53 protein-coding genes, 1 pseudogene and 1 riboswitch (1 of these 55 running past the window's edge) are annotated in these 57,671 nt (G+C 49.2%); of the genes and pseudogenes, 6 read left to right on the forward strand and 48 right to left on the reverse strand.

Annotated elements, in window-relative coordinates; translation table 11 throughout:
* Positions 1-111 precede the first annotated feature (111 nt).
* Both ACFQNG_RS10060 and ACFQNG_RS10065 read left to right on the forward strand, forming a co-directional pair.
* Positions 112-654 (forward strand): GNAT family N-acetyltransferase, encoded by a 543-nt coding sequence (locus ACFQNG_RS10060; RefSeq protein WP_379864801.1) that lies wholly within the window; start codon positions 112-114, stop codon positions 652-654.
* Between the two features lie 356 nt (positions 655-1,010).
* On the forward strand, positions 1,011-2,195 hold the full coding sequence (locus ACFQNG_RS10065) for an MFS transporter (protein ID WP_379864802.1): 1,185 nt from the start codon (positions 1,011-1,013) through the stop codon (positions 2,193-2,195).
* Positions 2,196-2,233: 38 nt separating this feature from the next.
* Here ACFQNG_RS10065 and ACFQNG_RS10070 read toward each other — a convergent pair whose 3' ends face one another.
* The 12 genes and pseudogenes from ACFQNG_RS10070 to ACFQNG_RS10125 form a co-directional block, all read right to left on the reverse strand.
* The gene (locus ACFQNG_RS10070; protein ID WP_379864803.1) at positions 2,234-2,716 is read right to left on the reverse strand and encodes a DUF456 domain-containing protein; all 483 of its coding nucleotides are present in this window, start codon (positions 2,714-2,716) and stop codon (positions 2,234-2,236) included.
* Positions 2,716-3,999 carry a methionine gamma-lyase family protein gene (locus ACFQNG_RS10075; protein WP_379864804.1) on the reverse strand — a complete coding sequence of 428 codons (1,284 nt, stop codon included), beginning with the start codon at positions 3,997-3,999 and terminating at the stop codon, positions 2,716-2,718. Before ACFQNG_RS10075 ends, ACFQNG_RS10070 begins: the two co-directional genes overlap by 1 nt.
* Positions 4,000-4,027: 28 nt before the next feature.
* Positions 4,028-5,284: a GTPase HflX gene (hflX, locus tag ACFQNG_RS10080; RefSeq protein WP_379864850.1), complete on the reverse strand. Its 1,257-nt coding sequence runs from the start codon at positions 5,282-5,284 to the stop codon at positions 4,028-4,030.
* 17 nt (positions 5,285-5,301) lie between these two features.
* A complete protein-coding gene (locus tag ACFQNG_RS10085) occupies positions 5,302-6,297 on the reverse strand; it encodes an AAA family ATPase (protein ID WP_379864805.1) in 996 nt (331 codons plus the stop codon).
* A gap of 119 nt (positions 6,298-6,416) precedes the next feature.
* Positions 6,417-6,659: an RNA chaperone Hfq gene (hfq, locus tag ACFQNG_RS10090; RefSeq protein WP_022737628.1), complete on the reverse strand. Its 243-nt coding sequence runs from the start codon at positions 6,657-6,659 to the stop codon at positions 6,417-6,419.
* A 45-nt stretch (positions 6,660-6,704) separates the two neighbouring features.
* On the reverse strand, positions 6,705-7,634 hold the full coding sequence (miaA, locus tag ACFQNG_RS10095; protein WP_379864806.1) for a tRNA (adenosine(37)-N6)-dimethylallyltransferase MiaA: 930 nt from the start codon (positions 7,632-7,634) through the stop codon (positions 6,705-6,707).
* Entirely contained in the window at positions 7,631-8,413 is a 783-nt protein-coding gene (locus ACFQNG_RS10100; protein WP_379864807.1) for a class I SAM-dependent methyltransferase, read from the reverse strand. Before ACFQNG_RS10100 ends, miaA begins: the two co-directional genes overlap by 4 nt.
* A 4-nt stretch (positions 8,414-8,417) precedes the next feature.
* Positions 8,418-10,451, reverse strand: coding sequence for a DNA mismatch repair endonuclease MutL (mutL, locus tag ACFQNG_RS10105; protein ID WP_379864808.1), 2,034 nt, complete (start codon positions 10,449-10,451; stop codon positions 8,418-8,420).
* A 28-nt stretch (positions 10,452-10,479) separates the two neighbouring features.
* Positions 10,480-13,098, reverse strand: a complete 2,619-nt coding sequence (gene mutS / locus ACFQNG_RS10110) for a DNA mismatch repair protein MutS (protein WP_379864851.1) — start codon at positions 13,096-13,098, stop codon at positions 10,480-10,482.
* Positions 13,099-13,119: 21 nt separating this feature from the next.
* A complete protein-coding gene (locus ACFQNG_RS10115; RefSeq protein WP_379864809.1) occupies positions 13,120-14,928 on the reverse strand; it encodes a reverse transcriptase/maturase family protein in 1,809 nt (602 codons plus the stop codon).
* Positions 14,929-15,524: 596 nt separating this feature from the next.
* A pseudogene (locus ACFQNG_RS10120) lies at positions 15,525-15,626 on the reverse strand (MutS N-terminal domain-containing protein); the annotation flags it as partial.
* A 70-nt stretch (positions 15,627-15,696) separates the two neighbouring features.
* Entirely contained in the window at positions 15,697-17,127 is a 1,431-nt protein-coding gene (locus ACFQNG_RS10125) for a putative amidoligase domain-containing protein (protein ID WP_379864810.1), read from the reverse strand.
* A 205-nt stretch (positions 17,128-17,332) separates the two neighbouring features.
* Here ACFQNG_RS10125 and ACFQNG_RS10130 point away from each other — a divergent pair, with 205 nt between their 5' ends.
* The 3 genes from ACFQNG_RS10130 to ACFQNG_RS10140 are packed head-to-tail and all read left to right on the forward strand — an operon-like array spanning position 17,333 to position 18,488.
* Complete coding sequence (locus ACFQNG_RS10130) at positions 17,333-17,683, forward strand: hypothetical protein (RefSeq protein WP_379864811.1); 351 nt, start codon at positions 17,333-17,335, stop codon at positions 17,681-17,683.
* Between the two features lie 23 nt (positions 17,684-17,706).
* Positions 17,707-18,156, forward strand: coding sequence for a M23 family metallopeptidase (locus tag ACFQNG_RS10135; protein WP_379864812.1), 450 nt, complete (start codon positions 17,707-17,709; stop codon positions 18,154-18,156).
* Complete coding sequence (locus ACFQNG_RS10140; protein WP_379864813.1) at positions 18,132-18,488, forward strand: SH3 domain-containing protein; 357 nt, start codon at positions 18,132-18,134, stop codon at positions 18,486-18,488. The genes ACFQNG_RS10135 and ACFQNG_RS10140 overlap by 25 nt, the downstream gene beginning before the upstream one ends.
* Before the next feature lie 48 nt (positions 18,489-18,536).
* Here the strand turns inward: ACFQNG_RS10140 and cotE are convergent, their stop codons facing one another.
* From cotE to recA, 17 genes are all read right to left on the reverse strand, one after another.
* The gene (gene cotE, locus ACFQNG_RS10145) at positions 18,537-19,115 is read right to left on the reverse strand and encodes an outer spore coat protein CotE (protein ID WP_379864814.1); all 579 of its coding nucleotides are present in this window, start codon (positions 19,113-19,115) and stop codon (positions 18,537-18,539) included.
* Between the two features lie 103 nt (positions 19,116-19,218).
* Positions 19,219-19,626, reverse strand: a complete 408-nt coding sequence (locus ACFQNG_RS10150) for a YlbF/YmcA family competence regulator (protein ID WP_379864815.1) — start codon at positions 19,624-19,626, stop codon at positions 19,219-19,221.
* Position 19,627: 1 nt separating this feature from the next.
* A complete protein-coding gene (gene miaB / locus ACFQNG_RS10155; RefSeq protein ID WP_379864816.1) occupies positions 19,628-21,106 on the reverse strand; it encodes a tRNA (N6-isopentenyl adenosine(37)-C2)-methylthiotransferase MiaB in 1,479 nt (492 codons plus the stop codon).
* A gap of 902 nt (positions 21,107-22,008) precedes the next feature.
* On the reverse strand, positions 22,009-22,590 hold the full coding sequence (locus ACFQNG_RS10160) for a xanthine phosphoribosyltransferase (RefSeq protein WP_379864817.1): 582 nt from the start codon (positions 22,588-22,590) through the stop codon (positions 22,009-22,011).
* 105 nt (positions 22,591-22,695) lie between these two features.
* Positions 22,696-22,797: riboswitch (purine riboswitch) on the reverse strand.
* Positions 22,798-22,858: 61 nt separating this feature from the next.
* Positions 22,859-23,593: an MBL fold metallo-hydrolase gene (locus ACFQNG_RS10165; RefSeq protein ID WP_379864818.1), complete on the reverse strand. Its 735-nt coding sequence runs from the start codon at positions 23,591-23,593 to the stop codon at positions 22,859-22,861.
* A 68-nt stretch (positions 23,594-23,661) separates the two neighbouring features.
* Positions 23,662-24,528 carry a 2-oxoacid:ferredoxin oxidoreductase subunit beta gene (locus tag ACFQNG_RS10170; RefSeq protein WP_379864819.1) on the reverse strand — a complete coding sequence of 289 codons (867 nt, stop codon included), beginning with the start codon at positions 24,526-24,528 and terminating at the stop codon, positions 23,662-23,664.
* On the reverse strand, positions 24,515-26,275 hold the full coding sequence (locus ACFQNG_RS10175; protein ID WP_379864820.1) for a 2-oxoacid:acceptor oxidoreductase subunit alpha: 1,761 nt from the start codon (positions 26,273-26,275) through the stop codon (positions 24,515-24,517). Before ACFQNG_RS10175 ends, ACFQNG_RS10170 begins: the two co-directional genes overlap by 14 nt.
* A gap of 243 nt (positions 26,276-26,518) precedes the next feature.
* Positions 26,519-27,466 carry a dipeptidase gene (locus tag ACFQNG_RS10180; protein WP_379864821.1) on the reverse strand — a complete coding sequence of 316 codons (948 nt, stop codon included), beginning with the start codon at positions 27,464-27,466 and terminating at the stop codon, positions 26,519-26,521.
* 76 nt (positions 27,467-27,542) lie between these two features.
* Positions 27,543-27,803 carry a stage V sporulation protein S gene (locus ACFQNG_RS10185; RefSeq protein WP_022737614.1) on the reverse strand — a complete coding sequence of 87 codons (261 nt, stop codon included), beginning with the start codon at positions 27,801-27,803 and terminating at the stop codon, positions 27,543-27,545.
* Between the two features lie 121 nt (positions 27,804-27,924).
* Positions 27,925-28,722, reverse strand: a complete 798-nt coding sequence (locus ACFQNG_RS10190; protein ID WP_379864822.1) for a TIGR00282 family metallophosphoesterase — start codon at positions 28,720-28,722, stop codon at positions 27,925-27,927.
* A gap of 57 nt (positions 28,723-28,779) precedes the next feature.
* The gene (rny, locus tag ACFQNG_RS10195; protein ID WP_379864852.1) at positions 28,780-30,324 is read right to left on the reverse strand and encodes a ribonuclease Y; all 1,545 of its coding nucleotides are present in this window, start codon (positions 30,322-30,324) and stop codon (positions 28,780-28,782) included.
* Positions 30,325-30,537: 213 nt separating this feature from the next.
* Positions 30,538-31,212, reverse strand: coding sequence for an ATP-binding protein (locus ACFQNG_RS10200; RefSeq protein WP_379864823.1), 675 nt, complete (start codon positions 31,210-31,212; stop codon positions 30,538-30,540).
* A gap of 1 nt (position 31,213) precedes the next feature.
* The gene (locus ACFQNG_RS10205; protein WP_379864824.1) at positions 31,214-31,459 is read right to left on the reverse strand and encodes a hypothetical protein; all 246 of its coding nucleotides are present in this window, start codon (positions 31,457-31,459) and stop codon (positions 31,214-31,216) included.
* A gap of 4 nt (positions 31,460-31,463) precedes the next feature.
* A complete protein-coding gene (locus ACFQNG_RS10210; protein WP_379864825.1) occupies positions 31,464-32,912 on the reverse strand; it encodes an AAA family ATPase in 1,449 nt (482 codons plus the stop codon).
* Positions 32,909-33,889, reverse strand: coding sequence for a metallophosphoesterase family protein (locus ACFQNG_RS10215; protein WP_379864826.1), 981 nt, complete (start codon positions 33,887-33,889; stop codon positions 32,909-32,911). Before ACFQNG_RS10215 ends, ACFQNG_RS10210 begins: the two co-directional genes overlap by 4 nt.
* On the reverse strand, positions 33,889-34,542 hold the full coding sequence (locus tag ACFQNG_RS10220) for a RecX family transcriptional regulator (RefSeq protein WP_379864827.1): 654 nt from the start codon (positions 34,540-34,542) through the stop codon (positions 33,889-33,891). The genes ACFQNG_RS10215 and ACFQNG_RS10220 overlap by 1 nt, the downstream gene beginning before the upstream one ends.
* A gap of 17 nt (positions 34,543-34,559) precedes the next feature.
* Entirely contained in the window at positions 34,560-35,648 is a 1,089-nt protein-coding gene (gene recA, locus ACFQNG_RS10225; protein WP_379864828.1) for a recombinase RecA, read from the reverse strand.
* Positions 35,649-35,842: 194 nt separating this feature from the next.
* Here recA and ACFQNG_RS10230 point away from each other — a divergent pair, with 194 nt between their 5' ends.
* Positions 35,843-36,130 (forward strand): metal-sulfur cluster assembly factor, encoded by a 288-nt coding sequence (locus ACFQNG_RS10230; RefSeq protein WP_379864853.1) that lies wholly within the window; start codon positions 35,843-35,845, stop codon positions 36,128-36,130.
* A gap of 140 nt (positions 36,131-36,270) precedes the next feature.
* On the opposite strand, the gene ACFQNG_RS10235 is transcribed toward ACFQNG_RS10230, so the two are convergent.
* From ACFQNG_RS10235 to ACFQNG_RS10325, 19 genes are all read right to left on the reverse strand, one after another.
* A complete protein-coding gene (locus ACFQNG_RS10235) occupies positions 36,271-37,854 on the reverse strand; it encodes a DEAD/DEAH box helicase (RefSeq protein WP_379864829.1) in 1,584 nt (527 codons plus the stop codon).
* Entirely contained in the window at positions 37,851-39,104 is a 1,254-nt protein-coding gene (locus ACFQNG_RS10240) for a competence/damage-inducible protein A (protein WP_379864830.1), read from the reverse strand. The genes ACFQNG_RS10235 and ACFQNG_RS10240 overlap by 4 nt, the downstream gene beginning before the upstream one ends.
* Before the next feature lie 39 nt (positions 39,105-39,143).
* Complete coding sequence (pgsA, locus tag ACFQNG_RS10245; RefSeq protein ID WP_379864831.1) at positions 39,144-39,728, reverse strand: CDP-diacylglycerol--glycerol-3-phosphate 3-phosphatidyltransferase; 585 nt, start codon at positions 39,726-39,728, stop codon at positions 39,144-39,146.
* Between the two features lie 38 nt (positions 39,729-39,766).
* On the reverse strand, positions 39,767-39,970 hold the full coding sequence (locus ACFQNG_RS10250) for a hypothetical protein (protein WP_379864832.1): 204 nt from the start codon (positions 39,968-39,970) through the stop codon (positions 39,767-39,769).
* Between the two features lie 2 nt (positions 39,971-39,972).
* A complete protein-coding gene (locus ACFQNG_RS10255) occupies positions 39,973-40,872 on the reverse strand; it encodes a helix-turn-helix domain-containing protein (protein ID WP_379864833.1) in 900 nt (299 codons plus the stop codon).
* 116 nt (positions 40,873-40,988) lie between these two features.
* Entirely contained in the window at positions 40,989-42,425 is a 1,437-nt protein-coding gene (locus ACFQNG_RS10260; RefSeq protein WP_379864834.1) for a helix-turn-helix domain-containing protein, read from the reverse strand.
* 610 nt (positions 42,426-43,035) lie between these two features.
* On the reverse strand, positions 43,036-43,887 hold the full coding sequence (locus ACFQNG_RS10265) for a helix-turn-helix domain-containing protein (protein ID WP_379864835.1): 852 nt from the start codon (positions 43,885-43,887) through the stop codon (positions 43,036-43,038).
* Between the two features lie 26 nt (positions 43,888-43,913).
* Positions 43,914-45,155, reverse strand: a complete 1,242-nt coding sequence (locus ACFQNG_RS10270; protein WP_379864836.1) for a helix-turn-helix domain-containing protein — start codon at positions 45,153-45,155, stop codon at positions 43,914-43,916.
* Between the two features lie 21 nt (positions 45,156-45,176).
* The gene (locus tag ACFQNG_RS10275) at positions 45,177-45,941 is read right to left on the reverse strand and encodes a DUF3388 domain-containing protein (protein WP_379864837.1); all 765 of its coding nucleotides are present in this window, start codon (positions 45,939-45,941) and stop codon (positions 45,177-45,179) included.
* 173 nt (positions 45,942-46,114) lie between these two features.
* Positions 46,115-46,366, reverse strand: a complete 252-nt coding sequence (locus ACFQNG_RS10280) for a DUF3243 domain-containing protein (RefSeq protein ID WP_379864838.1) — start codon at positions 46,364-46,366, stop codon at positions 46,115-46,117.
* 77 nt (positions 46,367-46,443) lie between these two features.
* Positions 46,444-47,196 (reverse strand): elongation factor P 5-aminopentanone reductase, encoded by a 753-nt coding sequence (gene ymfI / locus ACFQNG_RS10285; RefSeq protein ID WP_379864839.1) that lies wholly within the window; start codon positions 47,194-47,196, stop codon positions 46,444-46,446.
* A gap of 50 nt (positions 47,197-47,246) precedes the next feature.
* Positions 47,247-48,542 (reverse strand): EF-P 5-aminopentanol modification-associated protein YfmH, encoded by a 1,296-nt coding sequence (gene yfmH, locus ACFQNG_RS10290; protein ID WP_379864840.1) that lies wholly within the window; start codon positions 48,540-48,542, stop codon positions 47,247-47,249.
* A complete protein-coding gene (gene yfmF / locus ACFQNG_RS10295) occupies positions 48,529-49,827 on the reverse strand; it encodes an EF-P 5-aminopentanol modification-associated protein YfmF (protein WP_379864841.1) in 1,299 nt (432 codons plus the stop codon). Before yfmF ends, yfmH begins: the two co-directional genes overlap by 14 nt.
* 212 nt (positions 49,828-50,039) lie before the next feature.
* Positions 50,040-51,089: a BMP family lipoprotein gene (locus tag ACFQNG_RS10300; protein WP_379864842.1), complete on the reverse strand. Its 1,050-nt coding sequence runs from the start codon at positions 51,087-51,089 to the stop codon at positions 50,040-50,042.
* A 91-nt stretch (positions 51,090-51,180) separates the two neighbouring features.
* Positions 51,181-52,116, reverse strand: a complete 936-nt coding sequence (locus ACFQNG_RS10305; RefSeq protein ID WP_379864843.1) for an ABC transporter permease — start codon at positions 52,114-52,116, stop codon at positions 51,181-51,183.
* On the reverse strand, positions 52,109-53,182 hold the full coding sequence (locus ACFQNG_RS10310; protein ID WP_379864844.1) for an ABC transporter permease: 1,074 nt from the start codon (positions 53,180-53,182) through the stop codon (positions 52,109-52,111). Before ACFQNG_RS10310 ends, ACFQNG_RS10305 begins: the two co-directional genes overlap by 8 nt.
* On the reverse strand, positions 53,179-54,690 hold the full coding sequence (locus tag ACFQNG_RS10315; protein WP_379864854.1) for an ABC transporter ATP-binding protein: 1,512 nt from the start codon (positions 54,688-54,690) through the stop codon (positions 53,179-53,181). Before ACFQNG_RS10315 ends, ACFQNG_RS10310 begins: the two co-directional genes overlap by 4 nt.
* Positions 54,691-55,021: 331 nt before the next feature.
* Positions 55,022-56,047: a BMP family lipoprotein gene (locus ACFQNG_RS10320; protein WP_379864845.1), complete on the reverse strand. Its 1,026-nt coding sequence runs from the start codon at positions 56,045-56,047 to the stop codon at positions 55,022-55,024.
* 186 nt (positions 56,048-56,233) lie between these two features.
* Positions 56,234-57,671, reverse strand: the 3' portion of a protein-coding gene (locus tag ACFQNG_RS10325; protein WP_379864846.1) for an FtsK/SpoIIIE family DNA translocase. Its footprint extends 911 nt past the window's final position; only the last 1,438 of its 2,349 coding nucleotides appear in the window; its start codon lies beyond the right edge, outside the window; the stop codon is at positions 56,234-56,236.

The following is a 57,671-nucleotide window of genomic DNA, read 5'->3' on the forward strand; positions in this document are numbered from 1 at the left end:
CCCCATCACTAGTAGTGTAATCCACTTACACTCTTAGTGTCCAAAGTCATTAGGGGGCTAAAGAGAAACTTATCCATCATAGAAATCCCATATTAAATGGAGGTTACATCCTTGAAGTTAGTGGGAGAACACATTTATCTTCGCTTATACGACGATTCCGATGCCAAAGACTTGGCCGATTTGCACAAAAGAAACCGGGAATTTTTTCTACGTGTCTCGCCCCTTCACGATGAATCGTTCTATACACAGGAGCATCAAGCTTTGCGCATTGAACAGGCATTGAAAAAAGCGAAAGAAGGACAAACCTATGCGTTTGGCATCTTTTTAAAGGAAACGGATGAGCTGATTGGAGATATCACCTTGGCGCAAATTCTCAGGGGAAATTTCGAGAGTTGCTATACAGGCTTCGCACTGGATCAAAAGCACAATGGGCGTGGCTACACGACAGAAGCGCTCAAACTCATCGTCAAGTTTGCATTCGAGGAATTGAAATTGCATCGAATTGAAGCTCACGCCATGCCGGAAAATCTCGGTTCCATTCGCGTATTGGAAAAAGCGGGCTTTAAAAAAGAGGGAATTGCCAGAAAGAACGTAAAGATCAACGGAAAATGGGAAGATCATCAAATCATGGCGATCATCAATGAAGGTGTTTGAGAGATGAGGCATATCGCCGTTAGTGACTTTTGTTTGGCAATGATTCCATAATGCGTTTCCCCTTCGTTTCGCCTAAAATAAAGAAAGGGGTTACATCCACTGCATGGTGCGCCTTTTGTTTTTTCCTACACACCCTTTTTTTCGTACGAGGATGCATAGAGCGTCCTCTTTTTTTATTTTGAATTGCTTTGGAATAATGACTTTCGAGATCCATATCTAACCTGTATCAGCGGATGATCTGATGCGGGGCGATTACCATAAGATTGATATCATTTCAAACCAAAATCCTTCGAGAGACTAAATATATGGTATGATATTTATTGTTTAAACAAAGAAAGAAGGGATGGATATCGGATTTGAATCCAAAACTGATCGTTTACCTCGTTTCATTTGCGGCTTTTCTTGGGCCATTCACCCAAACGATTTACACTCCGATCCTGCCCGAAGTTCAGAGCCATTTCCATACTTCGCTGTTTCTCGTCAACTTAAGCATTTCGATCTTCACGGTTTTCTTGGCCCTGATGCAGATCATCTATGGGCCGCTTACGGATCTTAAAGGAAGGAAAAAAGTATTGCTGCCCGGGATCGTCTTGTACATCATCGGATCAACTGGCTGCGCTTTTGCCCCATCCATTGGATTGTTCCTGTTATTCCGGTCCATTCAAGCCATTGGGATTGCCGCAGGGTCCGTCGTGGCGACCACGGTGATCGGCGACTTGTTTGAAGGCAAAGAGCGTGGCCGAGCCATGGGAACGTTTCAAATGAGTGTGGCGCTCGGGCCGGTGCTCGGGCCCATCATCGGCGGATTCGTCGGCGGCAAAACGGGTCACATCGGCGTTTTCCTCGTGTTGGTGGCAACAGGCGTTCTCATCTTCCTCTCTAATCTTTGTTTTTTAAAAGAAACGAAGCCGGAACTGTTGTCCAACGACCGATTTCAAGTTCGCAACATGGTGGGCATCGTGGTTCATCCCATCGGTTCGGCCGTCATCATGTTGGGTTTTGTCCAATATTACACCATGTACAATTTCTTGGTCTTTTTGCCGGATATCTTAACCAAGTCATACGGACTCACCGCCGAACAAAAAGGGATGGTCTTCCTTCCGCTCACCATCTCGCTGGTGATAGGCAGTTTTTTGGGGGGCCGATTGCAAGAACGCATTGAAGCGCGCAAAAGTCTGGTGCTCACCTCGTCGCTCAATGTATTGGCTGTCCTGTTGTTCCTGTTTCTCGCCAACTTGTCCTTGGTTGCGTTGGCATTGTCCCTCGTCCTGTTCGGCTTGTTTCTCGGCCTTTCCTTGCCGGTGCAAACCACCCTTTTGACAATTCCCTTTGTCAAAGAACGGGCCACTGCCATAGGGGCTTACAATTTCTTTCGCTATTTGGGCATGGCCGCCGGGCCGATGATCGGGAGCTTTCTCTACCACTTGGGCGGCATGCGGATCCTGTTCAGTTTTGTGGCCTTGCTTTTCGCCGGGGCCGTTTGGTTCGCGCGCCGGCAATTGTTGCACAAACCCATCGCCCCATCCCGTTCACAACCATAAGAAAAAGCCACTTCACCAAGAGAAGTGGCTTGTCTCATTTATAACAGCACCAGCACGCCGAACCAAATCACCAAGCCCAGCATCACCAAAAATTTGACCAACGCCCCGCCCAAAAAGCCGACCAATGTGCCATAAGCGACTTTAAAGGCTTCATTCACGTCTTTTTTCACTATGATCTCCAACAGGAAGACCAAAAGAAACGGCCCGACAATAATCCCGATCGGTCCCATGATGAACGGAAACGTGAGCACGCCCAACACGGCCGCGACGACTGCCAACGTGGACCCGCCGTATTTTTTCACGGCCACGCTGCTGGATATATAATCCACCAACATCAACAGCACCGCCAATACGATGGTGGTAATCCAAAATCCCGCCCCCAACTGCGTGCCGTCAATCAAGAAGTGATACAGGGCAAACCCGGCGACCAACAGCGGCACATCGGGCAATACGGGAACGACCAATCCCACAAACCCCAGAATGAATAGGACAATAATCAGTACCCATAGGAGTATGTCCACTACTCATGTCCTCCTTCAAGTGAAATATGGCCCGTTCCCGCCATATGATCGAGCGCTTGTACGATCCCGATCTTCACATGGGAGTAGGTTAACCCTCCCTGCATGAAGACAATGTATGGCGGTCTGAGCGGCCCGTCCGCTGACAGTTCAATACTGGCTCCTTGCACAAAGGTGCCCGCCGCCATGATCACTTCATCTTGGTATCCAGGCATGGCCGCCGGGACAGGCAGAATGTGTGCGTCAATGGGAGAAGCCGATTGAATCCCTTGGCAGAAGGCAATCAACAATTCGGGACTTCCCAAATAGATCTGTTGAATGATATCCGTTCTTGTTTCTTCCCAAGATGGGGTTGTCTTAAAACCTAATTCCTCCAAAAAGGCAGCGGCAAAAACCACGCCTTTCAGGGCTTCTCCCACCACATGCGGCGCCAAAAACAACCCTTGGTAATAATCCCGCATGTAACCGTGCGTTGCCCCGCCTTCGACCCCAATCCCCGGTGCCACTAAGCGAGAGGCCGCCCGTTCAACCCATTGGGCTTTTCCCGCTATGTATCCCCCGGATTTCGCCAGCCCGCCACCGGGATTTTTGATCAGCGAACCCGCGATCAGGTCGACGCCAACATGTGTGGGTTCCATGTCCTCCACAAATTCACCATAACAGTTGTCAACAAAAATAATCAAGTCTGGGCGAATCGCGCGGATCCGTTCCACCATCTCACGAATGTCCGCGATCGTAAAGGAAGGTCGATCAGCATATCCCCTTGAACGCTGAATTCCGATCAAGCGCGTGCGCTCACTTACCGCGCCCCCAAACGCCTCCCAATCGACTTGACCCGTTGGGGACAGGGGAATTTCCTTATAGGCGATGCCATAATCGGCGAGTGATCCAGAGCCGTCCCGCTCCTTCCCGATCACTTGATGCAAGGTGTCATAAGGGCGGCCTGTCAAGTAAATCAACTCATCCCCCGGTCGCAGCACGCCATGCAAACAGGCGGTGATGGCATGCGTTCCCGAAATGATATTGGGCCGCACCAAGGCCATTTCGGCACCAAACAAGGACGCAAACACCTTTTCAAATGTTTCCCTGCCCAGATCATCATAGCCATACCCTGTCGAAGAATGGAGATGGAGCTCACTCACCCCATGGTCACGGTACGCGGCTAACACTTTCCACTGCAATAAGTCGACTTTTCGTTCAATCCGTTTGATCACAGGGGCAATTTTCGCTTCGACGGCGATGGCTTTTTGCTCAATCCATTGTCCATGTCGTAACTGGTTATACACTGCTTCATCATTCCTACTAATTCAGTTTCTAAGTTAACCGTTGCTTCAGTTCGAGCGGCAACTTCTCCAGTTGTTTGTCTGTCAACCGGCACTCGATCTCCATGGCGGCCTCATCCGCTTTGGAAGAAACGACTTCCGCCACTCGGTACAAGGCGGAAAGGAGATCTCCCCGGTCAATCGGAATTGCCAGATTTACTGTCATCTGTTTGGGACGAAGCATCCCTTCGATTTTCTCTTTCAATTTGGCCAAGTCTTCGTCGCGCAAAGCGGAAATGCGGATCATCTCCTGTGCAGCCGGTTCCACCTGCGGCCGCTCCAACAAATCGGCCTTATTCAGCACCATCAAGGTGGGGATCTCCGTCGCCTGCAACTCTTCCAATACTTCTTCCACCGCCGCAATCTGTTCTGACGCCTCAGGATGCGCGGCATCCACCACGTGCAAGAGAAGATCGGCTTCACGCACTTGCTCCAGCGTCGAGCGGAAAGCCGCCACGAGATGATGGGGCAAATTGCGAATGAAACCAACGGTGTCCGTTAAGATGACATGCTGGCCCGAAGGCAAGTCAAGCAACCGCGAAGTCGGGTCCAACGTGGCGAACAATTTATTTTCGGCCAGCACCTCCGCCCCGGTCAATCGGTTAAGCAGGGTGGATTTGCCGGCGTTGGTGTATCCGACTAAGGCGACTTGGGTCACTTCCGTTTTTTTGCGCCGCTCCTGATGCAAACGACGATGTTTTTTCACTTCCTCCAATTGTTTCTTCAAATCACGGATTTGCCGATAGATATGGCGACGGTCCGTTTCCAGCTTCTTCTCCCCTGGTCCGCGGGTACCGATGCCACCACCCAAGCGGGACAATTCTTTCCCACGACCCACCAATCGGGGCAACATATATTCCAACTGCGCCAGCTCCACTTGAATGCGCCCTTCTTTGGTCTGGGCGCGTTGCGCAAAAATGTCGAGAATCAGTTGGGTGCGATCGATCACTTTACAGGGCAAACGCCGTTCCAGATTGCGGATTTGCGCTGGACTCAGTTCGTGATCAAAAATGACCAAGTCCGCTTCATGTTCTTCCGCCATCTTGGCCACTTCTTCCGCTTTTCCTTTGCCGATGAGCCAAGCGGGATCCCGTCGATCGCGAAATTGCACCACCTGGCCGATCACTTCCGCTTCCGATGTCTCCGCCAAGCGTTTCAACTCTTCTAAGGTAGAAAGTATTTCCCATTCGTCTCGCTTGGGACCGCAACCGACAAGAATCGCTTTCTCTCTATCTTGTACTGTTTCTATCCTACTTCATTCCTTTCTTACACAGTGAGTGAGTCATGGATTTTCTCATTATACCACGAATCTCCGCCATTCTTCTGGCCCACTTCGACTTGCAAATCTTCTCTTCTGAGCATCATCAAATCATCGCGGCTCGCAAATTTTACGTGTAGCAGGCGCACGGCTTGCAGCCGGACCGCTTGCTCGATCAGGTTTCGGACATAACGGGCATTGCCGAAATGAACCTGATTTCTTCTCATCTCTTCCTGCAAGTGTTTTTTCAGCTTTTCTTTGGCACCGAGGGACAGGCGATACTCCCGCTCCCGCACCATGTTTTCCGCAATATCCATCAATTCGGCCAAGGTAAACGGTGGAAACGAGAGGTGGATGGGAAAACGGGACGGTAGCCCTGGATTGAGTCGCAAAAATTGTTCCATCTCATGCGAATATCCCGCCAAAATCAGGACGAACTCATTTTTATAGTCTTCCATCGATTTCACAAGGGTATCAATCGCTTCCTTGCCAAAATCCTTGTCCCCGCCACGAGCCAATGAATAAGCCTCGTCGATAAATAAAATGCCACCCAAGGCCCGGCGCACATGTTCGCGTGTTTTTTGCGCCGTATGCCCGATATATTCGCCGACCAAGTCGGCCCGTTCCACTTCGATCAGGTGCCCTTTTGACAAGACGCCCATCTCTTTGAACAACTTGCCGATGATGCGGGCAACGGTGGTTTTCCCCGTGCCCGGATCGCCGGAAAAAACCATGTGAAGCACTTGTTGGTCCACCGCCAATCCCGCCGCTTGGCGCCGTTTGCCCACTTCCAGCCAGGCGTAGATCTCTTTCACAAATTCCTTTATCTTCGTCAGCCCAACCAGTTCGTCCAGTTGATCCAGACATTCTCTAAGCGGTCCCTCCGTTTCATGCGCCGTTCCCGCAACAGAAACGGAAGAAGCCGCTTGGTAGCATTGCTGGTGATGGTCAAACACCACATGAATCTGATGTTTCGCGGTTCCGGTGTATACTCTTCTGCCCATCCGGTTCACCTCTTTATGGTCTGAAGCTTTTTTATATATACGCACCCGCCCAGAAATGGGTGAATCATGAATGAAGACAGACAGAAAAAAGCTGCTGAAAGAATCAGCAGCTTGAGGGATTAGCCTTCTTTGCTTTCATCAGATGGCATCAGAGATACCGGACGTGCTGGAGTGAAAGTGGAAATCGCATGCTTATAAACCATCTGTTGTTTGCCTTCGCTATCGATCACAATGGTAAAATTGTCAAAGCCGCGAATCACCCCGCGAAGCTGAAATCCGTTTACCAGGTAGATGGTAACAGGAACAGATTCTTTGCGGATTTGGTTAAGAAATGTATCTTGAATATTGATGGATTGTTTCAAAATCCGTACCTCCTATGTATTTTTAACATTTTACATTATTGTACTCTATTCTCTAGCCAAATGACACTTTCCTGCAACTAGTTGCTGAATTTCTGCAAAACATTCCCTATTCGTCACATCGAACCAGTGCATCTCTTTGATCCGGCGAAACCAAGAAAGTTGGCGCTTGGCATATTTGCGTGATCCCTGTTTGATCAGATACACCGCTTCTTCAAGTGTTAAATTTCCAGACAGATAACTCATTATTTCTTTATACCCGATCGCTTGCATCGAAGTCAAACCAAGATGATACCCTTTCTCCTTCAGTCGTTTGACTTCCTCGACCAAGCCTTGTTCCAACATCAAATCCACTCGTTTGTTAATGCGGTCATACAGTTGCTCGCGCGGCATCGTCAAGCCAATCCAACATGCCTCATAAGGGGACGTGCCTTTTCCCTTTAACCGGGAAAAAGGGGTGCCAGTAACATGATAGACCTCTAATGCCCGAATCATACGTCGCGTGTCATTGGGGTGCAATTTTTCAGCCGTTTCGGGGTCCACTTCCCGCAAGCGGGCATGCAGCACTTCGTTCCCCCGTTCCGCGGCGAGCCTGCTCAACTCTTGACGAAGTTCTTGGTTTTCCTTGACATGTGGCATGTCATAATCATGAATCACGGACTCAATGTATAATCCCGTGCCGCCAACCAGCATCGGATAGCGGCCCCGTCCATGCACCTCGGCGATTTTCTCGCGCGCCAACCGTTGATACTCCTGCACCGAAAAGGGAGTGTCCGGATCAATGATATCGATGAGATGATGCGGAATGCCGCTTTGCTCTTCAGGTGTGATTTTGGCCGTCCCTATATCCATACCCCGATACACTTGCATTGAATCCCCTGAGATGATCTCACCGTCAAACCTCTTGGCCAGTTCAATGCTGAGCGCCGTTTTTCCGACCGCGGTGGGCCCCACTAATACCAACACTTTCGATTTCATCTGCCCCCCCCTTTGCGAATCACGCCCCAAGCGAAATTGGAAGAGGATTTGACAATCTCGAAACCAAGCCGGGCAAACTCTCCCCCTTTGGGCCGCTCTTTCAACAACACGGCGCGCCGTGCCACTCTGAGCGCCTCACGCACAGCTCCTTCATCCAACGGATGGGGATTGGCCAAAGGCTTTAATTGCTGCATGGCCGTCGATGCCCGCACCGTCTCCCGAAACATCGGATCAAACATGACGACATCAAAGGAGTCATCCTGACACTGCGGCAAATAACTTCGGTAATCCGCTTGAATCACTTCGACCCGCCGCATGGCTTCATTCAAGGCATTCCGATCTGTCTGATACGTTTCCAAGCCACGTTTCACGATGGCGGCAATCACCGGCTCGCTTTCCAAAGCGACGACCTTCCCTTCTTCGCCTACGGCAAAAGCGGCCACGATGGCATCCGCACCCATGCCCAACGTGCAATCAAGCACCTGGTCTCCCGGTCGAAGTTCCGCGCTGTCCACCATGGCATCGCGATCCCCATTCAGCAACTGTTTAATCCTTAAAGCCGACATATTGGGATGGAAGAAAAAGGGCAACCCCTGTTTCTCCTCCACCCGCCAGCCTTGCTTCGTCACTACGACCGCGCGCGACTCGCCCATTTGCGCAAACAACTCGGGGAGCGAATGGCGTTCCCGCTTCACATAGGGAATCTCCAACAGCGCGGCCAATTCCCGCGCTTCTTGCGTCTCTATCGTTCCTGGATGAAAAGACGTTGTCACAAACACAGTTCTACATCACTCGCTTAAACATTTTTTCTAATTCATAGGCGGAAAAATGAACGAAAATGGGCCGCCCGTGCGGACAAGTAAACGGATTCTCACACTGGTTCAACTGCGCTAACAGTTTTTCCATCTCATCGCGGCGGAGGTGACGATTCGCTTTGATCGCCGCTTTGCAAGACATCATCTTGGCCGTAGCGTCACGCAGGACGCTCGTTTCCACTTTCCCGTGTTCTTTCAGCCATTCAATGATTTCATGAATCAGCCGATCCGCATCTTCGCGCGGAAACCAGATTGGATAAGCCCGCACGACAAAGGTGGTCCCGCCAAACGGTTCCATCTCCAATCCCCACTGCCGCAAATAGTCCAATTTGGCTTCCAACAGCTCCGCTTCCGCAGGGGAACACTCGATCGTCATCGGAATTAACAGTGGATATTGTTTGGAGTTTTCTTCGCCTAACCGCCGTGAATAAATCTCATAATAGATGCGTTCATGCGCAGCATGCTGATCGATCAGATAAAATCCATCTTTCGATTGGGCGACAATGTAGGTTCCGTGCACTTGCGCAAGCGGCTCCATCTCCGGCAACCGCGGCGAACCAGCGGGGGGAGGACTTTGCTCCGGTTCGGTTGATCGCACCTCCGGTTCAAGGTTCTTGGTGTCTTCCACCTTCACTGGCGGGGAGGGTTGTTCCTGCCCTTCTTCCTGTTTGGCGAAAGTGGACAAGGCTGAGCGATAAGCGGATTGAGATGGACGCGTTGCTGACTGGGGCGGTGAAGGGGTCTGCTTTCTTTCCCCAGTCATTTGCCTTTCCTGCATTCTGGATGGCGGCTGGTTGAACGAACGCCGTGGCTCCGGCTGCTCCGCCTCATCCCTTTCCGCACTTTCCGCGCTCTCTTGCACCTGCCCCCCTTGCGGCTTCAGCGGTGGATAAACCTGCTCCCGCGCTTGCCTCGCTGGCGGCGCTTCCGTTTGTTCCCAGGAAAATTCATCCTGCACGACGGTTGTTTTGATTCGGGCTTGCCCCACACTGCTCGTCGCCCCCGGCATGAAACGTTCCTCTTTGAACGCGCGTTTGATTGCTTCTTCCACCAATTGACAACATTCTTTTTCCTTGCTCAACCGAACTTCCAATTTGGCTGGATGGACGTTGACATCAACCAATTTGGGGTCCATTTGAACGGTTAAAATCCCGATCGGATAACGGCCATTCGGCAACAAGGTTCCATATGCGCGCAAGATGGCCTGCGTCATCGGGATGGAACGGACAAAGCGTCCATTCAGCACAATGGACAAATAAGAGCGGGTGGAGCGGGTGATCTCCGGTTTGGTCACATAACCCGCGATGAGAAAATCGGCATCCTCCCCCTTAAAAGCCACCATCCGACTTGCCACTTGTTTGCCGTACAGCGCATGGAGCACATGGAGCAGTTTCCCGTCGCCACTGGTGCGGAACAGCTCCCGCTGATTGTGGCTGAGCGAAAAAGAGATGTGGGGATGCGCCAATGCCAGCCGTCCCACCACATCCGCCACATGACTAACCTCAGTGTTGACTGTTTTCAAGTACTTCAAACGAGCAGGGGTATTGTAAAAGAGTTCTTTCACCACCACATCGGTCCCTTGGGAGCGGGACGTGTCCTCGACCGCGAGCAATTCACCGCCTTCAATCCGCACCTCTGTCGCCAATTGGGAAGGATCATGAGCGGTGGTCAGGGTCACTCGCGCAACCGAAGCGATACTGGGCATCGCCTCACCACGAAAACCCAAAGTCCGGATCGAAAACAAGTCCCGTTCCCGCTTGATCTTGCTTGTCGCATGGCGCGAAAACGCCAGCACCGCATCATCTTTGTCCATCCCTATCCCGTTGTCTGACACGCGGATCAGGGAAATTCCGCCCTCTTCAATCTGAATCTGAATCCGGGTGGCATTTGCATCAATCGAATTTTCCACTAATTCCTTCACGATCGACGCCGGTCGTTCGACCACTTCCCCCGCAGCAATCTGGTTCGCCAAATGATCATCCAATACCTGGATCCGGCCCACTCTCATCCCTCCTTCACTTGCCTTCTGGCTACAGCTTCTGTTTCAGTTCATACAGGAACTGCATACATTCGAATGGGTTTTTCATCATCAAATCCCATTTTCGCAAAGCTTCGATAATCTCTTTCTCCTTTGTGGTCAGAGTCGCTGTTGCCTCTGCCACTTTGTCTTCCTCCGTTGAAACGGCAGTTGCCGCATAGTCAAACAGCGATAACTGGGTCCGGTCGTCCGGCTTTTGATCCGTTTTGCCTGCCGGGGCATGGAATCGGCCTTCTAACTCGCCCAAAATCTCTTTGGCCCGCTGAATCACGGGTTTGGGCAGGCCTGCCAATTCAGCGACATGGATGCCGTAACTTTTGTCTGCCCCACCGGGAACAATGCGGTGCAGGAAAACCACTTTTCCGTCTTTTTCAATGCACTGGGCATGCACATTGACCAATCGGTCCAGCTCCTGTTCCAGCTCAGTCAACTCATGATAGTGCGTGGAAAAGAGCGTCTTCGCCCCAATATGGTCATGGATGTACTCCACAATCGCATGGGCCAGAGCCATCCCATCATACGTGGATGTGCCTCGCCCCACTTCATCCAACAAAATCAGGCTGCGGGAAGTCGCTTCCCTGAGCGCATGGCACGTCTCAGCCATCTCCACCATAAAGGTACTGCGCCCGCCAATCAGGTCATCCGCCGCGCCGATGCGGGTAAAAATGCGATCCACGATGGAGATTTCCGCATGTTCGGCCGGAACGTAGCTTCCGATCTGGCTCATGAGCGTGATCAAGGCCACTTGTCGCATATACGTACTCTTCCCAGCCATGTTCGGACCCGTAATCAAGAGGATTTGCCGTTTGCCCCCATCGAGCATCGCGTCATTCGCGACAAAGTCTTCCACTTTCGTGGCTGCTTCCACCACCGGATGGCGCCCTTGCTTGATGCTCAGGCGATCCTCGTTATGAACCACCGGCCGCACATAGTGGTATTTTTGCGCAATGACGGCAAACGCCTGAAGCACATCCAGTTCCGCCACCCGTTCCGCCAATTGTTGCAGGCGATATACTTCTTGGGCGACTTGTGTGCGGACTTCCGTGAACAGCTCATACTCCATCTCAACCGACTTCTCGGAGGCGTTTAAGATCAGCTGCTCCCGTTCTTTCAGCTCTGGGGTCACAAACCGTTCCGCATTGGCCAAGGTTTGCTTCCGCTGATACCGGTCAGGCACATGCTGCAAATTGGATTTGGTCACCTCAATATAATAACCAAACACGCGGTTATACCCGATTTTTAGCGACTTGATGCCGGTTAGATCGCGCTCTTGTTGTTCCAATTGCGCAATCCAGCTCTTGCCGTCTTTTTGAATGGAACGCAATTGATCCAGTTCGTGGTTGTAACCTTCCCGAATCATGCCGCCTTCTTTGACTGACACAGGTGGTTCATCCACGATGGCCCGATCAATTAACTCGCGCAACTCCGCACACCCATCCATCTGTTCACCCAACGCGGCCAACTCATCATGCCCGGACAGCATCAATCGCTCCCGCAGTTCCGGAATCACGCCCAATGAACGTTTCACATTGGTCAAGTCCCGTGCATTCGCCGATCCAAACGAGATCCGTGCCGCCAAGCGTTCCAGATCGTACACTTGTTTTAGCATCTCGCGAGCTTCATCAAGCAGGAGAAAATCGGCCAAAAAGGCTTCCACCATATCATGGCGCCGCTTGATATCCCGGACATTCAAAAGCGGCTTGTCCAACCATTTTCGGAGCAGGCGGCTTCCCATGGCCGTGGCCGTTTGATCGAGCAACCACAACAGGGAACCCCGCTTTTTCCCTTCACTCAACGTGCTGGTCAATTCGAGATTGCGCCGAGCCGCTTCGTCCAACATCATAAATTGTTTGGCATCATATCGCCGCAACCGCTGCAGGTGTCCAAGCGTTCGTTTCTGGGTCTGTTTCAGGTAAGCAAACAATAAGCTGACCACACGCACCAAGTTCGGGGATGTGCACACTTCAGCAAACTGGGCAAATTGCTTTGGCAATTCTTCCGCCATATCTTGTTCCGTCCATTTATCCAGGGTGATCGGGGTCACCAAGCACTTTAATCGGGCAACCAATGTTTCCCGCAAAGCCGCATTCCCATAAAGCGGCTCATCGAGCAAAACCTCTTTGGGCTCATAACTGGCCGCCTCATCAATCATCCAATCAAGTGACCCCGCCAATTCCGTCACATGGCATTCCCCTGTCGACAAATCCGCCGCGGCGAGCGCCATCGTTTCGCCGGAACCGGCCAAGGTGAGCAGGAAGTTATTCTCTTGTTCGATCAGCATATTCTCCTCAATGATGGTGCCGGGGGTGATGACCCGAACCACTTCCCTTTTGACCACCCCTTTCGCCGCCGCCGGATTTTCCACTTGTTCACAAATCGCCACTTTATACCCTTTTTCAATCAATCTTTCCACATACGTATGAGCCGAATGATAGGGGACCCCACACATGGGAATCCGTTCTTTTCCCCCATCTCGGCTGGTCAGTGTAATCTCCAACTCTTCGGCTGCTTTTTCAGCATCCTCAAAGTAGGGTAGGAACCCGGCGCCTTGCCGCCTTACGGCGGCAGGTTTCCAAGAACCCCCCTCCGAACCGTACGTACACCTCTCGATGTATACGGCTCTCCACCTATTTTAATCCAGCCTCCCAGCATGTAAATCGTCATGGCATTTTGTGCACAGTACCATCGTTTTTCTTTTTCTGGCGATCATTGTTTGTTCCCACTTTTTCTTGCCTTGAAGCTCTTTGAGCTTCCTAATGTGATGGACTTCCAAGGGGACATCCTTTTTCACACACCACTCGCATTCTTCTGCAAGAAGCCTTTCAATTAGGCTTGTCTTGCCACCATACATGCGGGTGTTGGGCATTTCATCTACATTGTTTGATTTTAAAGGGGCTTCAACTCTTTTGAATCCTCCGTTATAGAGGGTACGAGTTTTTATCCCATTTCTATTTGGATATTCAACCATAAAAACACCATTTTTATTGTATTTGTTGAGGATACCACTTACAGACATTTTGTATTTGTTAGCTAGTGTTTTATAAAGACTAAATCTCATAAAATAGAAGAATTTATTAAGTGCACTTACGTTGTTAGCTAGTCTGTAGTAGTTGTACAAGCCCCTTATTTCTGCATTGTAGATACTAAGGATTTCAATATCATCCAGATTTACAAACTCTTCTCTGTGCATTGCTTTCCATTTGCCATCTTTGTCGATTTTGAGTGCCTGAAGTTGTTTCAGTTTCTCAACCCATTTTTCCCTCGGTAAGTATAGTTTGCATTTTTGTGAGTTTGACCTTTTAAGAACCCCGTTTTTATCCCTACTGGTGCTCTCATTTTTTGGAACAGAGATGTCATATCCCAGAAATCTTGCCTTTTCGCTTGCGTGTGTGATGAGTGTTTTTTCTTGTGACAACTCAAGCTTGAGCTTTTTGCTAAGGAACTCCGTTAATTCCGCTTTTATGTTGACGGCATCTCCTTTGCTCCCTATAACGCCAATGATAAAGTCATCAGCATATCGGGTGTAAAAGAGCCGCTTATAGTCGGAATCCATCGGATCTGAGTAAGCTACTTGGAGTTTTTCTGCTGATAGGGATTTGATTTCCTCCCTCAATTTCTGTTGTTCATCAGCAGTCAATTCCACCCTCTTGAGTTTATCCTTCCTATATTTTACTGCCATGTCGATTCGTTTGTACTCTGGATTGACTTTTCTCTTTGTTCCTGATTTAAAGCGTTCCATCAGTTCTTCGACATACCTGTCTAGTTCATTTAGGTATATATTTGACAGGATTGGGCTGATAATTCCGCCCTGAGGAGTACCGCTGTATGTCCCATGGTACTTCCAATCTTCTACATAACCAGCTCTTAGAAACTTCCAGATTAAGTTGATGAACTTCTCATCCTTAATCCTTTTCCTTAGGATACCGATCAGGATATGATGGTCAATGTTGTCGAAAAACCCTTTTATGTCGCCTTCAATGAACCATTTTACTCCTGTGAAGTTCCTCTGTATTTCCATTAGAGCTGTATGGCAACTCCTGTTGGGTCTAAAGCCGTGTGAGTGATTTGAGAAGCTTCCCTCATAAATGGCTTCTAGCACCCTCCTTACAACCTCCTGAACTAGTTTATCGTCGATGGATGGTATTCCCAAAGGTCGTTTTTTCCCGTTTGCTTTCGGGATGTATGTTCTTTTAACAGGGTTGGGTTGATAAGACTGATCTTTGAGCTTCTCAATTAACTTGTCAATCCTTGCCAAACTCATGCCATCTACAGTTTTTCCATCTGCGCCCTCGGTCATATTCCCTTCCTTTGGGGCCAACTTGCCGTAGGCAAGTAAGAAAAACTCTCTGTTGTACAGGTTTCTGTACAACCTGTGGTATGAGTATGTTGGATCGTTTGACTTGGAGGCTAGACTGTTTAATACTGCCTCGGGATTTCTCATAGAGCCTCTCGCTCCTTTCCCGTTCGTATTAAACTAAATAGGCTGTTCCCCTTCGCCATGTACTAGGCTTTCCCTAGCTCGGACTACTACGGGAACTCCGTTACCATATTGGATATTCAGGCTCTAAAGCCATAGCCACTTCGTGGCGTTCCAACTTAGGTAATCCCCATTTAGTACCCTTAGAGACATAGCTTGCAGTGATGTCGGATGTGACGTTCGCCCTTTACCTCTTACTGAGGTTGCGTAGTCAGGGACGCGCAAAGTTGATTCTACTCGTGCATCAACTTTCATAAGAACCGTAATGTTTTTATACAGTTCTTCTTGACTATATGGCGTATCTAGTTACCTTTCGCCATAGGCTACGATATACCCGCTTGGACTGTCATTCAGGCAGTTTAGCCTTCATCCTCGTTCACTGCTTTTCGTCTTGCCGCTCAGTCGTGCCTTGGTAACTAGGCAACTCGCGACTTTACCAGCATGCTACACTCCCCCTTCAGTTTCCCTCCAGGATAAGCTGGTTGACGATAGGCTTTTACTTGCGTCCTTAGCCTACTGCTTTGCTAGAGCAGATTCTCTAAGAGCCCTTATGGGCGCACAAACATTTCATAAAAATCTCCCAGACGAAAAAATAAAAAGGCATCAGGATATTGTGCCTTTATCGACAAGTATTGTTGCATCATCGGAGTATATTGTGACACGTTCCTCTTCCTCCGCTTATTTTTTTCATTCACCTATTTTAACATGAAAAACGGCCGCCATCCCATCTGTTCACAAAGTTTTTTTCTGATGGAGTACGCGCCGATATGGTGGAAGATGCCATACTTTGCGAAAATCTTGCATTTCATCCCATGTTTCTCCAGATAGGAGATAGTGAAAAAGTTCATCCAAATATTTTTGGTACAGCGAATATTCCTCGCATTTTTTCAACTTTTCCCACAAAGTGGGCAGCCACCGGTAGATCAACGCTTTGCGGCCAAAGTAATAAGCGCGCTGCATCTCTGGATCATTCAACGGGAAATATGGGAGGGTGCGATAATTGCCGGCAATGACTTTCGCCAGAGCGAATACCCCTTTCGTCAATACGGGCGAGATCAACCAACTCGGCGGTGTGCGATATTCAAACCCCCCATACGGCTGAAACCGGTAGTCGCCCAAATAGCCATATTTCGGTCTGCGGCCAATCCCGCGTACGTCTTCGGCGATCACGAATAACAAGGCCATATAATTATCCAATGCCCGGAAGAGCTTAAAGTTAGGTTTAATCCCACTATAATGGATATGTCCTCCCAAGGGGAAACCGCTCCACGGCATCGCCCCCGCCAACCATTTTCCCGGCACATTTCGCGTTTTCTTGGCAATGCGGGTCAACAGCCGATAAATGTTCACTACCATCGCTTTGGGGTCAGCGGTGGGGGCGGGCCTCAATTCAAACAATGGTTTATTTGAACGGTTTTCCCCAATCCAAATCGCATCACAGCCGATCTCCCCCCGAACCGGAATCAAATCTGAGGCGATCACCAGTTTTCCCTCTGTATCGATCATCACAAATTCGGGATCTGCCCCCAACACGATTTGATCCTGTTCGATCTTCGGCCCCAGGCATTGGGCGACATAATCTTTTAACGCGGAGATGAAGGCGTTGATTCCTTCATCATTGATCGCCGGGGTTGCCGATACGCCGGAAACGACAAATTTATCTCCCGTACCCGCTACGATTCGCACCATGCCGTAGTCCAACCCCAATGCATATATGGAACGAATGGCAAGCCGCTTAGCACGACGGTACTCACGTGGCCGGTCTTGTTCTTTCACACGGCGATATCGTTTGCGCTTCTTTTGATGATTGGCCAACCATACCGTTTGTTCTCTAGAACAGTACGCGGTCAACACCTCGGTCTGAAATATGAAAAAGAGATACTCTCGCACCAATTTGGTCTTTTCATTAACCGGTATCCCATGCAGTTGAAGTTGCTCATTTCTCTCCAGAGGTTGATTTGCCCGTTCTACTTGCTTCACATCATTCAACGTCAACATCGCGGTGGATAAATGAGGCGCTTGGGGCAGATCCAACTTAATGGAAGGGACAAGCTTTCTCTCTTCATCCAAAATCAGCTTTCTTATTTCTTCTTCATGTTCTATGGCTTCATAAGGAAGGGTGGCGGCTCCCATAAGCTTTCCCCTTTCTTCTAATCCGTACATTGGCTCCCGTCCTGTTCTTGGGAATATTTATGCTGTTATCATATGTCACCTGTGCGAAAAACGTTAGTCTTTTTTCCATTGGTCCACATACAACCGGCCAAACAAAAAGAAAGACGGGTTGGAAGGGATAATGATAACGGCACAGAAATTATTTCATATTAATTCAAAATAATCTATTAATTATTCAACAGGAGGGAGGGATCGCATGTTTCACCGTAAGATTTCACTTATTATTTGCCTGCTGTTGCTTGCGGCGATTTCCATTACACTTTCAAGCCCGCATGCGGAAGCCAAATCCGCCTCATTGCAAGAAGCAGTGGTGCAAACGATGATCAAACACAAACAAGCTGTCGCCACCCAAGCCATTGAGGTGGAAAAACGGGCCCGAGTCAATGTTAGCGAATGCACCAAAACGGATCCTGGTCATTTGGAACCGCTGTCATCACCGCTCCGCGTGTCGAAGGAAGCTACCCGGAGGGCTGGCTGTTCATTGCGCATAAGACCGACACTGGTTGGCAAGTGGGCCTGGAAGGAACCGAACGATTTAGACAGTTAGCTCAGGCCGCTCCATCCGACATCATGAAATCACATGAGAAAAAAGCTTTTGCCGCTGCCAATGAAGTCAAAGCATTAGCTGAACAACGCACCGGCCTGCAACTCCCCTTCGCGCAAGGAGCCACTTGGTACATGACGGGAGGGCCCCACGGCTGGGCTGGCAGTGATCGCCCTTACAGCTCGATGGATTTATCAGGTGGTGACCAAAAAGTCGTTGCCGCGAGAAGCGGAAATGTCTACACCATGTGTTCCAACAACTTGGGCTGGATTCGTGTTGTTCATGATAACGGATACAGCACCGATTATTACCACTTGTGGGATAATATCAAACCTGCCGATGGAACTCGGATGCCGGCACGTTCCTCGGTTACACCGGCACCGATGTCTCCTGTGGTGGTAGCGCGAACGGGCGCCATGTCCATTTCGCCGTCCTCTATAACGGCAGTTATGTGTCGCTACATGAAAAAGAGATAGGCGCTTGGCTCTTTGCCTATGGTGGTTATGCGCGCCATGCCAGCACAATCGCCTATCCTGGTGGCGCCATAAAGAACTACGGCATTCTCGGCGCCAATCAAGGGGTAGTGGATGCCAATGGGGGAGGCACCGTCAATCTGCGCTCCGGGCCGGGCACCCAGTATGGCATTGTCGGCAGTGTCGCTGATGGAAGTATAGTTACCATCTCATGCACCACAACTGGTACCACCCATACGGGACGTTATGGTTCGACCAATACCAGCGGACAATGGATCAGTGATGCTTTTGTATGGACGGGCACCTCAAACCCCGTTGCACCAAGTTGCCAATAACAAAAATAAAAAAGCTCCTGGCAAATTCGCCAGCAGCTGCAATCCACGTCAATCTTCCAATTCGTCGATGACCAGATTGGGGTCCAAGTCATCAAAATCATCTTCTGCGTCTCCGCTAATCCCTTCATAAACATCCTTCTCATCACTTTCAGCAAACTCCAGCGGATAAACGGGAACACACACTTTGGTTTCGCCGATCAACTCGACCAAGAACTCTTTTTCTACCCGGACGACGACTCCATCCGCATGGGAAGCGATGGACGCCTCAATGCAATTGGGCGCTTGCGTCACCGCTGCCGTCACCGCCACAGAAGCCTCCCGTGTGTTGCGGTCATAGAATGTAAGTGGCACTTGCTCCGTGTAGTAGACTGTCTCTTGCAAGACATCCGTTTTGGTGTTGCCTTTGGTGGAGTACCAGATATTCACATCATAACTACCTCTTACTTCTATGGCCTCTCCGACCTTGTGGGAATCATAATTGTGGTTGATGACCCAAGCACCAAGAATGGTGTCGATATTGTCAGGCGGTTGAATCGAGTGTGCCATCTGAGAAAACTTGCGACCTTTTCCGCATACCGCCTTGGTCAATATCTGGCGATATTCGACTGCTCTATCTGTATTAGACAATATCCTTCCCTCCTCCAAACATCGTTCAATAACATGTGTATGCAGGGCAAGTGTCTAGAGTGCAAAAAAACCCTACGGAAATTCTCCGTAGGGTTGTCTTTTTTTATCGACAGCCACACGCTCCACCGCTACCGCAACCGCTGGCCACTTCTCCACCCGTCTCCACATTGATTTTTTTGGAGACGGTATCGGCAATCACCTGTTGAATCGTCTGCAATAAACCATTGACCTCCACTTGCGCCTGTTGGTATTCACGCACGATGGGCAGATGATCCAACCGCTGGTTCAACCGTTCCAACTCTTGCTCAAGCAAGCGAACATATTCTGGCTTTTGATAGTGTTTGGCATGGACGAGCTCTTTTTGTTTGCGTTTGATGGCAGCAATCGTCTGTTGCACCGCATCGCTTCGATTCACTTGCATTTCCGCTTCTCGATAACGTTTTACCTCCGTGCTCCGTTCCAACAGCGCGGCAAATTTGCGGGCTTCTGCCAAAATCGCATGTCTGGCCATCTTAGCCACCCACCACCCGAGATTCCTGATCAATCCATACCCCTTTTAACGTCCAGGTTTGCGGTTCATCGATCCGGACGTAAACCATTTGGCCGATGAGATGTTTCGGCCCAACAAAGTTCACCAACTTATTGGTGCGGGTCCGACCGGAGAGCACGTCTGGATTCTTCTTGCTCTCCCCTTCCACAAGCACTTCCACGATTTGACCACGAAGCGCCTCATTTTTACGGCGGCTGATTTCATTTTGCAGGTCATTCAAGCGTTGGAGACGTTCTTTCTTCACTTCCATCGGCACATCGTCTTGCATTTTGGCCGCTGGCGTTCCCTCGCGCGGAGAGTAGATAAAGGTAAAGGCAGAGTCATATTCCACCTCTCTCACCAAAGACAACGTTTCTTCAAATTGCTCATCCGTTTCACCTGGGAAACCGACGATGATATCCGTCGTCAGAACGACATCCGGGATGGCCGCTTTGATTTTGCGCACCAGTTCAAGATATTGCTCACGCGTATATTTGCGCGCCATCAACTTTAAGACCTCGGAGCTGCCCGATTGCACCGGCAGGTGGATATGCTCGACCAAGTTCCCCCGCTTAGCCAACACCTCGATCAGATGATCGTCAAAATCACGCGGATGGCTCGTCGTAAAGCGCACACGGGGAATGCCGATCTTATGGACATCCTCCATGAGATTGGCGAAGGTGTAGTGGATATCTTCAAAGTCTTTGCCGTACGCGTTGACATTTTGCCCAAGCAAGGTCACTTCTTGGTACCCTTTGCGGGCCAAGTCGCGAATTTCGTTCAACACGTCTTCCGGGCGACGGCTTCTTTCTTTCCCACGGGTATACGGAACGATACAATAGGTGCAGAACTTATCGCAACCGTACATGATGTTCACCCACGCGCGCAAACCATCCTCACGCACTTTCGGCATATTCTCAACGACGTCTCCCTCTTTGGACCAAACTTCGATCACCATTTCTTTGGAGAAGAGCGCATTTTGCAGCAACACTGGCAAACGGTGAATATTATGGGTACCGAAAATCAAGTCAACATGCTGGTAGCTCTGTAAAATCCGGTTGACAACCACCTCTTCCTGGGACATGCAACCGCATACGCCCAGAATCAAGTCCGGATTTTCCAGCTTGTGTCGCTTCAAACGGCCTAATTCACCAAACACTTTATCTTCCGCGTTCTCACGGATGGCACAAGTGTTTAGGAGGATAATGTCCGCTTCTTCTTCACGGTCCGTGCGGGTATAGCTCATTTCTTCCAAGATCCCGGCGATCGTCTCGCTGTCGTGCACGTTCATCTGGCATCCGTACGTCTCGATCATGTATTTTTTGCCTTGTCCGACTGCACGCATATTATCCGGGATTTGCTCAAATTGGAGCACTTGCACGTCTTCTTTACCCCGTTTTTTAGCTTGCTTCAAATCTGGAGCAACAAAATACTGGCTGTAGTCTTTCACCTGTTTGCTCATCTCGTGTCATCCTTTCTGAACAAACTTTGATCTCAGTTCTATTCCAAGAGCATAAACAGCTCAAAATTATCAGATCGTGTTCATTTAACTAAGTTATTATACATGATCTTTCTCTCTTGATCAATGAATTCCCATTATGCGTTGGAATCGCTTGCCCGCCAGCTCCAACATAAAGTTTTTGTTTGCGAAACAAACTTGTCTATGGAATTTTTACGAAGCGCAGGGCGCATGTTTTTTCGCCTGAACCGATATCGCCTCATTGTGGACGTTCTCGTAGGTCATTTGCGGAATTGAAACAGTTACCGCGCCAAACGGTGAAGAGGGGTGCAAAATGTACCGAATGGCAAATCCCTCCCTGCTGATCCCAGACCTGATGATGTCCAAAAATGATGGATGGGCATGATGTGAAGAAATTCGGCATGAATCCGATATGCCCATCATCATGCTGACTGCGCGGGGCGAAGAACGTGACCGATGGATGGAACTTACGATATGGACCCATGGGTGACAGGCAAAATGGACGATACCAAGTTAATGGATCCCCCTTCCCCTCTCGGTCATAACGACCGGGAGGGGCTTTCTTTATGGTCATGATGACATCATTTTGTGGATCACGGCAGCCGAAGCAAGGTTCAACTGGCTGAAGGACTCGATTGCGCATAAACACGAGTCATTTTCTTTTTCGGTTTTCCTGAGCCGCAAGCTAGAATTTTTGGCTTCTTGGGCATCATCCCTTCTAACTCAGTCTACTTTGCGGGAAAAACGAAAAGGCTCCCGTATGTTCGGAAGCCTAAGAAGGTTGCTTATATCCCATATTGTCCATACTTTGTCTTGCAACAGATCCCAAGAATCTGCGGTTTTCGCAAAGTCCAGTCCAAACTTCTTATAAACAGCGGTCTAGTCTACTCATTATCCCCGACAAATGTCACTTTTCCTTCAGACAAGGCGGCCACTTCTGCCAAGGATTCGACGCGAATGCCCTTCTCCCTCAGTCGTTTGCCACCTTCTTGGAACGACTTTTCTATCACAATGCCCACACCGGCCAGTTCGGCACCCGCTTGCCGAACAATTTCGATCAATCCTTCAGCCGCTTGTCCATTGGCCAAAAAGTCATCGATCACCAATACCTTGTCCGCTTCAGTCAGATGCGTTTTGGCTACGACAATGGAGTTGGTCTCTTGTTTGGTGAATGAATAAACCTTGGCTTCATAAAAATCATCCGTCAACGTCAAGGATTTGCGTTTGCGGGCAAAGACGACAGGCACGCCCAACACTAACCCAGCCATGACTGACGGGGCGATCCCCGATGATTCAATCGTTAAAACCCGCGTAATCCGATCTTCGGCGAAACGCCGGGCAAATTCTTGCCCTATCTGTTGCATCAACACCGGGTCAATTTGATGATTTAGGAAAGAATCCACTTTTAAAATTTCAGAAGACAACACTTTTCCTTCCTGTCGAATCTTCTCTTTCAACGGTTGCATGACGACATCCCTCCCATAGGAAAAAGCCCAATCCTTTGCCCTGTCTATGAGTGAGCCAACTGCCTTAGGCTTTTTCTCCATGGAAAAAGACAAAGACGCCATGTCCTTGTCCTGTCGCTCACTCATAGTCGAATGATTTACGGTCATTCGGTAGAAACTCGCAAGCCCTATTCTTGCGATTATATGAGCTTTTGTCTTGCTTTTCATGTTAAGACAACCAAATTATATCTAACGTCGCCCATTCTTTCATTAAAAATTTACATACAAACTACACTTCAATCTGCATGCCTGTCTGGCTAACGAGGCACTGACCGGGAAAAACCGCTCGTGCCTCTTCCGCAAGTGGCGCAGGATCCCGTTCCGGGTACAAATGCGTCAATAACAATTGTTTGGCTTTGATTTTCACACCCGCTTCCGCCGCTTGCTTGGCTGACAAGTGACCCGTGGGCTGGGCCGGCAGCTCCTTATGCAGATAAGTCGCCTCACAAACAAATAGATCCGGTTCCGTTCCCATCAAAAGCCAATCGGTTTTGGGGCCGGCATCCGCCCCATACAGAATCGTCTTGTGCCCGTCTGAAATGTGGATGGCATAACATGGGACAGCATGATCCGTTTGATAAAAAGAAAAAGTGAGGTTTCCCAGTTTGACAGGTTGCATCTGGATCGGGTGTTTTTCAATAAAGCTTTGGTAACTGAGTTTCCCATACCAATGGGTCGGTTCCGATGGTGCCCAGACAGGTAAGGGGCCTTTTCGTTTCTGTTGTTTGGCGGCAACCATCACCGCGTATTGCAGTACAAAAAAATCGGAAATATGGTCATGATGCAAATGGGATAAAAAAACGGCATCCACTTCATAGATCGGCGTGATCTTGGCAAGTTGGGCCAATACGCCGCTACCGCAATCAATCAAGATGCGCTGCTGATCCGCTTCCAACAAATATCCCAACGTCGCCCCACCCGGTCCCGGATAAGGGGAATGGCACCCGAGTACAGTCCACCGCATGTCACATTCACCTCACACAGGTAAGAAGAAACCACTTCCTCAAGCGTGGGAAGTGGTTTCCAAACTTATTATGCAAACTCAGCCACTAATTTATCAAAGTGTGCACGATCAATCATCAGATCTTGTTTGGCCAGCGGCTCTTCTTTAAACCCTTTGATCATTTCTTCGTAAGAGTTGCGTTCTTTGTTTTGGTAAATGATCCCCGTCACCAAGCCTTGATGCTCCATCAGTTTTTGCATCGCCAGGGCGCGATTGGATGGATCGTAGTTCTCATCGCTTTCCAGGTTGATGAGGTTTTCCTTAAACCAGTCATACGTGTTGATCTTGTTATAAGTGACGCAAGGGCTGTAAACGTTGATCAAGGAAAAGCCCTTATGCTTGATCCCTTCTTCGATCACATGGGTCAATTGTTTCAAGTCGCTGGAAACCGCTTGCGCAACAAACCCAGCCCCTACCGTTAGCGCCATTTCCATCGGATGGATCGCCGCTTCAATCGAACCGCTTGGCGTACTTTTGGTTTTAAAACCCATTTCACTGCGGGGAGAAGTTTGTCCTTTGGTCAATCCGTATACTTGGTTATCCATCACAATATAGGTGATATCCACATTACGACGAATGGCATGGACCGTATGACCCATCCCGATCGCGAAGCCGTCTCCATCGCCACCGGCAGCGACCACCGTCAAGTCGCGGTTGGCGAGCTTCAACCCTTGGGCGATTGGCAAAGCGCGACCGTGCACACCGTGTAAACCATATGCGTTCACATAACCGGAGATGCGTCCAGAACAACCGATACCAGATACGATGGCAACATCATGCGGTTCCAACCCAATATTGGCAAAAGCGCGCTGCATGGCGGCCAACACAGAGAAATCACCACAACCTGGGCACCAGTTGGGCTTTACTTTGTTACGAAAATCTTTAAATGTGGCCATGAACCAACAGCTCCTTACTTTGTTTGTAAATTTCGGATGGCAAGAACGGATTTCCATCGTATTTGCCATAGTGCACCAATTTGTCAGCAAACCCGACATGCATTTTGATCAGATTGGTCAGCTGTCCTGTTGCATTGTTTTCCACAACCAACACTTTTTTCGCCTTTTGCATCTGCTGGTGCATAATGTCGGTCGGGAAAGGTAAAATTTGGCGGATATGGGCATGGTTGACTTTCAACCCTTCCGCTTCCAATCGTTCCTTCGCTTCGGTGATCGTGCCGCGAGTGGAGTTGAAACCCACAATCAAGATGTCCGCTTCTTCATGTTTCGCATCCAAGTAAACGGGGGTATCGAAGTCGATCCCACTCTTTAACTTGGCTAGGCGTTTGTCCATCATGCGCTTGCGGTTGAGCGGATTTTCAGACGGGCGTCCCGTTTCGTCATGTTCCACCCCGGTCACATGATGCAAACCGTCTTTTTTCCCTGGCAACACACGGCGGGATATCCCATCTTCTGTCAATTCATAGCGAGGGAACAGTTGCGAGTTTTCAAGTGCTGGCAATTCATCATTCCAGTCAACCAATTTGCCGCGCTTGATTTCGATGCGGTCATAATCAAGCGGGTCAACGGTTTGTTTACCAAGCGATAGCGCCAAGTCGGACAGGATGATGACAGGGCACTGGTATTGCTCCGCCAAGTTGAACGCTTGGATCGTATCATAGAAGCACTCTTCCGCCGTACTTGGGGCAATCACGATTTTCGGAATTTCCCCGTGTGTGCTGTAAAGCATCGCCAACACGTCACTTTGCTCCTGTTTGGTTGGCAATCCGGTACTTGGACCCCCGCGTTGGGTATTGACGATGACGGCCGGCGTCTCGGTCATCCCAGCCAAACCGATCGCTTCTGTCATCAGGGAAAGACCTGGGCCGGCAGAAGCGGTCAACGCGCGAACTCCGCCATAGTTTGCCCCGATTACCATCGTCATGGCAGCGATTTCATCTTCCGTTTGAACCACTGTGCCGCCGAGTTCCGGCAGTTTTTTGATCAGGTATTCCATGATTTCGGAAGATGGTGTAATCGGATATGCTGCCATGAGACGCGCACCGCCAGCAATCGCTCCCAATGCAATTGCGTCATTTCCGATCATATATAAGCGCTTTTTGCCATCAGATGGGTCTAAGCGAAACTTTGTAATCGTATTGCCAATTTCCTCTTGAACATATACCAAGCCCTTTGTGATCGCTTCCATATTTTTGTCTACGACTTTTTGCCCTTTTCTTGCAAATCGTTCTTCGATCACTTCTTTAAAGGCGTCAACCGGCAGTCCCAACAGTGCGATAGAAGCGCCCACCGCAACCATGTTTTTCATTTGGGCCATGCCTACTTCTTCCGCAATTTTGGTGAATGGAACAGCGAGAAGGTGTGCAGAAACTCCTTCCGGAACGGTTGGATTAAACTTGGCATCGGCCAAGATGACACCGTCTGCAATCAACTCATAAGCGTTTAAGTCGATTGTTTCTTGGTCAAATGCAACAAGAATATCCAGCTCGTCGGAAATGGACCGGATCGGGCTTGTGCTAATACGGATCTTGGTATTAGAGTGCCCGCCTTTGATGCGTGAGGAGAAGTGCCTGTAACCGTATAGATGATAGCCTTTGCGATTTAGCGCAGTTGATAATATTTCGCCCGCACTATCAATACCTTCCCCCTGCTGTCCGCCCACTTTCCACGAAAGCTGCTTAACCATGAACTCATCTCCTTTAATCCTGCCACACACTACACAATAATGAGAAATTTGCAACCCTCTTCACAAAGAAGAAGATGGATCAATGCTTCCTTGTGAGTGATAGCATTTTCATGTATTAATTCTAGTCCTCTACTCGGTAAAAAGCAACCGGATAAAGGCCCCTATCATACGAATTTCTCTTTTTTTTAATCATATAATCCTTTTTGTGAAAATGAGATCCGCCTGGCTTCTTTTTTTAACGTTTTATGAAGACAGATGTTTTTTGTAGAAGCGACTTCCGTTTTTCCATGCCCATTTTATGATCAGGTCATCCGCATAATGTTTATGGAGCGCCTCCAGTAAATGCGGAAGATGCTTATAGCTTTCCAGATGGGACACCTTGCTGTCCAGCCCGTCAAAATCCGAACCGAAAAACAGATGATCCTCCCCCCCGAGCGTGCACACATGCTCAATGTGCCTGAGCAAATGATCAATGGTGGCCTCCACTGAAGGCTTATGTATAAAAGCGGGCACAAAGGTCATGCCAATCAAGCCATCTCGGTCAATGAGCGCTTTGATCTGCTCATCTTCCAAATTGCGTTTGTGCGGGCAAAGGACTCGGCAATTGGAATGGGAAGCAAGGATCGGTAGCTCTTTTTCTTCAATCACTTCCCAAAATCCTCCATCCGAGAGATGGGAAACGTCCAAGATCATGCCCAGCCGTTTCATCTCTGCGATCACTTGCCGGCCAAAACAAGTCAGCCCCCCGCCGCGCTCTTCCAAAATGCCATCGGCCACATCATTGGCATAGTTCCATGTCAGTCCCATTTGTCGCACCCCAAGCCGATAAAACAAACGCAAATTGGCAAGATCCCCCTGAAGCGCATCGGCTCCTTCCAGCAACAACAGCGCCCCCATGCGGTCCCGGCTACATTCTTCCAACTGGTTTCCTTCTGTAAGTAGGAAAACCCGCGACCCATCGCGAACTATTTCCTCATAGAAATAATCCACCTCTTTGAGTGCCACGGACAACCGATGATGCTTGGGCACAGATTCCGGGGTCCAGACGGCGAATACCTGCATGACGACATTGGCTTCCCACAGGTGATGATATGAACTGTCCAATGAAGACTGAGGATGATAAAAAGATCGGTACTTCGGATCACGCCACATTTTACTTAGCACATCACAATGCCCATCCAGCCACTGCATCCACTTCACCCTCCGCTTAAAAAAAAACCTGTCTATATGAATAAACAGGTTTTTTCGAATATATTGATTCTGTAAATTAGCGAGGTTCCACGATTAATTTAATCGCAGTACGCTCTTCACCATCGATCACAATATCCGTAAAGGCCGGAATGCAAATGAGATCAATCCCACTCGGCGCAACAAACCCTCGTGCAATCGCAACCGCTTTAACAGCTTGATTTAGCGCTCCTGCGCCAATCGCTTGCATCTCTGCTTGACCACGTTCACGCAAGACCCCGGCGAGTGCACCAGCAACAGAATTCGGATTAGATTTTGCTGAAACTTTTAATACTTCCATGAAGGTACCTCCTCGATGGTTGGAGTGAGTCCACTACTTTTATCCTATTCGACCAACTCGTAAAAATTCCTTCTAATTTACATAGATACGGGTAAAAAATCATAAATAAATTTATTTATAATCAACCGATTAGAGGCATATCATCATCTATCCGAATCCGTTTTATTTTTTTCGCTTTCTTTGTTTCTTTATTGAAATCAAATAAAACCGCATTAAATTGCACCCTTCCCTTGGCCACTTCAAAGCGAACAGGAAGTTGGGTGATAAACCTTTTGATGACCGCGGTCTTTTCCATGCCGATCACACTGTCATAAGGACCGACCATGCCAACATCAGTCAAATATCCCGTTCCCTTAGGCAATATTTTTTCATCCGCGGTCTGTACATGGGTATGCGTTCCCACAACAGCCGATACCCTACCATCCACATACCAAGCGAATGCTTGCTTTTCAGATGTAGTTTCAGCATGGAAATCTATTAAAACGTACGCACTTTGCGAGAGTTGCTTTAATAAGCGGTCTACTGTACGAAACGGACAATCCAAAGCCGATTCCATGTACGCTCTTCCCATCAGATTGATCACAGCCAGTTTGCCCGCCTTCGTGGACAAGACAGCCATCCCTTTCCCTGGGGTTCCTTCCGGAAAGTTGGCCGGGCGAATCAGGTTCGTTTCGTCATCGATAAAATCAAAAACTTCCCCTTGCCCCCAAGCGTGGTTACCCAGCGTAACACAATCGATTCCTGCATCCAGCCATTCGCGCACGATTGAGCGTTGAATGCCTCGGCCGTTTGCCGCAGCGTTTTCGCCGTTTACTACAATCACATCAGGTGAGTACATTTGCTTTAGTTTTGGTAAATATGTCATAAGTGTTTGGCGACCAATATTTCCTACTACATCGCCGATCATCAATACTCTCATAAATGGTTTGAGCCTCCAAACTCCTTTGTAAAAAAATAAAGCGGCCCGAAGGCCACTTTATTTTGCGTACTCAACCGATCTCGTCTCCCGGATGACCGTCACTTTAATATGGCCGGGATAATCTAATTGATTTTCGATTTGCTTCGTGATTTCACGGGCCAAACGTGTAGCTTCTGCATCATCCACTTCATCCGGTTTTACAATGATCCGCACTTCTCTTCCCGCTTGAATGGCATATGATTTTTCCACACCATCAAAAGACTCACAGATTTCCTCAAGCTTCTCAAGACGTTTGATGTACGCTTCAAGCGTCTCCCTTCGCGCACCCGGCCTTGCCGCGGACAACGCGTCTGCCGCTCTGACCAGGACCGCGATCACGCTGGTCGCTTCACAGTCCCCATGGTGGGAAGCGATGCTGTTGATGACAACAGGATGTTCATTGTATTTCTTTGCCAGCTCCACGCCGATATCCACGTGTGACCCTTCAATTTCGTGGTCAATCGCTTTACCTATATCGTGCAAAAGACCCGCCCGCTTGGCTAAGTGAATGTCTTCACCCAGTTCAGCAGCCAATAGTCCAGCCAAATGAGCTACCTCCATGGAATGTTTCAACACATTCTGTCCATAGCTTGTACGGAATTTCAATCGACCAATGATCTTGATCAAATCCGGATGTAAACCATGCACGCCTGTTTCAAATGTGGCTTGCTCCCCGTATTCACGGATGCGCTCGTCCACATCCCGGCGCGATTTTTCCACCATCTCTTCAATCCTCGCTGGGTGAATGCGCCCATCTGCCACCAGTTTTTCCAGTGCCACTCGGGCCACCTCGCGACGAATGGGGTCAAATCCAGACAAGATGACTGCCTCTGGCGTATCGTCAATGATGAGATCAATACCGGTCAATGTTTCCAAGGTACGAATGTTACGCCCTTCCCGACCGATAATTCGTCCTTTCATCTCATCGTTCGGCAAGGATACCACGGAAACGGTGGTTTCCGCCACATGATCCGCCGCACAGCGTTGGATAGCCAACGACAAAATCCGGCGGGCCCGTCGATCCCCTTCTTCTGTGGCCTGCTGTTCCATCTCTTTAATGATTTGCGCAGTTTCATGACGCATCTCATTCTCCACTTTCGCCAGAATGAGTTGTCTTGCTTCTTCGGTGGTTAATCCAGATATCCGTTCCATTTCTCTTCTCTGTTCCTGGTATAGCCCATCAATCTCTAGTTGACGTAGCTCTATTTCCTTCTCTTTCCTGTTCAGCTCGTCGTCACGCTGTTCAATCGCGTGTTGTTTGCGTTCAAGGGTCTCTTCTTTTTGGTTTAAACGGCGTTCGATTCGCTGCAATTCGTTACGCTGCTCACGAATCTCCTTTTCTGCTTCACTGCGCAGGCGATGTGCTTCGTCTCTAGCTTCAAAGATTTTTTCTTTTTTTAGCGCTTCTGCTTCTTTGTCAGCTTTCTCTATGATCTCAGCAGCTTCTTTCTCGGCACTTCCGATCCGTGCTTCTGCTGCCGTTTTTCGCATCCAGTATCCTGCACCGAGTCCGACTCCGAGAGAGGCAAACAGCAGAATGATGTCAATCGGTTCAAACACCATCGATCCTTCGCTCACCTCCTCTTTCTCTATTTAGAAAAACAAGACCGATGAACTCGGTCTTCGCTTGATAGTCCGTCGTCATGTCTTGCTATACCAGGTGAAGGCTGGATAAAACCAGCTAGAACCATTTTCCACTATGCTAACATACGTTTTCACTTGGAACCAGAGGTATCTCTCCTTCTATAAGGCAAAGATACAACTCAATTGTATTATTTATGCAATCCCATTGTCAAGGCGACGGCTTTTTTCCACGTCCGATTTTCCGCCCTGCAGCCGCACAAAGTAAGCCGCATCGGCCGATTCGGTAAAATGGATGTTATGGGTGACCAAAATCACTTGCCGCCCAAAGGTCTCACCGACCGACTTGAGGAATTCAATCATCGGCACGATATAATCCTCACTCACATGCTTTCCCGGTTCATCCAGAATAATCGGTCCGCTCAAGCGGGGCTTTATCGTTTCAATCAACGCAATGCGCAGGGCCAACGAGACAATGTCGACAATGCCCCCACCCCTAGCCTCTTGCGGCCTGTTTTTAATTTCTTGCCCATCCCATGTGGAAACGACATAAAATTCCGCTGTGGGCGTTCCCCCGTGATCCTTCAGTTCAATTTCAAAACGGAACACCGAACCAAAGACATATTTTAAGGCATTGGTCACCAACGTCTCCAATTGTTGTTTCGCCTGTTCGCGGGCGTGCTCCGCCGACAATTGGAACAGCACACGCACCTTCTCCAGCAAATCTCGTTCCTTTAGGCACAGTTGCCACCGTTCTTCCGTTTGCTTCAGTTGGCCCAGGTAAAGGTCCCGTTCCGATTTGCGCACGATCAACTGGTTTTTGGCTTCTGTCAATGCTTCTCTCAACTGCGTAAACGAAGACTCAACCATGTCACTTTCTCAGCTCCTGCGGCAGATAACTCCACGCTTTTTGCAGTTCTTCGTTAATCTCTTTCTCTAGGCGGCGAATCTCCTCTTCCAATTGCTCTGGTTCCACTCCCAGTTCGCGTACCTCTTTGATGATCTCCTCTTCGTTGCGCATCAGGCTTTCCAATTTACCCTCTGCTTTCAAAAGCTCATTTTTCGCTTTTTCCGTTTGCGCCCGCAACAGTTCAATGTTTTTTTCGATTTGGTTCATCGGTCTACCCTCCCAAATATTCGTGGATCAAGTGTTCCATATCATGTTCTTCAATCGGTCTTTTGCACATTGGACAGTTCCCCAACTTCTTCATCTCGTCGGCCAGCTTTTGCGTTAACTGTTTGATTTCTTCTTTTTTATCGCGGCAGAATTCCGTGCCAATCTTCACCCGCGCCGTCACATCCGCCCATTGTTTATGGAGATCGGTCAGCCGTTTTAATCGTTCCTTCTTCTCGGACAAAGCGGGCAGTGTCTCTTGCCATACCGCCCGAGCATGGCGGTTGCGCTCAAGCGTCTTCTTCCATTGGCCGCTCTCCTGCCGAATCAGTGTCCATTTTCGCTGCAACTGCTCCAATTTGGCCACGCGGTTCACTTGTTTTTGGAGCCGCCCAACCACAAGGTCGGCATCCCGCACTTGAGCCAGGGCTTGCAAGCGCTTCTCCACACGAATGCGTTCTGCGTGATGTTCATCCCATTTGCGCTTGCTTTCTACATAGCGCGCCAACATGACATGGTGTTGCTTAAGCGAAACCAGCCCCGCTTCCAACTGCGGAAGTGACGCGGAAGCTTCGATGATGCGCTTCACCTTTGTTTTTTCTATCTGCAAGCGTCCCCATTGCTCATGGTATCTGGTCAACAAACGGTAATGATACTTTTGCTGTTCCAAACGGTGAACCAGCTTCTCCACTTGCGGCAACTGACGCAAACTGGCGATAAATTGTTCCGTCCCCGCTTTGGCCTTACTTACGAGCCCCAACTGTTCTTGGGCCTTGCTCAGTCGTTCACACAACTCCTGCTTCTGGATGGCCTTAAGATATGCCTCTTCTGCCCGAGCCACTTGCTCTTCCAATTCCGCAATATTTTCATACGGTTGCAACTTTTCGTTTATCTCATCCCTGGTTTGCTCAAGCCGCTTGATCTCCGCATTCATCTGCTGACGGTCGCTGCTCGCTTTTTTCAAAGCATTGTCAATCAGGTGCGCACCGCTGATCCGTCCAATCGTCTTCGCTTTGTTCTGATTGGACTCAAACAAAAGAAAAGGGCTTTCCAATTGGGTGCCAAAATGGACATATAATTCCTTCTGATCCAACTTGATTGGCTCAATTCGGTGCACATCCACGATTTCCTGCGGCACGGTATTGCCAAATCCCTCAAATACCCGCTCTTCTTCCCCCGGTTTTCGCAGAATATAGCGATTGATCGAGGAACTGCGCACCCGAACCACTTCTGTCCCATCAGCAAAGGTTAAGCTGACCCGGCACTCTTTGGCACCGCTTCGAATGTAATCAGACCCGCGCGGAACATTGAACAACACCCAGCGAATGGCGCGCAAGATCGCGCTCTTGCCGCTGTCAGAGGGGCCGACAAATACATTTAAACCATCCGAGAAGTCAATCGTCGTGTGCTGGTGCGATTGAAAATTCTCGATTACCAATCTCTTAAATGTACTCAATATGAAGCCTCCCCTTCCTCTTGTTCGATGGCGATGCGCCGTTGGGCTTCAAATTTGACTTCCTCATCGATTCCATTGATGCGCGAGATTTCATCGATAATATCTAACACATCGACTGCTTGGAAATCCGTCGCCGAGCGGATCTGCTGGACGAAGGAAGCCAACTGCTCCTGGCGGTACATGGTTTTTTCGATATAGGAGCGGTCCAACACCTCTTCTCCACGGGTGGCGGAACTTAACGGAATCATGTTGATCTGGATCGCCTCCCCCAATTCGATCAACGCGATCTGAGGCATCCGCTTGATTTCCGAAGGGTGGTTATTGATACGGGCAAGCGCTCCCGGGTTGACGATATATTTGCCGTTGCGGTGTTGGAGCGGGAAACCGGCATGGTAATGACCCGTTAACAAAATATCCACCGCATCACACCAGACATCCCCTATCATCGTATGGGGAACCCCGTCCGGCAACGCGCGATCGACCAGCATGCCATGCACTATATGGATGCAGTAGTTGGCCTCACATTCATTTTCCACATGGTAATCCAAGGCAACATCCCGTTTATCTAAGTCATAGTGAAACGGTTGTCCGCTAATCTGAACAACTAAGCCATCCTTCTCCAACTTGACCTTTTCCTTTTCACCAATCAGGCGGATCGTCCCAAACGCATCCAACAAGCCCAACATGGTGCGTTCAATGGTGCTTGGATTATGGCCATAAATATCATGATTTCCGGCGATGGCATAAATGGGCGCGCGGAACCGTCGAAAAACTTGGGCAAACTCACGCACAACCGCCGGAGACAGGTTGGGGCGATCAAACACATCGCCCCCATGCAATACAAAATCGACCTGTTCCCGTTCAGCGATTTCAATCACTTCCTCGATTTTGCGCCGAATGGTGAGTTGAAAATCATCTGTGCGGCTGCGCGGAGAAGTTCCCCGGATATGCGTATCCGTAAAATATAAAATCCGCATTATCCATTCTCCTTTTCAGCTTCATCACGCTCACGAAATTCCCGTAATACCGTATATACGAGAGACATGGAATAACCTTGCCGCAATAGATACTGCCCCAATCTGCGCTCAATCGTCGGCCAAGGCTCGCCGCATATACGAAGATAGCGCCGTTCGGCAATCTCCATTGCCACCTGGCGCTGTTCCTCTTCATCCATCTCTATAAGCGCCTCATCAATATAAGATGAAGCCACTCCCTTTTTAGTCAATTCCTGTCGCAAACGAAGCGCACCATATCCCTTGTGCCGATGCCGTTCGGCAACCCAACTCTTCGCATATTGGCGATCATCCAGAAAACCCTGCGCTTCCATTTCCTCAATCGCCTGTTCACCTAATGCGGGATCATATTCTTTCTGCTTGAGATACTGTCTCACCTCATAAACCGTACGCGGCTTATAAGAAAGGTAACGCATCACAGCCTGCTTCACCTTATTGTATTCTTCCGCTTGAAGCAGCTCTTCCCATTGAGCCTGTTCCAATTCCATCCCTTTGTGCAAATGGAATTTGACCAGCACATCTTCGTGGACGGAACAAACTTCATTCCCATCCACGAAGATCCGGTAGCGCTTGGTTTGCTTGGAACACTTCTCGATTCGGGTGATTTGGCTAGGCACTTGAATCACCTTTCAGCTTACGCAAGGTCAAGAGAAGGGGCGCTCTCCTCTTTATCTTTCGGCTTGCGGCCACGTTTCTCTTCCTTGGCTGGCTCTGCTTGTTTTTCTTCGACTTGTGTCAGGGGCAGATCATGGTGCGCCCGAATCCGGTTTTCAATCTTCACGCATACCTCGGGATGATCTTTGAGGAATTGTTTCGCGTTTTCGCGGCCTTGTCCAAGGCGATCCCCTTCAAAAGAATACCAAGCTCCGCTCTTGTTGACGATATCCAACTCAGACGCGATATCGAGCACACTTCCTTCTTTGGAAATCCCTTCGCCAAACATGATGTCCACGTCTGCTTGCTTAAACGGTGGAGCCACTTTGTTTTTCACCACTTTGATCTTCGTGCGGTTTCCGACCATGTCGGTTCCTTGTTTGATCGTCTCTTGGCGACGCACTTCCAGACGGACGCTGGAGTAGAATTTCAGGGCCCGTCCACCCGGGGTCGTCTCCGGGTTACCAAACATGACGCCCACTTTTTCACGAATTTGGTTGATAAAGATGGCAATCGTTTTGGACTTGTTGATGGCTCCCGACAGTTTGCGCAATGCCTGCGACATCAGACGCGCTTGCAAACCAACGTGGGAATCTCCCATTTCCCCTTCGATTTCCGCTTTCGGCACCAATGCCGCAACAGAGTCGATAACGATGATATCCACCGCTCCGCTGCGCACCAACGCTTCCGCGATCTCCAGCGCTTGTTCCCCCGTATCCGGTTGGGACAGCAGCAATTCGTTAATATTGACGCCCAATTTTTGTGCATAAATAGGGTCCAATGCGTGCTCCGCATCGATGAAAGCGGCCGTTCCCCCTGTGCGCTGCACTTCGGCAATCGCATGCAAAGCGACCGTGGTCTTACCGGAAGATTCAGGTCCATATACTTCGATAATCCGGCCACGTGGGTATCCCCCGATTCCAAGGGCGATATCGAGCGCCAACGCCCCGCTGGAAACCGTCTCCACTTGCGGGGTCGTCTCTTCCCCCATCCGCATGATTGAACCTTTGCCAAACTGCTTTTCTATTTGCCTAAGTGCCATTTCTAACGCCTGACGACGATCTGACATGCACAGTTCCTCCTCTATCCGATTAATCACATATACCCATCATAACCTGTTTTGGTTCATCTGCCAAGATCATTTGCGAACGTTTATTCGTTTTTTTTTGCAGGTGTGGGGATCCGCCCGTTGTGGTACATTACAAACAGAACGGCAAAAAGGGGGCTATTCAGTTGGATAAAGAGAAATTGAAAGAACAGATTATGGAGCAATTGGAGGAAGTGAATGACCCTGAACTCAATATCGACATTGTCAATCTCGGTCTGGTCTATGGCGTCGATATCGACGACGAGGGAAATGTCCAAGTGACCATGACCTTGACGGCAATGGGTTGCCCGCTCGCCGGCACCATTGAACAACAAGTGCGTGAAGCCCTCCAAAAAGTGGATGGGGTAAAAGAAGTTCAGGTCGACATCGTTTGGAACCCGCCTTGGGACAAGAGCCGCATGTCCCGCTTGGCCAAAATCGCGCTTGGCATCCATGACGCTTGACTTTCATCAAGTTTGGATGCGCGGAACCCATGAACCCGGAACAATTCATGGGTTCCGTTTTGTTTTTGTAGAGAATGGATGAAAACACCGCGAATGGAAAAACGGCTCCCGGTACACATCCGGAGCCGTTCTGGCTTACATTATGATTTATTGCGCGGCCTTGCCGGTTCCATATTGACACGGGCCCCGTTGATTTTGGATTGACGCAACGCTTCGTAAACGAATGGGGCCACATCTTCCGGCACTTCAACAAAAGAGAAACGATCATAAATATTGATCTTTCCTACTTGCCGCAGGGCAATCCCCGCATGTTCAGCAATCGCTTTGGCCAACTCTTGCGGATTCAGGTTGGCATTGCGGCCCACATTGATGAAGAACCGCACCATGCCGGGCGAAGCTCCCGTTTCACCAAAGTGATAAGTCGCATCGATATTTTTCACAAACCGTTCCGAGAACGCCAAGTACATGGCTGCTGCAGCCACTTTTTCGGCGGAGAACTTCTCATTCATCAGCCCCACCATCTCTTCAAACAAGGAGAGGTCCGCATCCGATTGAACGATTTCTTCGATTTGTCCCATCCAGCTCTGTTGTTGCTTCGCGGCCACTTCTTCCAAGCTCGGCAACTCCCGCGCCCGCAACTTTACGCCTGTCTCCTGCTCGATCGTGCGGAGTTGCTTCATCTCCCTCGGGGTCACCAAAGTAAGGGCAAACCCTTTGCGCCCGGCGCGGCCCGTCCGGCCAATCCGATGCACATAGCTTTCGACATCTTGCGGAATGTCAAAATTGATCACATGGGAAACGCTGCCGACATCGATCCCGCGCGCAGCGACATCGGTCGCAATCAGCAATTCGACTTCTCCCTGGCGGAACGCGCCCATCACACGGTCGCGCTGTTGTTGCGCCAAATCCCCATGCAATCCGCCTGCGAGATAGCCTCTTGCCTGAAGTGCATCCGTCAGTTCATCCACCCCTTTTTTGGTGCGGCAGAACACAATGGCCAGGTCCACTTCCTCGCTATCCAAAATCCGGCACAACGCGTCAATTTTATGATTTTCCAACACACGGTAATACACTTGTTTGATGACCGGGACCGTCACTTCCCCACGATTCACCGTAATATACTTAGGCTTCCGCATATATTTTTGCGCCAATTGACGGATGGTCATAGGCATCGTCGCGGAGAACAATAAAAGTTGCCGCTGCTTGGGCAAGAATTGGAATACCGCTTCAATATCATCGATGAAGCCCATATCCAGCATTTCATCCGCTTCATCCAAAACCATGATCTCCACACTGGACGTGTCAATCGTTCCGCGACGGAGATGGTCGAGCAAACGACCGGGCGTGCCGATCACAATATGAACTCCTTGTTGTAATGCTTTAATCTGTCTGCCGATGGCCTGCCCGCCATAGATTGGCAACGTCTTTACCCGCTTGGGCCTACCGATCCGGCGCAACTCTTCAGACACTTGGATCGCCAGTTCACGGGTGGGCGCCAAAATAATCGCTTGCACCGCTTGCTGGCTGGTGTCGATCCGCTCCAGTACCGGTATGCCAAAGGCCGCCGTCTTCCCTGTTCCCGTCTGGGCTTGCCCAATCACATCTTCCCCGCGCAACACAGCCGGAATGCATTCCGCTTGGATCGGGGAGGCCTCTTCAAAACCAATATCTTGAATGCCTTTTAAAATTTCTTGACTTAATGCAAATTGGTCAAAACGACTCATCGTGTTGTTTCACCTTTCTTTAAGCGTTGCTGAAGAATAAAACAAGCTTGTTTCGCCGCTTGCAATTGGATACGTCTACGTGAGCCCCGGAGTTGCAATCGATAGACACGGACCGGCTTCGACGCTTCCTTAAACCCGATGAAGACGAGTCCAACCGGCTTGCCTTCTGCCTCATCTGGTCCGGCGATCCCCGTTACACTGAGCGCAAAATCGGATGCGAACCGTGTCTGCACTTGCTCAGCCAATGCCTCCGCCGTTTGGGCACTGACCGTTCCATATCGCTTTAGCACTTCTTCAGGCACACCAACCACTTTTTCCTTGCTAAAGCCGGAGTATGAAACGACCCCTCCCATAAACGCCTGGCTGCTGCCGGCCATCGAGGTAAACAGGTGCGACAGCAATCCTCCCGTACAACTCTCGGCAACCGCTATGGTTTTCCCATGTTGGATCAATGCGCGCATAACCACTTCCTCTAGCGGTTCCTCTTGCTCACTATAACAATAATCTCCTGCTCTCTTCAGCACTTCTCTTTTTATTGGAGCGATTAACTCTCGCGCTTCTAACTCGGTCGCAGCCCGAGCAGTCAACCGCAGGGTCACACCTGCTTCTTTCGCATATGTAGCAATGATGGGATTGTCATAAGCTTGAATCAAATCTTTGCATGTCTCTTCCAACAGTGATTCACCAATCCCAAAAAAGGATAACGCCTCGGAAACCATGGCTTGCCCACCGGAGAAGGTAGCCAAGATAAAGGGGCGAACCTGCTGTTCAAACATGGGAATCAATTCACGCGGCGGACCGGGAAGGAGCACATAGGTTACATCTTCCTTGGAAACAGCCAAGCCGGGAGCCGTCCCATTTGCATTATGAAACACAACGCCACCTTCAAAAACATAGGTTTGCTTGTAATTATTGGATGGGATATTTTGCGAACGCCCTTGAAAATAACGTTCCAGATGTTTCACCACAACAGGGTCTTGAATTAATGGGATCCGCAAAAACGCCGACAGCGTTTCCTTTGTCAAATCATCGAGTGTGGGGCCGAGTCCACCACAGAGAAAAACCAATTGAGAGCGCCCATGTGCTCGTTCAATGGTTTCCATAAGTCGCGCTTGCTCGTCGCCCACGGATGTGTGAAAAACCACTTCCACCCCAAGGGAAAAGCATTCGCGAGAAAGATAAGCGGAATGCGTATCTACCGTTTCACCCAAAAGCAGTTCCGAACCGACCGTAATCACTTCCGCGCGCATGCAATCGTTCCTCTCTACCCTAACTCTCTTGCATTTCGCTTATTGCAAATGGGTCATCGAGACAATTTTTCTATTTTTGTAGAAATAATCAAGTCCCGAAATCACTGTCACGATAACCGCTAGCCACGTCACTATCTCAGAAAACGGAAAAGCGATCGTAGAAAACGGCACATTATTCAGCATCAACGCCACAATGGCGACAATCTGAATAATCGTTTTCAGCTTTCCTAACGGACTGGCGGCGATGACCACTCCTTCAGCCACCGCAATCAATCTCAAACCCGTGATGGCAAACTCGCGACTGATGATGACAATCGCGATCCACGCTTCCAAGCGTTGCATTTCCACAAGTGAAATCAGTGCCGCCGTAATCAGCAATTTATCCGCCAATGGATCCAAAAACTTGCCCAAATTGGTCACCATTTTGTTTTTGCGAGCAAGATACCCATCCAACCCATCGGTAATTGCAGCCAAAATAAAAATGAAGGTGGCGATAATTTCACTCAATGTCAAAGTAACGCTTCCCACCCGGACGTAGCCAATATCAAAGCGGACCAACAAAAAAAGCATCACGACTGGTACTAAGAAAATACGGGCCAGCGTAATTTTGTTGGCTAGGTTCACCTTAACCAACCTCCCTGGCTATGACAGATTAACTCAATTTATTTATAGTACCATCTTAACCAAGAATCGTTAATTTGGTTAGATGGAGAGGCAACTTTTTTTAGAGGGTTAGCTTGATCGGCACCGCTTTGCGCTCCCTCAGGCCAAACCTTTCCTTGTGTAATTCTTTCGTAAGTATAAACCAACCGCTGGGCGGTGTCAAAAAGAGCAGGGTGTCCAAGCTCCCCCTGCTCTTTTTGCACGCCTATTCCTGCGCAGGTTGGTCTTCATCCGCTACGCCAGCCATGCGCAATTGGTAAAGCGACACTTCTTTTTGCGCTGATGTATCAATCATCACGCCATTGGCAAATAATAACACTTGATCGGGGTTATCCAAACGCACGGACAACCATTTGTCGTGGCTGAATGTCACCGTCTGGTTCCCGCCCAGCTTCTTGTCAAACAGCGCTTCCCCTTTGGGCCCGCCGGCACGCACACGGATATCGGTCGGTTTTTTGGCGGTGATTTTGACCAGCACTTTATCAGCGTTTTCGATTTGATAGATATCGCCATATTGATAACTGTCTGAGGTTTCGGCCAAAGTCACTTTGGGACGGTTATTCGCCGTGGGGGAAGTTGATTCATTCGCTTTCGTTTCCGAGTCCGCGGAAACGACTTTCGCTTCTTCATTCCCATTCAGCACCGTCCAGGTGATCGCAGCCGCGCCAACGACCACCACGGCCACGGCGATCGCAATCACCCATTTGTTCCCTTGGGAAAGCAGACGCTGTGGCAGCTCTTTGAGCGCGACGGTCCAACCCGCTTTGCGCTTTTTATCCAGTTTCTGTCTCGAGCGTGTTCTTCTGCTCATAGAGGCATCTGGGCCGGCGCTTCCGACTTCAATGGATGTCTCCATCGACGGCGGTTGATTTTCTTCTTCCCACTTCTTATAGTAACTTAGCAAAGGATTGGGAGCCACATTTAAGACGCGGGCATACGCCCGGATAAATCCCCTTACATAAATCGGATCGGGTAAATTTGAAAATTCTGCGCTTTCAAGTGCTTCTATATAGTGTGGCTCTATTTGGGTCAACTCCGCCACATCCGACACGCTCAATTCTTGATTTTCCCTAACTGCTCTCAGTTGTGTAAAGGGATTAGGCATTTCACCTATGTACCTCCTATAAACATGATTGAACAGAATTAACTTCTACAGTATAGCCTACACGGGAAAGATTCGTCAAAAAAGCAAGCCCACGTGCGGTTAGGCTTGCTTTTTTGTCATTGGCTATCCTGTTTAAGATGAATAAATGTTACCGATTTTTGCACCGGCTCGCCATTGACGGTGACTTTGGCGTTGGCCGGATTGTTGAGATAGATATAGATGTCGGGACTCTTCGCAAATTCATGTTTGTAAGTGAACGGCTCTCCAACGGACAGTCTCACGTCTTTAAAAGGGGTACCGTCAGCTTTGTAGCGGAGGTCGAGCCCCAACTCGCCGGTAGCCTCCACCTCGATCTGCGCTTCGGTTCCGCTCACCCGATAATGGTCTGTTGTCTTTCCGCTGCTGATGAATTTAAGCGTGCCGGTCTTCGCCGGTGCGGGTGTTGGCTCTGGTGTCGGTGCTGGCTTTGTGACGTTTTGTCCACCGCCTGCATTGTTTGGATCTTTGTTCATATCCTTTCCATCGTCTCCCACAAAGGACGCCACTCCCCAGGCAATCGGAATGCACAGGGCCAAACCGGCCGCCGCAATGATCACGGAACGCTTGGGTTTCTTGCGACTCGTCTTGGCCGCCTTCTTCGACTTCCTGTTTTTGACAGCACTTCTGGACAGCGAAGACATTTGCACCGTTTGCTGATTATTCAGGTCATCATGCTCCTGTTCATGACCAAACGGCTCACGCACAGGCGGTAATGTATTGGTGGAACCCACATCCACTTTTTTCATCTTGGCCGTCCGTGACAACATGCTGGTCGGCCCTGTGGCCACTGGACTTACCTTTTGGTTATCCCGCGTGCGTCGGGAAGGCAAGGCTTGAGTGGCCGCTGTCTCTTGTTTTGCCATGTTTTCCTCGACCACTTGCGGCGCGGTGACCTTCGGCTGATTAAATGTCGCTTGACTAACCCCCGGGACCGTCTTCTCCATCTCTTGGCGCTGTTGCGGGATTCCCTTCAGCATACCCGTCGTTTGTTGATAACCCGCATCCCTGCGCGCAAGTTCTTTGTCCCGGCGCACTTTATCGCTCTCCGTGCGGGGAGCGGTCAAAGCGGTTTGTGTATTGATGCGCGATTGACCAGGTTTTTGGTTGATTGATGGCAGACGGAATGAATTCGTCTCTTGTCCTACAGGTTTATGAACGCCCGTCGCTTGATTTATGGTTGGCATTCTTCCCGTTAGCTGCCCGGCTAATGGATTGATTTGGGTTTGCGCTAAGTCATTTTCTGTTATCGCTTTATGAACAGTGGTATTAAAACGTTCAGCCTGCTCAATTTTGCGATATTGTCTCAAAATATGATGAGGTTCAATTTTTACGCAATTGGCGTATGAGCGAAGATAGGTTCTTACATAGAATGGACTAGGCAATTTATCAAACTCGCCATTTTCGATTGCAATCAAAAAGGATTTTTGGATTTTCGTCTTTTCTTGTAATTGATCGAGGGATAGACCAATTGCTTCGCGGGCTTGTCGAAGATATGAGCCAATTTCGACAGACACCCCAGCCACCTCCTGAAAGGCTGTCAATAAACATTATCCAACCTTCAATTTGTTTTCACCTAAAATTATGGATATACTTCTGATGTATCTGCAGGTTCGTTTAAACAAAGCAAATGTATTCCGTTTTAGGCATAGAACATCCATCTCTCGGTTTGTGCAGATACGTTTTGCAATACCATGCGTATAAAACTATCACTACTACTAACCCATACTTTTCAGAGTAACAGAAGTTGTTTATCAAAATCAATAACCATTCTCAGTAGATTTATAGAAAAACACATAAGATGGTTGTTGGCAATTTGATTCAAGCATACCACGACCTCTTTCACGTGTCAAAAAAGCTCTCTATGATTAGAGAGCTTTATTTCAGAAGGGATATGTATATATCTTTTTCTTCATCGTAGTCATCGGTCCTAACAGAAAACCCATTGATATTTACAGAAACTTTATTAGGTTGCAACAATTTGATCCAAACCCCAGTCGGGTATGACTGGGTAAATTCTTTATTATCCGCCGTGACTTCACCATGGTCAAGGGGATCGCCAATCTCTTGTTCCCTTATTTCAAATCGGCTTCCCGATCCTTTTAACCAGGCTATTTTCAAATCCAGCTAAACGGCATTAACCAGTTCATACCGATCTGGGCCCGTCGGCGATGTGGTTAAGACGGATAAACGCGCTTTGCCCAACACGGGGGGGTTCTCCGCCTTATCCACCTGATTTTGTTTAACTGTGACGGGAGCTTCCTTTTTCTTTAGATGTGCGGCGTTTTCAGCACGATACCACATGAATAAAGCAATCGCGATTACCAACAGCACCGTGCCCGCAATTAATAGGCCTGTGTATATTTTGCCGAAAGTAGAGGTTTTCTTTTTCTTCTCCCGTTTCACTTCTCTTTTCCATTCCGGTTGCGGTGGCGGAGTCACGCTCCGCCGCGAACGCACAGGCGCTTCGATGGGTGCCGATTTGATTCCCAATTCCTCCGGCGCCGGCACGTCCGGCGGCATCTGCGGGCGCCGTGAATGGGTCCTTCCTTGACGCACGGAAGTTGATTGTTCCCTAAGCTGATCCGGTTCCGCGGTCACCGGGCGCATGGACTGGGTTTGTGACAGGCGATTACGGTGGCCGGATTGCCCTGGTGCCGCCTGAACGGACGCTTGGCCCATCGGTTGCTCTCGCACAGCCGGTTGTTGTTGCGTCCGTTGCTTCATAAATCTAGTGCTGGCCGATGATTGGGTTGGTTGATAGTACTGCAGCAACAGTTGCGGATTTTCCCCAACTGTGATGGCGTATGTGCGAATATATGAACGCACATACACTGGGCTTGGAAACTGGCTGAAATCCCCTTGTTCCAAAGCAATCAGATATTTTTTCCGGATGCGTGTGGTCGCTTCCACATCTTCAAGCGAAAGCCCTAAAGATTCACGTGCTTGTCGTAATCGATAACCAATTTCATTAGACAAGCTGATCCCTCCTGCCAACTACTTCATCATTTCTTCAATTGGACACGGTAACTCTTCTCTGTATCTTGTGCCGCCGTATTGATTTTCTGCCCGTTTACGAGCACTTCCACATTGGATGGAGTCCCCAAACGGAACCACACTTGCGTCTGGTTACCGATCTCTAAGGATTTTTCTTCCCCGACCTTCAAAGTAAATTCTTGCGGGGTATCTTTCGCCGTCGGAGCAAAGCTCACTGTCGATTCGCCATCTTTTCCTTTCAATTTCACTTCCAACTTATCGGCATTCCGAACATAATACAATTGTCCTTCCAACTGATTGTCCGAAGTGCCGCCCTCTTCCAAGAAAACGATATTTTGGCCATCCGCTCTTACGCTATTATCGATGGAATCTTCCACTTGCTTGCTCGGCTTCCCGTCCACCGGGGCGGATGTCTGTTGAAACATGGTAAAATAGACAGTCCCACCTATTAGCAATAAGGCGCCAACAGCAACAGGCAAAACCCAATTCGGCATTTGTTTCTTGTTGTCAATACCATCGCCATTTTCTCTAGCCAGCTTGCTCTCCAAAGCGACTCGGCGCGGCGCCAAGGGTTGTTGCATCGTCTGCTGCAAATCGGGTAGGGTGGGGCGCAGAGTCTGCGTCATTTCCAACGATGGTGCTGGTTGTTGTGGTTGTGATGGTGGCAACGACATGGGCGCTGGCGCCTGAGGCGCCATTGGTTGTGGCAACGATGGTGTCATCGCCTTTGGCTGTATTGTCTTTGGTTGCAATGGTGTTTGCGGCGTGCGCATCGCTGGTGGCAAAGGTTGCTGCGCTGGCATGGTTGCGCGAACGGTTGGCTGTTCCAACGGTTGTGTCTTCCGGGTTAACGGTTGCGGCTGCGATTGACGCAGTGGTTGACTCTTTGGCAGCGGAGCCGGTTCAGGCTTCGTCTGACTCGGTTTGTTGGACGCAAACGTTGCACGCGGTTGTGTAACAGGTTGGGTTGTCGGTTGAATGGTTGGTTGTGTCATCGATTCGGTCGCGGAAGGCTTCCCTTGTACCGTTTTGTCAAAGTACTCCAACAAAGGCCGCGCATCCAAACCTAGACACTTCGCATACGTACGCAAAAACGCTTTCGCATAAAACGGACTTGGCAATTGGTCAAAGCGATCGTTTTCTAATGCGTTCAAATATTCTGTATGAATATTCGTAAGACTGTTCATTTGCTCGAGAGTATATCCCTGTCGCTCTCTGGCTTGCCGCAAATAAGCTCCAATCCCGGCCATCAAATCCCCTCCAAACTTTCGTTAAAATCCTTCCAAGCCTTGATCCATTATGTCATACGTAATCAGTTCATCAGGATGATTTCTAAGCTCAATGATCGTGTTAAAATCATCAAGCGTATATTCTGTCTCTTTAACAAAAATGTCGGGATGCTCGATCACCTTGGTTGCCTGCATCCGCAAAATATCCCTGACCAGCAGGTCATGGCGCTCCGTCGATCTGCGAGTGGACACAATGCCATCAATAATATAGACATGGTTTTCCGACAACTCGTCTTGCGCCAACTGGCTGCGAACGGTTTGCTTTAACAAGGTGGAGGAAACAAACGTCCATCGTTTGTTCGCACAGACGCTGGAGGCCACAATTGATTCCGTCTTTCCCACGCGTGGCATTCCCCGAACCCCGATCAGTTGGTGACCTTTTTTTTTGAACAGCTCTGCCATAAAATCAACGAGTAATCCCAATTCATCTCTCGTGAAACGGTAAGTCCGCTTATCTTCGATGCATCGGTCCAGATACCGCCCATGCCGTATGGCCATCCGGTCTACCAATTTAGGCGGGCGCAGCGCGGTGATCGTGATATTGTCAACACCAAGAAGAATTTGTCTTAACGCATCGATCTTTTGTTGTTCTTCTGTTCGCAAAAGCATTCCGCGACGACTATTTTCGACGCCGTTAATTGTCAATATATTTATGGATAGCATACCCAACAAAGATGCAATATCCCCTAACAGCCCCGGTCGGTTTTTATGAATTTGGTATTCCAAATACCATTCCTGTGAACTCATTACAACACCCCTCTACACCTTCACGCTTACTTTCAGAAGGGATTCATATGTTTTTTAGTATAGCATAATCCAAAATGAAGAAGGTAGATTTAAAAATAAATAAATCATCTAGTTATAAAAATAAAACACCCATTTTGGGCGGGTGTTTTATTTTCGTTGAACAATATTACTTATCACTTATTTGAATCAACTAATTTTACCATCAAATTAGCCATGGTACGTTGCTCTTCTTCATTGGCAACGCTCCATAAGTCCGCCAACAGACGCTCTTGCACGTTTTGCGGATCCACATCTTTAGCCAGATAGTCACCGATTTGGTAGGCCAAGTCGGTGATCGTTTCGCGATCCATCCCGAGCTTCTCCGCTTGATGTACACGATTGGACAAGAACTCTTTCCATTGGTCGAAATTTTCCAAGACAGTCATGCTTTTCCCTCCTCCATCATCTTCAGCAGTTTTCAGCGCTCTAAGTATAATATGAGACAAAATCGTATTTTTTATGCTCAAGTCAACCAGCCACCATTGATCCCCAGTATTTGGCCCGTTACATACCCGGCATCCACAGAGCAGAGATAAACCACTGCACCGGCCACCTCTTTCGGTGTCCCCAGCCTCCCCATCGGAATCTCATCAGCCAATTCCGCTTGTTCGTGGCTGGACAATTGCGCATCCAACATCGCCGTTTGAATGGCGCCAGGGGCAACCGCGTTGACGGTGATCCCCGAACGGGCCAACTCTTTGGCTAGTGCTTTGACCATGCTGATTTGCGCTCCCTTGGCAGCTGAATAAAGCACTTCCAGTGCCCCTCCGGTCTGTCCCCAAATCGAAGAGATCACCACGATTCTTCCCTGCTTCAAGTTAAGCATATGCGGGAGCGCCACTTGTGTCAGATGGAAGCATCCGCGCACATGCACATCCATCATTTGATCATACTGTCTTTCGGTAAAATCTTGAAAAAAACCGAACATGCCTTGCCCCGCCGCATGTACGAGAATCGTCGGCGCCCCCAATTGGGAAGTGACTGCCTGATAAGCCCGTTCCACCGAACTTCGCTCTGATACATCGAACTGAACTGCTTGGGCTTTTCTTCCGTATGATCGGCAACGCTCCACCACTTGCATCGCCTTGGCTTCGGCCTGATGATACCCAACAGCCACCTCGGCTCCCGCTTCGGCCAAAGCAGTGGCGACAGCCGCGCCAATCCCTCCGCTCGCCCCGGATATCCAAGCCACTTGTCCTTTTAGCTTCTCTTCCATCCTTACCGCCTCCCCATAAAAAAGGCGTCCTTATCAAAGGACGCAAATGATTACTGCCCAGATGGTCGCACCAGCGACACGGCAAAGCGTGACCAATCCACATGTTCTTTCATCCGCCGATTGACGTCATCCAATGTCAACTCTTCCAGCATCGGTATAATGCGGAATAAGTCCACGCCTTTAAACTGATAGCTGGTAAATTGGTTGGCAATCCATTCGGGTGAGTTGAGAAAGCGCAAATTGCTGCCGATTTTCTTCTTGCGAATCCGATCAAATGTCTCTTGCGGAATCCCTTTTTCAATCGCTTGCGGCAATTCTTGCTTAATCCGCTCCAACAACCGATCAGGGTTGGGGGTGTCCCCACCCATCATGGAGAAACCAAACCCGAGTTCCAATGTATAGTCAAAACCGAAGTTGTCATCGATTAAGCCTTCATCATAGAGGGACTGATACAACTCGGTTGCGGGGCCGATCAGCGCCTCCAGCACGATTTGCGTCGCCAACTCCTGCTTGAGCGAAGCTTCCCCTTCCACTTGCGACCAATCTTTTCCTTCCTTAAAGCCAAACAAGCATTTGGAAATGCCCACACTCAATTTCATTTCATTCAGCGGCTGGGCCACCGCATCTGGTTCGTCTTCAAAAAAACGGGCGATTTCCGCTTGCTGTTCAAACTGTTTGCCTGCCTGATTTTCTCTGATCAGCGTCATGGTTCGCTCCGGGTCAACCGCTCCGACGACGAATAACAGCATATTGCTTGGATGGTAAAAGGTTTCGTAACAGGTGTACAACAATTCCTTGGTAATTTGCGATATGGACTCAATTGTGCCAGCGATGTCGATCTTGACCGGGTGTTTTTGGTACATCGCTTCAATCAAGCCAAAGTAAGAGCGCCAATCGGGATTGTCATCATACATGCGAATTTCTTGCCCGATAATCCCTTTTTCCTTCTCCACATTCTCATCGGTGAAGTAGGGAGTTTGCACGAAGTCAATCAAGGTCGTCAAATTTTTCTCCACATGATCAGTGCAGGAAAAGAGATACGCCGTTCTGGTAAAGCTCGTAAACGCGTTGGCCGAGGCCCCTTGGCGCGAGAACTCTTGGAACACATCTTCACCGGAAGGCTGCTCAAACATTTTGTGCTCCAAAAAATGCGCAATTCCGTCGGGAACGGAAACCTTCTCCTTGCCGGGCACTTGGAAGGTGTTGTCGATCGACCCGTATTTTGTCGTAAAGGTGGCGTATGTCTTGCTGAAGTCTTCCTTTGGCAGGATGTAGACATCCAAACCATTATTTAATCTCTCATAGTAAAGCGTCTCTTGGATTTGAGCAAACTCAATTTTTTGCATCCGCATTCCCCTCCTGATCACGCAGGAAATAGATCGTGTCTAGTTGCACCTTTTGCGCCACCCGGACAATGTCATCTTTGCTTACGCGCTCAATAGCTTCCAACATCTGTTCCAGTGTTCTCTCCCGCCCCACCAACACCGATTGGTAATGGAAGTTGATTAAGTCATACGAGCGATCCTGTTGCTCTTTGTAGGAATTGGCCAATGTCGCCTTGGTCTGTTCCAATTCTTGAGTCTCAATCTGTCCTTGGCGCATCGCTTCCAACTGTTCTTTGATGATGTCGACAGCCTGCTGGTAGTTGGCGATCTCAATCCCCGATTGGATCATCAACAAACCTTTGTAACTTTCCAGCCGGGAGGAACAGTAGTACGCCAAACTGGCTTTTTCCCGCACATTGCGGAAAAGCTTGGAGTGTGGAAAACCTCCCAAAATGCCGTTGTAGACGACCAGTGCGGGATAGTCGTCCGAGGTGATCTCCGTTTGTGTACGACAACCGATATTCAATTTCCCCTGCTTTACATTGAGCCGGTCGACGACCACTTTTTCTTCTTTGACTTCATGGGTCACTGAAGCTAAAGGAATCTCTTTGCGTTTTCCGGTTGCATAGGGAGCCAAGCGGTCGCTCAACAAACGGACAACCTGATCGATTGAAACATTGCCCACACAGTAGAGATCGATGGGACAGGTGTTCATCACTTCTTGATAATATGTATAAAGACGGGTCGGCTCAATTTGTTCCAAATCCTCTAACCGACCATGGTTAAACAAAGCAAATGGCTCGTTTTTGCACATCTCTTCCACCATGCGCTGAGCCGCATAGCGAATCTTATCATCCTGCAAGCTTTCAATCTTCTGCTTCAAGTTTTTCTTTTCCGCCTCCACATAGGAAGCTTTAAAGCCATTCCCTTCCGTAACTGGGGCAAACAACACTTCCGTCAAAAAGGAAAGACCTTCTTCCAAGAGCGCCGGCTTGTCTTGCAAATATTGCTCATTGGCGATTTCCAAGCCAAACTCCATCAGATGGCGTTCTCCCCGCTTAAACACATCTCCAAACAAGATGGCTCCATACAAGTCGTCCAGCTTCCGCTTTAATTCAATCGTACTCGGGGTCGATTGCGTTCCCCGCTGCAGCACGGCTGGCAACAAGGCGGTTTTGGTAACGGTATCAGCATTTAACTCTTGCCCAATATAAGCTACGAACGTGGTCGTTTTAAACTTGGTGCTTGAACAAACATGTACTTGAACATTTCCAATTGAAACGGTTTCAAAACGGGTATTGGCCACGTTGACACCTCTCCTTTAAATTGTGCCGATGTATTATCATTATAGACTAATTCCCATCAGATGGAAACGATAACCACTTTTTTGGACATATCACGCCTTCATTGCTAGTATCCTAATTTATTCACCCATCCATACCCGATGGCTCCCTTTTTCTCTTTCAACAATCCAGAAACCGCCCAACTACTTGTTTCACAGTAGCCAGGCGGTTTTGCTCAGCTTTTTATGAATTGGTGCAGATCAGCTTCCGATGTGGGAACAACCAATTCTTTATTGGCGATTTTCCGTTTGTATTCATCCACGCGCTTTAACACATCCGGTTTGACGTGTCTCTTTGTGGTTTCGGCATAGCCAACCCCGTTTTCTTTCAAACCAAATTGCAACACTTTGCCGGCTTGGTGTTTTTTCTGCTGTTGCGCTTTCATCACATTATAGACGGCAACGTCCACTTTTTTGATCATCGAACTTAGCGTATGGTCCGGCGCCAAGCGGCTTTGGTCCATATCCACGCCAATCGCCCAGTATTTTCCTTTTTTGCGCGATTTCACTTCATCAAACAAGCCTTTTCCCACACCGCCAGCAGCATGGTAGATTATGTCGGCTCCGCCATCATACATGGCTTTGGCTAACGAACGGCCTTTGGTCACATCATTGAAACTCTCCGCATAAGCCACTTGCACTTTCGCCTTGGGATTTACCGTTAAGACGCCAGCGCGGTATCCCACCTCAAACTTTTTGATCAGCGGGGAACTGATGCCGCCGATAAATCCGACTTTGTTGGTTTTGGTGGTTAATCCGGCAATCACTCCCATTAAAAAAGAGCCTTCTTCTTCTTTAAAGGTAACGGCGGTGACGTTTTTGGGGATTTTCCCTCCCAAGTCGCTGTCCACAATGCCAAACTGCACATTTTGAAACTGATTCGCCACATCGGAAATGGCTTTGTCAAATTTAAAGCCTACGCCCCAAACCATATCCCGCCCCTCGCGCGCAAACTTGGTCAAGTTGGGCACATAATCCTCATCCCGCTTTGATTCCAGCGCCTTGATGTCAATTCCCAGCTCTTTTTGCGCTCGTTTTAACCCCTCATAAGTGGTTTGGTTAAACGATTCATCATTTAAGCCTCCGGTGTCCGTCACCATTCCGGCGGAGAAATCGTCCTTGCCGTTGGCTCCTTGTTTTCGATCGCCCCCTCCAGCGGTGGCACAGGCGGAAAGAAAAAGTAAGCAACATGACAATACCAGAGAAATCCAGCCTATCCGTCTCATGATATTCCTCCTTTATGCATGATGTCGATGGCTTTAGTATGAACCCGTAACCATAAAAAAAACCTTAGCCCCAATTGGCTAAGGTTGGATGTTAACGACTTCCTTTTTCGTATGGCTTCCCGAGTGCAGCAGGTGCTTCGGCACGCCCCACAAAACCGGCTAAAGCCAGAATGGTCAACACATAAGGCAACATGCTCAGCACTTCACTCGGCACATATTTCGTTAAATTAAACAACTGGCCGGTCAGGGTCAAGGCCACGGCAAAGCCGAAGAACGTCGCCGCTCCCAGCACGCCGAACGGACGCCATTTGCCGAAAATCAGCGCCGCCAGTGCGATAAATCCTTGTCCCGCTACCGTGCCTTGGTTAAATTCACTTCCGATGGCGATGGATAAGCTCGCTCCTCCGAGCGCCGCCAGCGCTCCACTGATCATCACCGCGACATAACGCATCTTCACCACAGACACCCCGGCTGTTTCAGCTGCGTGTGGATGTTCGCCAACCGCACGCAACCGCATGCCAAATGTCGTGCGATAAAACAGATAATAACTTACCAATACAACCAAAATCGCGATATATGTGGTCGGCAACGCTTTAAAGATCGAAGGTCCGATGACGGGAATATCGCTTAACAACGGAATCGCAACCGCATCCAATTTATTTGCCACAACGGGGGTTTGGCCCGCCCCTTCATACAAGTGTTTAACCAGATAAACAGATAACCCCAACGCCAAAAAGTTAATCGCTACCCCACTAACCACTTGATCCGCTTTAAACGTGATGGAAGCGACCGCATGCGGCAAAGAGAGCAATATCCCCGCGAGCACCGCAAACAGCAAGCCCAGCCATGGGTTGCCCGTCATGAGAGTGGATACCGCCGCGGTGAAAGCGCCGATCGTCATCAACCCTTCCAAGCCGATGTTGACGACGCCGGACCGTTCAGAATACATGCCGCCCATCCCAGCCAAGATCAGTGGGGTCGCATAGATGACGGTTGTCGAAAAAATATTGGTCAACGTATCAAGCACGCGTTTCCCCCCCTTTTTTCTGGCGGAATTTCTCAAGGATTCGACCGGTCACATTGGCGGCCACAAACAAGATGATCGCCGCAAACACAACGCGGATCACTTCAAATGGGACACCCGCTTCAAATTGCATGTTTCCGCCTCCATAAGTAAGGACCCCAAACAAAACGGAGGCCAGAACGACGCCCAATGGTGTGCTGGCGCCCAACAGGGCCACCGCGATCCCGTCAAATCCGATGCCCGTAAAGGCCGGTTGGATCGCCAGGTAACCGCTCGTTCCCAATGCTTCTCCCGCTCCCGCCAATCCGGCAAACGAGCCGCTGATCATCATCGACATAATGATATTGCGCTTCACGCTCATGCCGGCATATTCCGCCGCGAGCGGGTTGTGTCCAACCGCACGCAATTCATACCCCAAGCGGGTGCGCCAAACGAGCAAATACATGACAAAAGCGGCCAAGAGAGCAATAATGAGTCCAAAATGCAAGCGAGCGCCGCCGAACATTTGCGAAATCGCATCCATTCGCAGCGAAGCCGATTCCATGATTTTCGGAGTGGAATCAGAACCTTTGGCCAGCCAATGGAAAACCAAAGCGTTGGATAGATACAGGGCGATAAAGTTCATCATGATCGAGATGATGACCTCGTGAACCCCACGGGTCGCCTTCAACAAACCTGGCACCAAGGCCCAAACCGCTCCAGCCAGTCCACCGGCAACCACGGCAACAACCGCATGCAAAACGGGAGGCAGGTCAAGTTTAAGACCGATGATAATCGCCACTAATTGCCCCACGATAAATTGCCCTTCAACCCCAATGTTAAAGAGTCCCGTCCGAAACGCCAGCGCCACGGCCAAACCGGTCAAAATCAAAGGCGTAATGGTTCTTAGCGTTTCACCTAAGTCATAAGGTTGGAACAATGCGCTTACAAACAAGGCATTGTAAGCGGCAAGCGGATCATACCCCGCCACCAACATCATGACCGCGCCAATCAACATCCCCAGCAAAATCGACACAAGGGAGGTGAGTAACGTTGACTGCGAATTTAAACCAGAGACCAATTTTTTCATTCTGCCTTCACCCCCTTAAGTTTGGTGCTACCAGCCATCAATAAGCCCAATTCCTCTTCGGAGGTGTTTTTCGGATCAACCCAACCCACGATTTTCCCTTCGTAGATGACGGCAACCCGATCGCTCAGTTTCAACACTTCATCGAGCTCAAGAGATACCAGCAACACGGCTTTTCCCTTATCGCGCTGTTCGATGATGCGCCGATGGATAAACTCAATCGCCCCCACATCCAATCCGCGCGTGGGTTGCGCCGCGATCAGGAAATCGGGATCACGATCAACCTCACGAGCAATGATCGCTTTTTGCTGGTTGCCACCGGACAAAGCCCGAATCGGGACATGTTCATTCGGTGTGCGCACGTCAAATTCACCGATCAAACGTTTCGCATATTTGTCAACTTGATCGGTCTGGATCAAACCGTTTTTCGAAAACGGCTCTTTATAATAGGTTTGCAACACCATATTTTCACTGACAGTAAAGTCGAGAACCAACCCGCGTTTATGCCGGTCTTCCGGAATGTGGCCCACTCCCGATTCTGTCACCTTGCGAGGGCGCGCATGCGTGAGATCCTTGCCGCTGATGCGAATGGAACCCGCTTTGACCTGCCGCAATCCGGTGATCGCTTCAATCAATTCCGTTTGACCGTTTCCATCGACACCGGCCAACCCGACGACCTCACCCGCCTTCACTTGCAGGTCTAATCCGCGGACTGCTTCAACCCCGCGGTTGTCATCCACAACCAGATTGTTGATTTCCAATACCGTTTGGGCCGGTTTCGCTTCTTTCTTATCAATGTCGAAAGAAACTTCGCGTCCCACCATCAAGGACGCCAATTGATTTTCATCGGTATCCCGCACATCGACTGTGGAAATTACCTTTCCGCGCCGAATCACGGTCACTCGGTCACAGGTGCTCATGATTTCCTTTAGCTTATGTGTAATAAAGATAATCGTTTTTCCCTCTTTGACAAGATTCCGCATGATTTCCATTAATTCGTTGATCTCTTGTGGAGTCAAGACGGCGGTGGGTTCGTCAAAAATCAAAATATCGGCACCGCGATACAATGTTTTGAGAATTTCCACGCGTTGTTGCATACCTACGGAGATGTCAGATATTTTGGCAGCCGGATCCACTTTGAGACCATAGCGTTCTGATAGCCGTCTAATCTCTTTTTCCGCTTTTTTCACATCAATGACGCCAAATTTACTCCGTTCATCACCCAAAATGATGTTTTCCGTGACAGTAAACGGTTGGACGAGCATAAAGTGTTGGTGAACCATTCCGATTCCTAGATTATTCGCCATCGTGGGGCCTGTGATGGTAACCGGTTTTTCCTTGATGCGAATTTCCCCTTCATCTGGCTGATACAAACCAAACAGGATATTCATCAACGTTGACTTTCCAGCTCCATTTTCCCCTAGCAACGCATGAATTTCACCTTTTTTTACGGTGAGATGAATCTGATCGTTGGCGACGATTCCCGGAAATCGTTTGGTAATTCCTATCATCTCAACGACATTCACAGGTTTCCCCCCTTTATAGATAAAAAGGTAGTTGATATTCCTCTTGTTATCACCGTTATCTCTCCATGTTAGAATGAGACAACGCCTTCATCAGTATACATGGTTATCGAAAATCAAAAAAGCCACCTCTATCAAGTCTCCCAATGAAAAATGAAAGCGGATTAACAAGAGGGATTTTTAGTATACCTGAGATAATTAGAATAAGGAAGAGATATTTTTAAAACAAATAATAGATAAGGCTTTTTTTAAACATTATTTTCTAATTTAGACATAAAAAAGAGTTGGAGTTATCCCTCCAACTCTTTCACCATCCTGATTAGTTCACTTTAAAGTTTTGCGCTTCTTCAGGAGTGGTTGGCACTTTGATTTCGCCTTTGATGATTTTTTGCTTGAACTCTTCCACTTTTTTGGCCACATCTTCGCTGATGTGTTTGCTCTTCACGAAGTCCACGCCGCCTTCTTTCAGACCGAACTCTTTTTGTTGGCCGCCTTTCAGTTTGCCTTCTTTCAGTTCTTTGATCACGTCAAAGACAGCCACGTCCACTTTTTTAACCATAGAGGTCAGGGTGTGTTCCGGAGCCAGATTGGATTGGTCCATATCTACTCCGATCGCCCAGAATTTGCCTTGCGGACGCACTTTCACTTCATCGAACAAGCCTTTGCCCACACCACCGGAAGCGTGGTAAATAATGTCCGCGCCGCCATTGAACATGGACTGGGCCAAGGAACGGCCTTTAGTGGCGTCAGTGAAGCTTTCGGCATAAGCCACTTGCACCTGCGCATTGGGGTTTACCGCTTTCACACCAGCGATGAAGCCGGCTTCAAACTTCTTGATGAGCGGAGAGGTCATCCCGCCGATAAAACCGATTTTGTTGGTTTTGGTTGTCAAACCAGCAACCGCCCCAACAAGGAAGGAACCTTCTTCTTCTTTAAAGGTTACGGCCGTTACGTTCTTAGGAATGTTTCCGCCCAGGTTGTCATCCACAATCCCGAAATTCACGTTTGGGAATTGGTTAGCCACTTCTGGAATCGCCTTATTGAACTTAAAGCCGACTCCCCAAGTGATCTTACGGCCTTCACGGGCGAATTTGGTTAAGTTTGGCACATAATCTTCGTCACGCTTGGATTCAAGCGCCTTGATGTCCGCACCCAGTTCCGCCTTGCTGCGCTCGATACCGGACCAAGCGCTTTGGTTAAATGATTCATCATTCAAGCCGCCTGTATCCGTTACCATTCCCACACTGAATCCTTTGCCTCCTGCTTGACCTGCTTGTCCGGAACAACCGACCACAGAGACAGCCAGGACTCCAGCCAACACGGCAGCCCATGCTTTTCTTGCCATTATCGTTTTCCCCCTTGCAGTAACAAATCGCTTTTTGGTGCTAAGCTTCACCAAACACCTAATCCCCCCTCCAAACAATACAACAGAAAAATTATGTATCAATTCAGAGGTATTATATATTCTAAAAAAACATTATTTGAATGTTGAATGAAGCTTAGCCCATACATTGTTATACCATGGGTTCAATTATTTGGCTACTGTTTTGTTTTCTTCATATTGTTCTTTGGTCAATAAAACTTCGCGCGGTTTGCTTCCTTCATAGGGGCCGATCAAGCCGTCGCTCTCCATCATGTCAATCAGGCGCGCGGCGCGGGTATATCCCACACGCAAGCGACGCTGCAATAACGACGCCGAAGCGGACTGTGACTCCAACACAATCTGCACCGCTTGCGGATAAAGCTCATCCGTCATGTCTTGCATTTGGTTTTCCGCCGCCTGCGGAATCATCTCCTCTTGGTAATGCGGTTCTTGTTGATCTTTAACGAAGGATACCACGGCTTCCACTTCTTCATCCGTGACGAAAGCCCCTTGAATCCGTACCGGTTTGGCCGCCCCGGTTGGCAAATACAGCATGTCGCCCCGCCCCAATAACTTCTCTGCGCCGCCCATATCCAGAATCGTGCGCGAATCCGCTTGTGAGGAAACGGCAAAGGCAATGCGGGAGGGAATATTGGCTTTGATGACCCCCGTAATGACATCAACGGATGGGCGCTGGGTGGCGATGATCAAGTGAATTCCCGCCGCGCGCGCCATTTGCGCCAGACGGCATATCGCATCTTCCACGTCGGAAGGGGCCACCATCATCAAGTCCGCCAATTCATCCACAATCACCACGATATAGGGCAGGGGCGAGGCTCCCTCTTCTTTTCGCTCCCCTATGATCTGGTTGTATCTCTCAATGTCGCGCGCCCCTTTTTTGGCAAACAGCTCATACCTCTTTTCCATTTCGGTCACCACTTTCTTAAGGGCGACCGCCGCTTTGCGCGGATCCGTCACCACAGGGACCAACAGATGGGGAATGCCGTTATACACGTTCAACTCCACCATTTTGGGATCAATCATCATTAATTTCACTTCATCCGGCCGGGCTTTGTACAGAAGGCTGACGACGATGCCATTGATGCAGACGCTTTTCCCTGAGCCGGTTGCCCCCGCGATCAGCAAGTGGGGCATTTTGGCCAAGCTGTCGACCTTGGGCTCGCCATAAATGTCCCTCCCCAAGGCGATGCTCAGTTTGGAAGCGTTGTTCTGGTAAGATGGGCTTTCAATCACATCGCGCAACCCGACTTTGGCGATTTCGGGATTGGGGATCTCAATTCCCACCGCCGACTTGCCGGGGATGGGGGCCTCAATCCGAATATCTTGTGCCGCCAGGGCCAAAGCCATATCATCAGCCAGATTGACAATCCGGCTTACTTTCACCCCCGCTTCCGGTTGAATCTCATACCGTGTCACCGCCGGTCCCCTGTGGATCCCGATCACCTTGGCCTTCACGCCAAAGCTCTCTAGTTTCTCCACCAGAATTTTGGCATTTTCATGAAAATCATCTTGATTCAGCTGGTTGTTGCGCTTCAGCTTGTTCAGAAGCCCATAGGGGGGCATGCGGTATTCCGCCGGTGTTTTC

Source organism: Laceyella putida (assembly GCF_042665195.1).
Taxonomy (GTDB): Bacteria; Bacillota; Bacilli; order Thermoactinomycetales; family Thermoactinomycetaceae; genus Laceyella; species Laceyella putida.

Bases quoted from the DNA above. Each gene is read 5' to 3' on its own strand.
- ACFQNG_RS10175 (WP_379864820.1), bottom strand. From the start codon at position 26,275: ATGGTTAAGCAGCTTTCGTGGAAAGTGGGCGGACAGCAGGGGGAAGGT.
- ACFQNG_RS10280 (WP_379864838.1), bottom strand. From the start codon at position 46,366: ATGACTGTCTTGGAAAATTTCGACCAATGGAAAGAGTTCTTGTCCAAT.
- ACFQNG_RS10310 (WP_379864844.1), bottom strand. From the start codon at position 53,182: ATGAAAAAATTGGTCTCTGGTTTAAATTCGCAGTCAACGTTACTCACC.
- ymfI (WP_379864839.1), bottom strand. From the start codon at position 47,196: ATGGAAGAGAAGCTAAAAGGACAAGTGGCTTGGATATCCGGGGCGAGC.
- recA (WP_379864828.1), bottom strand. From the start codon at position 35,648: ATGTCAGATCGTCGTCAGGCGTTAGAAATGGCACTTAGGCAAATAGAA.
- ACFQNG_RS10215 (WP_379864826.1), bottom strand. From the start codon at position 33,889: ATGCGGATTTTATATTTTACGGATACGCATATCCGGGGAACTTCTCCG.
- ACFQNG_RS10205 (WP_379864824.1), bottom strand. From the start codon at position 31,459: ATGAACCAAATCGAAAAAAACATTGAACTGTTGCGGGCGCAAACGGAA.
- ACFQNG_RS10180 (WP_379864821.1), bottom strand. From the start codon at position 27,466: ATGCAGTGGCTGGATGGGCATTGTGATGTGCTAAGTAAAATGTGGCGT.
- ACFQNG_RS10275 (WP_379864837.1), bottom strand. From the start codon at position 45,941: ATGAGTTCACAGGAATGGTATTTGGAATACCAAATTCATAAAAACCGA.
- ACFQNG_RS10190 (WP_379864822.1), bottom strand. From the start codon at position 28,722: ATGAGAGTATTGATGATCGGCGATGTAGTAGGAAATATTGGTCGCCAA.
- ACFQNG_RS10255 (WP_379864833.1), bottom strand. From the start codon at position 40,872: ATGCCTAATCCCTTTACACAACTGAGAGCAGTTAGGGAAAATCAAGAA.
- ACFQNG_RS10150 (WP_379864815.1), bottom strand. From the start codon at position 19,626: ATGGCCAGACATGCGATTTTGGCAGAAGCCCGCAAATTTGCCGCGCTG.
- ACFQNG_RS10315 (WP_379864854.1), bottom strand. From the start codon at position 54,690: ATGATAGGAATTACCAAACGATTTCCGGGAATCGTCGCCAACGATCAG.
- ACFQNG_RS10240 (WP_379864830.1), bottom strand. From the start codon at position 39,104: ATGCGCGCGGAAGTGATTACGGTCGGTTCGGAACTGCTTTTGGGTGAA.
- ACFQNG_RS10125 (WP_379864810.1), bottom strand. From the start codon at position 17,127: ATGTACGGATTAGAAGAAAGGGGAAAGCTTATGGGAGCCGCCACCCTT.
- ACFQNG_RS10160 (WP_379864817.1), bottom strand. From the start codon at position 22,590: ATGCAACCGTTGAAAGAGAAGATTCGACAGGAAGGAAAAGTGTTGTCT.
- ACFQNG_RS10135 (WP_379864812.1), top strand. From the start codon at position 17,707: ATGAAATCACATGAGAAAAAAGCTTTTGCCGCTGCCAATGAAGTCAAA.
- ACFQNG_RS10320 (WP_379864845.1), bottom strand. From the start codon at position 56,047: ATGGCAAGAAAAGCATGGGCTGCCGTGTTGGCTGGAGTCCTGGCTGTC.
- miaB (WP_379864816.1), bottom strand. From the start codon at position 21,106: ATGAGCAAACAGGTGAAAGACTACAGCCAGTATTTTGTTGCTCCAGAT.
- miaA (WP_379864806.1), bottom strand. From the start codon at position 7,634: ATGAAATCGAAAGTGTTGGTATTAGTGGGGCCCACCGCGGTCGGAAAA.
- ACFQNG_RS10235 (WP_379864829.1), bottom strand. From the start codon at position 37,854: ATGAGTCGTTTTGACCAATTTGCATTAAGTCAAGAAATTTTAAAAGGC.
- ACFQNG_RS10300 (WP_379864842.1), bottom strand. From the start codon at position 51,089: ATGAGACGGATAGGCTGGATTTCTCTGGTATTGTCATGTTGCTTACTT.
- ACFQNG_RS10230 (WP_379864853.1), top strand. From the start codon at position 35,843: ATGGAGCAATTGGAGGAAGTGAATGACCCTGAACTCAATATCGACATT.
- rny (WP_379864852.1), bottom strand. From the start codon at position 30,324: ATGGTGTTTGAACCGATTGACATCATTCTGCTGTTTGCCTCTCTCGGA.
- ACFQNG_RS10270 (WP_379864836.1), bottom strand. From the start codon at position 45,155: ATGGCCGGGATTGGAGCTTATTTGCGGCAAGCCAGAGAGCGACAGGGA.
- ACFQNG_RS10085 (WP_379864805.1), bottom strand. From the start codon at position 6,297: ATGGGCAGAAGAGTATACACCGGAACCGCGAAACATCAGATTCATGTG.
- ACFQNG_RS10200 (WP_379864823.1), bottom strand. From the start codon at position 31,212: ATGGTTGAGTCTTCGTTTACGCAGTTGAGAGAAGCATTGACAGAAGCC.
- yfmH (WP_379864840.1), bottom strand. From the start codon at position 48,542: ATGCAAAAAATTGAGTTTGCTCAAATCCAAGAGACGCTTTACTATGAG.
- ACFQNG_RS10185 (WP_022737614.1), bottom strand. From the start codon at position 27,803: ATGGAAGTATTAAAAGTTTCAGCAAAATCTAATCCGAATTCTGTTGCT.
- ACFQNG_RS10170 (WP_379864819.1), bottom strand. From the start codon at position 24,528: ATGGCCACATTTAAAGATTTTCGTAACAAAGTAAAGCCCAACTGGTGC.
- ACFQNG_RS10165 (WP_379864818.1), bottom strand. From the start codon at position 23,593: ATGCGGTGGACTGTACTCGGGTGCCATTCCCCTTATCCGGGACCGGGT.
- ACFQNG_RS10115 (WP_379864809.1), bottom strand. From the start codon at position 14,928: ATGAGAAATCCCGAGGCAGTATTAAACAGTCTAGCCTCCAAGTCAAAC.
- ACFQNG_RS10130 (WP_379864811.1), top strand. From the start codon at position 17,333: ATGTTTCACCGTAAGATTTCACTTATTATTTGCCTGCTGTTGCTTGCG.